This window comes from Devosia sp. (assembly GCF_035944845.1).
Lineage (GTDB): Bacteria > Pseudomonadota > Alphaproteobacteria > Rhizobiales > Devosiaceae > Devosia_A.
The window spans coordinates 112,918-162,880 of sequence record NZ_DASZAW010000087.1 but is presented as its reverse complement, the minus strand read 5'-3'; the positions used below and the strand labels follow the sequence as shown (position 1 = coordinate 162,880).

The 49,963-nt window shown below is 64.8% G+C and carries 44 protein-coding genes and 1 pseudogene; 27 read left to right on the top strand and 18 right to left on the bottom strand.

Going from position 1 to position 49,963, the window contains the following annotated elements:
- Positions 1–307 (top strand): annotated as a pseudogene (locus VGV07_RS17680) (hypothetical protein); the annotation flags it as partial.
- A gap of 72 nt (positions 308–379) precedes the next feature.
- Here VGV07_RS17680 and VGV07_RS17675 read toward each other — a convergent pair.
- Positions 380–1,237, bottom strand: a complete 858-nt coding sequence (locus VGV07_RS17675) for a LysR substrate-binding domain-containing protein (RefSeq protein WP_326870043.1) — start codon at positions 1,235–1,237, stop codon at positions 380–382.
- Positions 1,238–1,360: 123 nt separating this feature from the next.
- Between VGV07_RS17675 and VGV07_RS17670 the strand changes: the two genes are divergently transcribed.
- Genes VGV07_RS17670 through VGV07_RS17655 form a run of 4 tightly spaced genes read left to right on the top strand, consistent with a single transcriptional unit; the run spans position 1,361 to position 6,847 of the window.
- Positions 1,361–2,311, top strand: coding sequence for an extracellular solute-binding protein (locus VGV07_RS17670; protein ID WP_326870042.1), 951 nt, complete (start codon positions 1,361–1,363; stop codon positions 2,309–2,311).
- Complete coding sequence (locus tag VGV07_RS17665; RefSeq protein ID WP_326870041.1) at positions 2,311–3,429, top strand: ABC transporter ATP-binding protein; 1,119 nt, start codon at positions 2,311–2,313, stop codon at positions 3,427–3,429. The genes VGV07_RS17670 and VGV07_RS17665 overlap by 1 nt, the downstream gene beginning before the upstream one ends.
- Positions 3,426–5,567, top strand: a complete 2,142-nt coding sequence (locus VGV07_RS17660) for an iron ABC transporter permease (protein WP_326870040.1) — start codon at positions 3,426–3,428, stop codon at positions 5,565–5,567. Before VGV07_RS17665 ends, VGV07_RS17660 begins: the two co-directional genes overlap by 4 nt.
- The gene (locus tag VGV07_RS17655) at positions 5,567–6,847 is read left to right on the top strand and encodes an aminotransferase class III-fold pyridoxal phosphate-dependent enzyme (RefSeq protein WP_326870039.1); all 1,281 of its coding nucleotides are present in this window, start codon (positions 5,567–5,569) and stop codon (positions 6,845–6,847) included. The genes VGV07_RS17660 and VGV07_RS17655 overlap by 1 nt, the downstream gene beginning before the upstream one ends.
- On the opposite strand, the gene VGV07_RS17650 is transcribed toward VGV07_RS17655, so the two are convergent.
- On the bottom strand, positions 6,844–10,713 hold the full coding sequence (locus VGV07_RS17650; RefSeq protein ID WP_326870038.1) for a peptidoglycan-binding protein: 3,870 nt from the start codon (positions 10,711–10,713) through the stop codon (positions 6,844–6,846). The genes VGV07_RS17655 and VGV07_RS17650 overlap by 4 nt on opposite strands.
- A gap of 249 nt (positions 10,714–10,962) precedes the next feature.
- Here VGV07_RS17650 and VGV07_RS17645 point away from each other — a divergent pair, with 249 nt between their 5' ends.
- The 7 genes from VGV07_RS17645 to VGV07_RS17615 all read left to right on the top strand — a co-directional run bounded on the left by VGV07_RS17645 (position 10,963) and on the right by VGV07_RS17615 (position 14,485).
- The gene (locus VGV07_RS17645) at positions 10,963–11,622 is read left to right on the top strand and encodes a response regulator (RefSeq protein WP_326870037.1); all 660 of its coding nucleotides are present in this window, start codon (positions 10,963–10,965) and stop codon (positions 11,620–11,622) included.
- Between the two features lie 213 nt (positions 11,623–11,835).
- Complete coding sequence (locus VGV07_RS17640; RefSeq protein WP_326870036.1) at positions 11,836–12,426, top strand: helix-turn-helix domain-containing protein; 591 nt, start codon at positions 11,836–11,838, stop codon at positions 12,424–12,426.
- Positions 12,427–12,503: 77 nt separating this feature from the next.
- Positions 12,504–13,073, top strand: coding sequence for a dihydrofolate reductase family protein (locus VGV07_RS17635; protein ID WP_326870035.1), 570 nt, complete (start codon positions 12,504–12,506; stop codon positions 13,071–13,073).
- Between the two features lie 241 nt (positions 13,074–13,314).
- Positions 13,315–13,521 (top strand): cold-shock protein, encoded by a 207-nt coding sequence (locus VGV07_RS17630; RefSeq protein ID WP_326870034.1) that lies wholly within the window; start codon positions 13,315–13,317, stop codon positions 13,519–13,521.
- Between the two features lie 104 nt (positions 13,522–13,625).
- Positions 13,626–13,880, top strand: a complete 255-nt coding sequence (locus VGV07_RS17625; RefSeq protein WP_326870033.1) for a hypothetical protein — start codon at positions 13,626–13,628, stop codon at positions 13,878–13,880.
- A gap of 116 nt (positions 13,881–13,996) precedes the next feature.
- On the top strand, positions 13,997–14,248 hold the full coding sequence (gene rpsU / locus VGV07_RS17620; protein WP_326870045.1) for a 30S ribosomal protein S21: 252 nt from the start codon (positions 13,997–13,999) through the stop codon (positions 14,246–14,248).
- Positions 14,249–14,284: 36 nt separating this feature from the next.
- A complete protein-coding gene (locus tag VGV07_RS17615) occupies positions 14,285–14,485 on the top strand; it encodes a hypothetical protein (RefSeq protein WP_326870032.1) in 201 nt (66 codons plus the stop codon).
- Here the strand turns inward: VGV07_RS17615 and VGV07_RS17610 are convergent.
- Positions 14,482–16,098 (bottom strand): hybrid sensor histidine kinase/response regulator, encoded by a 1,617-nt coding sequence (locus VGV07_RS17610; protein ID WP_326870031.1) that lies wholly within the window; start codon positions 16,096–16,098, stop codon positions 14,482–14,484. The two genes, VGV07_RS17615 and VGV07_RS17610, sit on opposite strands and share 4 nt — an antisense overlap.
- A 248-nt stretch (positions 16,099–16,346) precedes the next feature.
- Here VGV07_RS17610 and mscL point away from each other — a divergent pair, with 248 nt between their 5' ends.
- Positions 16,347–16,775, top strand: a complete 429-nt coding sequence (gene mscL / locus VGV07_RS17605) for a large conductance mechanosensitive channel protein MscL (RefSeq protein ID WP_326870030.1) — start codon at positions 16,347–16,349, stop codon at positions 16,773–16,775.
- Between the two features lie 256 nt (positions 16,776–17,031).
- On the opposite strand, the gene maiA is transcribed toward mscL, so the two are convergent.
- Complete coding sequence (gene maiA / locus VGV07_RS17600) at positions 17,032–17,667, bottom strand: maleylacetoacetate isomerase (RefSeq protein ID WP_326870029.1); 636 nt, start codon at positions 17,665–17,667, stop codon at positions 17,032–17,034.
- Positions 17,668–17,903: 236 nt separating this feature from the next.
- Here maiA and VGV07_RS17595 point away from each other — a divergent pair, with 236 nt between their 5' ends.
- Positions 17,904–18,620, top strand: coding sequence for a glyoxalase superfamily protein (locus VGV07_RS17595; RefSeq protein ID WP_326870028.1), 717 nt, complete (start codon positions 17,904–17,906; stop codon positions 18,618–18,620).
- 149 nt (positions 18,621–18,769) lie between these two features.
- Here VGV07_RS17595 and hemA read toward each other — a convergent pair whose 3' ends face one another.
- Positions 18,770–20,050, bottom strand: a complete 1,281-nt coding sequence (hemA, locus tag VGV07_RS17590) for a 5-aminolevulinate synthase (RefSeq protein ID WP_326870027.1) — start codon at positions 20,048–20,050, stop codon at positions 18,770–18,772.
- 384 nt (positions 20,051–20,434) lie between these two features.
- On the opposite strand from hemA, the gene VGV07_RS17585 reads away from it, so the two are divergent.
- Complete coding sequence (locus tag VGV07_RS17585) at positions 20,435–21,760, top strand: hypothetical protein (protein ID WP_326870026.1); 1,326 nt, start codon at positions 20,435–20,437, stop codon at positions 21,758–21,760.
- A 235-nt stretch (positions 21,761–21,995) separates the two neighbouring features.
- On the opposite strand, the gene VGV07_RS17580 is transcribed toward VGV07_RS17585, so the two are convergent.
- On the bottom strand, positions 21,996–23,012 hold the full coding sequence (locus tag VGV07_RS17580) for an endonuclease/exonuclease/phosphatase family protein (protein WP_326870025.1): 1,017 nt from the start codon (positions 23,010–23,012) through the stop codon (positions 21,996–21,998).
- A gap of 164 nt (positions 23,013–23,176) precedes the next feature.
- Here VGV07_RS17580 and VGV07_RS17575 point away from each other — a divergent pair, with 164 nt between their 5' ends.
- Positions 23,177–23,947, top strand: coding sequence for an SDR family NAD(P)-dependent oxidoreductase (locus tag VGV07_RS17575; protein WP_326870023.1), 771 nt, complete (start codon positions 23,177–23,179; stop codon positions 23,945–23,947).
- A gap of 130 nt (positions 23,948–24,077) precedes the next feature.
- The gene (locus VGV07_RS17570; RefSeq protein WP_326870022.1) at positions 24,078–24,743 is read left to right on the top strand and encodes an OmpA family protein; all 666 of its coding nucleotides are present in this window, start codon (positions 24,078–24,080) and stop codon (positions 24,741–24,743) included.
- A 46-nt stretch (positions 24,744–24,789) separates the two neighbouring features.
- On the opposite strand, the gene VGV07_RS17565 is transcribed toward VGV07_RS17570, so the two are convergent.
- On the bottom strand, positions 24,790–25,059 hold the full coding sequence (locus tag VGV07_RS17565; RefSeq protein ID WP_326870021.1) for a hypothetical protein: 270 nt from the start codon (positions 25,057–25,059) through the stop codon (positions 24,790–24,792).
- Positions 25,060–25,187: 128 nt separating this feature from the next.
- Here VGV07_RS17565 and VGV07_RS17560 point away from each other — a divergent pair, with 128 nt between their 5' ends.
- Positions 25,188–25,331 carry a hypothetical protein gene (locus VGV07_RS17560; RefSeq protein ID WP_326870020.1) on the top strand — a complete coding sequence of 48 codons (144 nt, stop codon included), beginning with the start codon at positions 25,188–25,190 and terminating at the stop codon, positions 25,329–25,331.
- An 8-nt stretch (positions 25,332–25,339) separates the two neighbouring features.
- Here the strand turns inward: VGV07_RS17560 and VGV07_RS17555 are convergent, their stop codons facing one another.
- From VGV07_RS17555 to VGV07_RS17540, 4 genes are all read right to left on the bottom strand, one after another.
- Positions 25,340–26,032: a L,D-transpeptidase gene (locus VGV07_RS17555; RefSeq protein ID WP_326870019.1), complete on the bottom strand. Its 693-nt coding sequence runs from the start codon at positions 26,030–26,032 to the stop codon at positions 25,340–25,342.
- A 91-nt stretch (positions 26,033–26,123) separates the two neighbouring features.
- A complete protein-coding gene (locus tag VGV07_RS17550; protein WP_326870018.1) occupies positions 26,124–26,957 on the bottom strand; it encodes a sugar phosphate isomerase/epimerase in 834 nt (277 codons plus the stop codon).
- Positions 26,958–27,006: 49 nt separating this feature from the next.
- Positions 27,007–27,381: a cupin domain-containing protein gene (locus tag VGV07_RS17545; protein WP_326870017.1), complete on the bottom strand. Its 375-nt coding sequence runs from the start codon at positions 27,379–27,381 to the stop codon at positions 27,007–27,009.
- Between the two features lie 246 nt (positions 27,382–27,627).
- Positions 27,628–28,584, bottom strand: a complete 957-nt coding sequence (locus VGV07_RS17540) for a S1C family serine protease (RefSeq protein ID WP_326870016.1) — start codon at positions 28,582–28,584, stop codon at positions 27,628–27,630.
- Positions 28,585–28,722: 138 nt separating this feature from the next.
- On the opposite strand from VGV07_RS17540, the gene VGV07_RS17535 reads away from it, so the two are divergent.
- Positions 28,723–29,586 (top strand): S1C family serine protease, encoded by an 864-nt coding sequence (locus VGV07_RS17535; protein WP_326870015.1) that lies wholly within the window; start codon positions 28,723–28,725, stop codon positions 29,584–29,586.
- Positions 29,534–30,139, top strand: coding sequence for a helix-turn-helix transcriptional regulator (locus tag VGV07_RS17530; protein WP_326870014.1), 606 nt, complete (start codon positions 29,534–29,536; stop codon positions 30,137–30,139). Before VGV07_RS17535 ends, VGV07_RS17530 begins: the two co-directional genes overlap by 53 nt.
- A 213-nt stretch (positions 30,140–30,352) precedes the next feature.
- On the opposite strand, the gene VGV07_RS17525 is transcribed toward VGV07_RS17530, so the two are convergent.
- From VGV07_RS17525 to coaBC, 3 genes are all read right to left on the bottom strand, one after another.
- Entirely contained in the window at positions 30,353–30,808 is a 456-nt protein-coding gene (locus VGV07_RS17525; RefSeq protein WP_326870013.1) for a cyclic nucleotide-binding domain-containing protein, read from the bottom strand.
- 67 nt (positions 30,809–30,875) lie between these two features.
- Positions 30,876–31,823, bottom strand: coding sequence for a type I pantothenate kinase (gene coaA / locus VGV07_RS17520; protein ID WP_326870012.1), 948 nt, complete (start codon positions 31,821–31,823; stop codon positions 30,876–30,878).
- A complete protein-coding gene (gene coaBC, locus VGV07_RS17515; RefSeq protein WP_326870011.1) occupies positions 31,820–33,043 on the bottom strand; it encodes a bifunctional phosphopantothenoylcysteine decarboxylase/phosphopantothenate--cysteine ligase CoaBC in 1,224 nt (407 codons plus the stop codon). The genes coaA and coaBC overlap by 4 nt, the downstream gene beginning before the upstream one ends.
- A 227-nt stretch (positions 33,044–33,270) precedes the next feature.
- On the opposite strand from coaBC, the gene VGV07_RS17510 reads away from it, so the two are divergent.
- The 7 genes from VGV07_RS17510 to VGV07_RS17480 are packed head-to-tail and all read left to right on the top strand — an operon-like array spanning position 33,271 to position 42,331.
- Entirely contained in the window at positions 33,271–35,925 is a 2,655-nt protein-coding gene (locus VGV07_RS17510) for a GH116 family glycosyl-hydrolase (RefSeq protein WP_326870010.1), read from the top strand.
- A gap of 27 nt (positions 35,926–35,952) precedes the next feature.
- Positions 35,953–37,227 (top strand): sugar ABC transporter substrate-binding protein, encoded by a 1,275-nt coding sequence (locus tag VGV07_RS17505; protein WP_326870009.1) that lies wholly within the window; start codon positions 35,953–35,955, stop codon positions 37,225–37,227.
- 55 nt (positions 37,228–37,282) lie between these two features.
- Complete coding sequence (locus VGV07_RS17500) at positions 37,283–38,167, top strand: sugar ABC transporter permease (RefSeq protein WP_326870008.1); 885 nt, start codon at positions 37,283–37,285, stop codon at positions 38,165–38,167.
- Between the two features lie 2 nt (positions 38,168–38,169).
- Positions 38,170–39,045 carry a carbohydrate ABC transporter permease gene (locus VGV07_RS17495; protein ID WP_326870007.1) on the top strand — a complete coding sequence of 292 codons (876 nt, stop codon included), beginning with the start codon at positions 38,170–38,172 and terminating at the stop codon, positions 39,043–39,045.
- Between the two features lie 19 nt (positions 39,046–39,064).
- Entirely contained in the window at positions 39,065–39,958 is an 894-nt protein-coding gene (locus VGV07_RS17490; protein WP_326870006.1) for an AraC family transcriptional regulator, read from the top strand.
- Between the two features lies 1 nt (position 39,959).
- The gene (locus VGV07_RS17485; RefSeq protein ID WP_326870005.1) at positions 39,960–41,042 is read left to right on the top strand and encodes a sn-glycerol-3-phosphate ABC transporter ATP-binding protein UgpC; all 1,083 of its coding nucleotides are present in this window, start codon (positions 39,960–39,962) and stop codon (positions 41,040–41,042) included.
- Positions 41,043–41,059: 17 nt separating this feature from the next.
- Entirely contained in the window at positions 41,060–42,331 is a 1,272-nt protein-coding gene (locus tag VGV07_RS17480; protein WP_326870004.1) for an L-fuconate dehydratase, read from the top strand.
- 386 nt (positions 42,332–42,717) lie between these two features.
- Here VGV07_RS17480 and VGV07_RS17475 read toward each other — a convergent pair whose 3' ends face one another.
- The 4 genes from VGV07_RS17475 to VGV07_RS17460 are packed head-to-tail and all read right to left on the bottom strand — an operon-like array spanning position 42,718 to position 49,958.
- Positions 42,718–45,945 (bottom strand): type I restriction endonuclease subunit R, encoded by a 3,228-nt coding sequence (locus VGV07_RS17475; RefSeq protein ID WP_326870003.1) that lies wholly within the window; start codon positions 45,943–45,945, stop codon positions 42,718–42,720.
- Positions 45,946–45,993: 48 nt separating this feature from the next.
- The gene (locus VGV07_RS17470) at positions 45,994–47,019 is read right to left on the bottom strand and encodes an SIR2 family protein (protein ID WP_326870002.1); all 1,026 of its coding nucleotides are present in this window, start codon (positions 47,017–47,019) and stop codon (positions 45,994–45,996) included.
- Positions 47,020–47,031: 12 nt separating this feature from the next.
- Positions 47,032–48,351 carry a restriction endonuclease subunit S gene (locus tag VGV07_RS17465; RefSeq protein WP_326870001.1) on the bottom strand — a complete coding sequence of 440 codons (1,320 nt, stop codon included), beginning with the start codon at positions 48,349–48,351 and terminating at the stop codon, positions 47,032–47,034.
- Entirely contained in the window at positions 48,348–49,958 is a 1,611-nt protein-coding gene (locus tag VGV07_RS17460) for a type I restriction-modification system subunit M (RefSeq protein ID WP_414649972.1), read from the bottom strand. The genes VGV07_RS17465 and VGV07_RS17460 overlap by 4 nt, the downstream gene beginning before the upstream one ends.
- Positions 49,959–49,963 lie beyond the last annotated feature (5 nt).

Genomic DNA, 49,963 nt, shown 5'->3' with positions numbered 1-49,963 from the left:
CCCGACCGCCGGCAAGGTGTACTGGGATGGGGTGATCAACCCGATGCTGATCGACTGGGCCGGGCAGAACCGGGCGCCGCTGCTGTTGATCGGTGGCGGCAAGGACCTGATCGCCGACGCCTCGATGACCGACGCGATCTACCGCCAGCAGAAGCGGGCGAAGAGCATCACCGAACTCAAGATCTTCGATGATCGTTCGCACTGGACCTTGATGGACAAGGGCTGGGAAGCGGTGGCCGACCTGGCGCTCAACTGGGCGGTGGAACACGCCACCGACAGGCACCCCGCGCTGCGGCTCGCAGCATGAAGGCCAGAAACGCCGGTCCCGACGACATAGCAGTTGGGACCGGCCGCCCGCGTCTGACAGCCGAAAACAGGGCTAGTATCCAGCCAGGGCGATGAACTCCCGGATGGCGCCCAGTTCGCTCACTTCGGGATGAGCGACCAGATACTCGGCCGCAGCGACATCGCCCCCAACCAGCTTAACTCCCGTCAGCCGGCTGTCGTGGCCAAGTTCCTTGTCCAGCACGATGCCCAAGCCGATGCCGGCGGCGACCGCCTCCTTTACTGCCTCGCGGCTCGCCAGCACCAGCTGACGGTCGATCTCGATGCCGCGGGCGCTGAGCGCCTGTTCGAATATCTGCTGGGTCATCGAGCCTGGCTCACGCGTCACGAACGGCTGGCCGGCAAGTTCGCTCAGATCGACATCGTCGCGGCTCGCCCAGGGATGCTCGGTCGGCACCACCAGCACCACATGCTGCTCGACCAGGCGGTGGCACAGCAGATCGTTGATCGGCGCGGTCAGCGTGACGATGGCCAGATCGACGCGGACCTGCGCCACCAGCTCGAGCAGGGCGCTGGAATTGTGCATGCGCGTCTCGATCCGGACGCCCGGGTGGGTGGCGCGGAACTGCCGGATCAGCGGCAGCGCCACGTGCGGGCCGCAGAGCCCGATGGCGAGGTGGCCGCTACGCACCAGCCGACCGTTTTCCAGCCGGGCCGAGACATCCTCCAGTCCCTTGATGATCTGGTGTACGTGCGGCAGCAGTTCGGTGCCGTCGGCGGTGAGCTCGACGCCGGTGCCGCGGCGGTGAAACAGCCGGCCGCCCATGGCTTCCTCGAGCGCCCGCACGTGCTGGGTGATGGCGGGCTGGCTGACATTCAGCAGCTGCGCCGCCGCCGAAAAAGTCCCTTGCTTTGCCACCGCGTGAAAGGCGCGCAACTGGGAAAGGTTCATGTGAGCTCCAGCGTCAAATAAGTGTCACTTAAATCGCACATGGTCTCCATACAGCAAACTTATAACGGTTCCGCAACTGCCGCACACTCCAACCAGGGGGCAGGGCAATCCAAGGAGACAGGAATGCGCCAAATTCTCTTCACCACCGCCGCCGCCATCAGCCTGCTGCTGAGCGCCGGCGCCAACGCCCGCGACCTCGTGCTGTATGATGCGTCGGAAGATGTCGGAGCTGCGCTCAGCTCGGCCTTTCAGGCGGCGCATCCCGACATCAAGGTGCAGGTGGTTTCGGGCTCGACCGGGCCGATCACCGAACGCGCCATTGCCGAAATGGCCAACCCGCAGGCCGACGTGATCTACCTCGTCAACAACGTGGCGCTTGAGCAGCTGAAGAATGCCGGCGTGTTCGAGCCCTATGCGGCTCAGAGCACGGTGATCCGCGATGATTTCCGCGACCCGGACAATTTCTACACCCGCTACTTTGCCACCACGATGTGCATGGTGGTGAACCGCGACCGGCTCGCCGACAAGAAGCTGCCGATGCCGACCACCTGGGAAGACCTGATCAAGCCGGTCTACAAAAACGAAATCTCGATGCCCTCGCCGATGCAGTCGGGCACCGGCTCGACGATCCTGTCGACCTTTGTCGATGCGTTCGGCTGGCCTTTCGTCGAAAACCTCGACGAGAATGTCTACCAGTATTCGGATGGCGGCTCGGGCGGCGCGCAGCTTGCCGGCACCGGCGAAGTGGCCATCGGGCTCAGCTACGACACCACCTGCTACGCCACGCAATCGGCCGGCCGGCCGGTCGATGTGGTGTTCGGCCGGATCACCCCCAACACCAGCGAAGGCGGCGGGCTGGTTGCCGGGGCGCAGCACCCGGAGGAAGCGAAGCTCTTCCTCGACTGGATGGCGGGCGAAGAGGCGGCCAAGATCCTCGGCGGGCTCGTCGGCGCCACGGCGGTGCCGGGCCACGGCCTCGTCAACCTCGACGAAGTGACCATCTGGGCGATGCGGCGCCCGGTCGATATCGAGGCCTTCCGCAAGGAGTGGGCCAGCAAGTTCGTCACCAACTGATGCTGCACGTGGCCGCCAACCAGGCCGAGCTGCGGTCCGCCCATCCGGGCGGACCGCAGTCAACGGGCACGCCACATCTTCGCGTCGAAGGGGTCAGCAAGAGCTTCGGCGACATGCTGGCCGTCGCTGCGGTGGATCTCAGCATCGACCGCGGCGATTTCGTCACGCTGCTCGGCGATTCCGGCTGCGGCAAGACCACGTTGCTGCGGATGATCGCCGGCTTTGCCACGCCTGATGGTGGCCGCATCTGGCGTGGCGAAACCGATGTCACCCACGCCCCTTCGGCCAGCCGCCGCATGGGTTTCGTCTTCCAGTCCTACGCACTGTTTCCCACCAAGACGGCGGCGCAGAATATCGGCTTTGCGCCGAAGATGGCCGGCCGGCCGCGCCGCGAGGTGGCCAGGCGGGTCGAAGAGCTGGCGGCGATCGTCGAGATCGACCGGCTGCTCGACCGCTATCCGCACGAGTTGAGCGGTGGGCAGCAGCAGCGCGTGGCGTTGGCCCGGGCGCTGGCGGCGGAACCGGAAATCCTGCTGCTCGACGAACCGATGTCGGCGCTCGATGCGCGCATCCGCGCCAAACTCCGCACTGAGCTCCGTGGCCTTGTCGATCGGCTGGGGATGACCGCGCTCTACGTCACGCATGACCAGGAAGAAGCGCTGGCGCTCTCCGATCGCGTCGCCGTGATGCGCGCCGGGCGGATCGAACAGGTCGGCAGCCCCGGCGAGATCTACCACCGGCCGCGCTCGCGCTTCGTTGCCGAGTTCATCGGCACCTCGAACCTGTTGCGCGGCACCGTCGAGGCAGGCGGGCTCAGGATCAATGGCCAGCTCTGGCCGATCGGCATGAACGGCGCGCGTCAGGGCGAGAGCCTGACCGTATTGGTGCGCCCCGAGCATCTCAAGCTCGCTGCGGCAGGCCAGCCGGGCGGGCTGACCGGCACAATCACCGGCTCGACCTTCCTCGGTGCAGCGCGGCGATTGACGGTGCTCTGCGATGACGGGCTCGAGCTGCTGGTCGAGGAAGCCTCGTCGGCGAGCGCCAATCCGTCCGGACGCGTCGGCATCGTCGCCGACTACGCCCACGTGGTGCCGCTCGAGCCCGAGGCGGCAGCGTGAGCATCCGCGGCATCCCTTTTCGCCGTCTGCCTGGCATCATCGCCGCGAGCATCGTCGCAGCGCTGCTGCTGGTATTCATCGTCGTGCCGGTCGGGCTGGTGCTGCTGAAAAGCTTTGACAATTCCGGCCGCCTGCCGGATTGGCGCCTCGCCGAAATCACCGAAGAGGCGTTGCAGCTCATGCCGGAGGCCGAGCGTGACGCCGCGATGGTGCGCTGGGTCGAGCAGGCGACGCTTGCTGAACGGGTGGCCGCCATGGCGGTCGCCTACGATCTCGCAGGACTGACGCCGGCTTGGGATGTCGCGGCGCCATTCGAGCACCAGCAGACCGCCATCGACGCGGTGCTGCCGGCTTTGACGCCGGCCGAAGCGCAGGCGGTGGAGGTGGCATTCCCCATCGCCCACATCATGCTGCACAAGCGCATCGCGCTGGCCTTCGCGGTGCGCGACCAGCTTTCGGTAGCCGATTTCGACCGGCTGCGCGCCGCCAGGCAAGAGCGCTACGGGCTCGACAATTATGCCGCCGTGTTCGCCGACACTTATCTCCGCAAAGCCGCCATCAACAGCGTCACCCTGGCGCTGATCTCGGTGCTGACCACGGTCAGCATCGGCTACGCCATCGCGTATGGCCTCAATCGCGGCGGCATCGCCCGGCCGGTATTGACCCGCAATATCCTGCTGCTGCCGCTGGTGGCGCCACCGATCATGGTGGCGACCGCCACCACCATGCTGTTCGGCCGACGCGGGCTCATCACCTACACCCTGTTCGAGCAGACGCTGGGGATCAGCAGCGCCGACAGTTTCAACGTCTACGGCCCGCTCGGCATCATCATCGCGCAGACCCTGTCATTCCTGCCGACGACACTGATCGTCCTCGATAACGCCATGCGGCGGCAGGATGGGCGGCTCGAGGAAGCCGCGCTGATGCTGGGGGCAGGGCGGCTGAAACTGTTCACCAACGTCACCCTGCCGCTGAGCTGGCCGGGGCTGAAACGCGCCATGGTGCTGGTGTTCATCCAGAGCCTCACCGATTTCGGCAACCCGATGATCCTGGGGCGCGATACGCCGGTGCTGGCCGGGGTGATCTACAACGAGATCACCAGTTTCCAGAACACGCCGCTCGCTTCGGCCATCTGCCTGTGGCTGATCATCCCCTCCTTGCTGCTCTACCTGGCGCTCGAGCAGCTCGGCCGGCGCAAGCGCTATGTCAGCAACGATGCCGGCACGCCCGCCGAGCAGCGCCAGCCGCTGCCGGTGCGCGTCGCGCTCACCGGCCTTGCCGGGTTTTTCTGCGTGATGATCCTCGCCATCTACATCGTCATGGCGCTCGGCTCGGTAACCAAGATCTGGGGCATCGACTGGACCTTCACCCTCGCCTATTTCACCCCGGAGGGACTGGGCGCCGGCATGGAAGGCACCGGCTACGGCTCACGCGATGGCGGGCTCGACGAAGTGTGGAACAGTGTGCGCGTGGCAGCTATCGCGGCGCCTCTGGGCGGGCTGTTGGCGCTCTGTATCGGCTATGTCGCCGAGCGGATGCGGCGGCCCTGGGGCGATATCATCGCCTTCGAAGCGCTGATCCCGGCGATCTTGCCCGGCATCATCTTCGGGGTGGGCTACATTATCGCCTTCAACGCGCCGTTCGGCATCAAATGGCTGTCGTTGAGCGGTACTGAGGCGATCATCATCATCAACATCATGTTCGGCAACCTCTATGTCGGGGTGCTCGCCGCCCGCGCCGCGCTGCAGCGCGTCGATCAGTCTGTCGATGAGGCCGCGGAAAACCTCGGCGCCGGGATGATCCGCCGGTTCTGGGAAGTGACGCTGCCAATGCTGCGCATCGCAGCGCTGCTCGGTATTCTCTACGTCTTCATCGACGGACTGACGACGCTGTCGTCGATCATCTTCCTCGTCAGCGGCAATATCGACCTCGCCTCGGTGGCCATTTTCAGCGCCGCGAGCTCGTCCAACTACGGCTATGCGGCAGCCAAGAGCGTCGGCCTCCTGCTGGTCTCCGCCGCTGCCATGGGCGTCGTAGTGTGGGTCGAGCGGCAGACCCGCCGCGCCCAGGGCATGCCCGCCAAAGCGAGCGGGCGACGGCAGGAACTGACGGTGATGGGCGCAGGCGCGACATTCTGATGGACACCGAGATTTCCCCGAGCGCCGCGCTGGTCGCGCGCGATGCCAAAGTGTTCTTCCATCAGGATGGTTCGAGCCCCTGTCTTGCAGGCCTCCGCGCGGTTTCCGGCAGTTGGATCGAGGATCTCGACGGGCGTCGCTATCTCGATCTGCACGGCAACACCACCCACCATATCGGGCATGCCAACCCCGAACTCATCGCCGCGCTCAAGGCCCAGCTCGACGAGTTGACCTTCTCGCCGCGGCGCTATGCCAACGAGCCGGCAACCGCGCTGGCCGAACTGCTGACCGGGCAATGGCCGGCAGGGCCGGCAAAGGTGCTGTTCACCACCGGCGGTTCCGATGCCATCGAAGTGGCAATGAAGCTGGCGCGCGTCGCCACCGGCCGCAGCGCTACCATTTCGCTGGAGGGCTCCTATCACGGCCACGGGTTCGGAGCGTTCGGGCTGTCGCGCGCCATCCCCGATGCCCGGCTCGGCAGCTTTCTGCCGGATCGGGTGCATGTGCGGTCCTATTGGAAGCACGGCGCCGACGCGATGCTGCAGGATATCGAGCGCGCCTTGGTGACCACGCCTGGCGGTGTCGCGGCGCTGATCGCCGAGCCGATCCGCTCCAACTGCCACGTACCGCCGGCCGGGCTGTGGCCCGAGGTGCGGCGGCTGTGTGATGCGGCTGGCACGGCGCTGATCTTCGACGAGATCCCGTCGGGCCTCGGCAAGACCGGCAAGTTCTTCGCCTTTGAGCACTTTGGAGCGCAACCGGACATGGTGGTGCTGGGCAAAGCGCTGGGTGGCGGCCATTTGCCGATCGCCGCAGTGCTTGCGGGCGCACGGTTCGACGTGGCGCCGGAACTGGCGCTTGGCCACTACACGCACGAGAAGAACCCGCTGACCACCCGCGCTGCCCTGACGACGGTGTCGATCATCCTCCGCGACGAGCTCCCGGCGCGGGCCGCCCGGCTCGAGCAACTGGTCCGGGCCCGCGTGGCGGGGCTCGCCGCAAGCAACCCATGGCTCCGCTCAGTCCGCGGCAAGGGGTTGCTGCTGGCGCTCGAACTCGACAGAGCGGCGCTGCAGCATGCTGGCGAGGCCAACCTCCTCGCCTCGCTCCTCGCGTCTGGCATCTCGACGACCACCAAAGGTGACGATGCGATTGGCTTTTCACCGCCCTTGACAATCACGGAAGCGGAGATCGACGTGGCGCTCACAGGCATCGGCCGGGCTGTGGCCGAGCTGGCTCGCGAGTCCTTGCCGTCAGCGGCAGGGCAGCCGGTAACCTAGACCGGCTGGCTGCCCAGCACGGCGAGCAGCCGCGGGTTGATTTCGCCGCTTTCGCTCATCCCGGTCGAGCGCTCGAAGCTCTTGATCGCTTCGGCGGTCTTGGGGCCGGTCATGCCGTCCGGGGTGCCGATATCGAAGCCGAGCTGGCGCAGCGCCATCTGGACGCCCTTCACCACCTTGACGTTGGTGATCGGAGCCCCGGGGTCGAACTTGGCGCTCCAGGTGCCGATCGGCGCGAAATTGGCGACGAAGTCGATCGGCTGCGGCTGGAAGGCAGCCACCTCGGCAGTCACCCTCTGCGCTGTCGTTGCATCGAGCGATGCGGCGATATCGTCGCGCGACTTGGCTGCATCCTTGTCGCCCTTGGCGGCAGCGAGGCTGAACCACTTGAATGAAGCGGCGAGATCCTGCTTCACGCCAAGCCCGCGGGCGTAGAGCATGCCGAGGTTGAACTGGCTGTCCTTCATGCCGCGGCTGGCCGCTTCCTCGAACCACTTGGCGGCGGCGTCGAACTGCTGCGTGCCGAGCCCGCCACCGGCATAGAGCGCCGCGAGGTTGTGCATCGCCATGCGGTTACCCGCCTCGGCGGCCTGCTGGTACCACAGCCGTGCCTGGACAAGATCTTTCTCCACGCCGCGGCCATTCTCGTAGAGGTTGCCGAGCCGGTACTGCGCCGGGGCAAAGCCCTGGCCGGCGGCACGCTCGTACCACATCGCGGCGGCCTTCAGGTCCTCGGGGACGGCACGGCCTTCGGTATAGATCGCCGCCACTTCGAACTGCGCCCGCGCATCGCCGTTGGCGGCGGCGGCCAGCAGCGGCTCCGGGCCGACAGCTGCCGGCGGCCGGTCGACCTTGACCGGGCTTTCCATCGCATCGAGCAGTGGCTCGACCTTGTCGCTGAGGTTAGCTACCCCGGCGGGCGCCTTCGCCTCGCCCGCGGGCGCCTTTGCCTCGCCGGCGGGCGCCGTCTCGGCTGCCCCGGGAGCTCTTGCCGCGATCTCGGTGGCCGCCTCGAAGGCCTGCGGCATCTTCGGGGTTTCGGCCGACGCGACGAATTTCTGCGGCGTCGCGCCGCCGATCGAGGCCGTGGTCAGCTTGTCGAGCGTCGGGATGACACGCGGTGCCGCCTTGCCGGGTTCAGTCACGAACCCCTGCTCGGCCAGCGGCACCGGGGTGAGCGCTGCGTCGCCGACATCCTGCGCAGCGGTGGCAGCCGGCGCCGGGGTCTCGGTCGGCTTCATCCGCTGGTTGATCAGGTTGATGGTGAGGCAGGCGAGCGCCACTATGCTGGCCGCCAGGAGGATCGGCTGCTTGTGGCGGAGCAGGAAGCTCTGCTTGGGTTGTGCGTCGTCCGCCGGCGGGCTGGTTTCTTCGGCCCCGAGGGCTACCATGCTGGGTTCAGGCGCCAACGGCAGCACGCGCGTCGTCGGCTCGTCCGGCTGCCATTGGCTCGCCGGCTCCTTGTCACCGGCCAGCTGGCGCGACGGCTTGGCCTTGAACAGGCCGCTGAACGGCAGGCCGCTTTTGCTGGTCTCGTCCTTGGCCGGTTTGACGTCCTTGGTCCTCGCCAGCTTTTCGGCCTTCACCGGCTTGCGCTTTTCGGCCGCCGGTTTCGCCGGCACGGCCAGATCAGGGGTCGCAGCGACATCGGGCGCCTCGCTGCGGGTCGCCTGGAATCTTGCGAATGCCTTGCCGATCAGCGATCCGCCAGCGGCCGAAATCGGTTCGGCCTTGCCGGCTGCCGCCTGGCGCGCGGCGCGCCGATGCGCTTCGATGAAGGTGTTGCGGTTGGGCATCGGCGGCTCGTCGGCCACCGGACGCAACTCGGCCTTCGGGCTGGCGACGAACACCTCGTCGGCGGGCAGGTCCAGGCTGGATTTCGGCTGTGGCGGCCGTTCGGCGAGACTCGGATCGAAGGCCGGCGTCTCGGGCTCGTCCCTCAAGTCGAGCGACGGCATCGGCGCCGGCGGCAGTTCCGCAGCCGGATCGGCCGGACGCTTGCGCGGTCCGTTCTTCACCTCGAGCGCGGTGCGCAGCGGGTTGGGATCCTCGCCGAAGGGCTTATCGAGCAGTGGCGCATCGACACTGGGGTCGCTTGGCATGCTGTCGCCCAGATCGACCGGCTGCGGTCGCGATGGCAACTCGTCCTCGAACGACAGGTTGTCGAGCAGCGGCGAAATCGGATTGAGCGGTTCGCTGGTCACCGGTGCAGGAGCGGCAGCCGGCGGTTTGGGCTCGGCCAGCCTGGGCGCTGGCGCCTCGGGCAGCTTGGCAAAGCTAGCGGGAGCGGCAACGGGGGTCTCGGCTTTGGCTTCCAGCGAGCTTTCGAGCCGCTTCAGCCGCTCGTTCACTTCGCGGATGGTGGCATCGAGTGCAACGGTCTCGGGCGCCGGATTTTCCTTGGCCGCCGCCTTCATCGCCTGGCTGACGCGCCTTTCGATCTCGGCATAGCCGGCCTCGTCGAGCCCGGCTTTGGTCGGTTGATCGAGCTGCCGCATCGCATCGGACGTGCGTGACGCCACGAGGTCGGCGAGCTGGTCGAAATCCGGAGCCTCGGCGACAGCCGGTGGCGCGTAAAGCTTGGCGAGGCCGGTCAACTGTTCGCCGGTCTGGTCCATGCGCGCCACCAGTTGGCGCACCTGTGCTTCGAGCTGGCCGATGCTGACCTCGGACGAGCGATCGTCGACCTTGTCGCTCAGCACTTCGAGCTGCTGCTCGAGCGCCGCAAAGCGCGGCTCCAGCGCACCGAGCACGGTGTTGCGCAGTGCCTCCATGTCGAGCTTCAGCTCGCCGACTTCCTGGGTCCGCCCCTCCATGTCCGAGATCCGCACATTGAGGGCGTCGATCAACTCGATCAGGCCCTGCGGCTGCTGCGGCGATTTCATCGCCTGCGCGAGGCGGCCCAGCTCTTCAGTGATCTTTTCCAGTTCGGCCGGTGGCATCGCCATCGTCCGTTCAATCGCGTCGACCCGATCGTAGATGTTGCGAACGCCATCCTCGATGGCGCCCATCGCCTCCTTGAGCCCGTCCTTCGGGCTCTCGACCCGGTTGGCATACTGGACCTGGAGGTCCGCCAGCCGGCCGACCGTGGCGCTGACATCGTCGAGCCGCGCGGTCATGCCACTTACGTCGGAGCGGTCCGCGTAGTGCTTCTGCAACTCGGCCAGCTTGCCGACGGTCAGCGAAACGTCATCGAGCCGCTGGTTGAGCGCCGCCATATCGACCTTGGGGCCATCGGCGATCAGCTTGGCGAGCCCGGCGATATGGCCTTCGAGCCGCTTGACCTGGCCAGTTTCACCCACCGCGCCGGCGAGCAGCTCCACCACATGGCTGAGCTGGCCGACCTGATCGGCGATCTCGCGCACATTGGTGGTCTGGCCCTTGGCCTGCACCCTGAGTTCGCCCTCGAGCCGTTCGAGCCGGGTGGAAATGCCGCCCACCGCTTCGGCCAGTTCATCGAAGTGCGGCGCGCTCTGCAACACCGGTTGCGGCTGCGGCATCTGCGAGGCGGGGGCTGCGGCGCCGAAATGGCGCGAGCGAATCTGCTGGATCGCCGATTCGAGCGTGTCGCGTGGGTTGGTGTGCGCCATGGGCTCGTCGCGGTCGGTGAACTTGTCGATCGCCCGCTGCACCGAGCGCAGCGCCTCGCGGTGTCGGGTATCGGGCTCGGCCTCGGTCACCTGGTGGCGGAGGTCGCGCATCCGTTCGGCGAGGCCCTGGTAGGTCGGCTCAGGCCTTGCAGCGCGGGCGACTTGTGTCTCGACCTGATCCAGCAGCGCCACCAGTTCGCCGCGCAGTTCCTGCCATTCACCCGAACCCGGCTGGCCGTAGTCTTGCGTCTGGAACGTGGAAGTCGCGCGGGCCATCGGTCGATCCCAAGCACCTGAAACGGAACGCCTCAGACCCAGTTCGGGCCATGAGCATCCGATTACTCTTGGGAAAACATGGTAAAGATCGCGTTAAGCTCAATCGCATTTTGCGAATCGGCACGTCGAGCTGTGGATGAAAACACGTAGGGGCAGGCAGCGGAAATCTGAATCCCCACGCCCGTCTTAAGTGGGATACAAAAGCAGCAAGCTGCTTGTTAGGTAGGGCGCCCAGGAGTTCACGCTTAGATGACCACCCGTCGCATCATCATCGTCGACGACCACCCGCTGTTCCGCGCCGCGCTGCGCCAAACGCTGGCCGGCGGGGATCCGTCGATTTCGGTCGAGGAAGCGGGCGATCTGGCGGCGCTCAGCGCTGCGCTCGAAGCCGATCGCGATTGCGACCTGGTGCTGCTCGATCTCAATATGCCCGGCGTGCGCGGCTTCTCGGGCCTGTTGCTGCTGCGCGCCCAGTACCCCGAAATCCCGGTCATGATCGTCACCGCCGTCGAAGATGGCGGCATCATCCGCCGCGCCTTCGAACTGGGCGCCTCGGGCTATCTGCACAAATCCGTCGGCCCGGCCGATATCCGCCGGGCCATCGAGACGGTGCTGTCGGGCGAAGTGTTCGTGCCCGAGGGCATGGAGTTTCCGGCCGAAGACAACCAGTCCGCTTTGATGCGGCGGCTGGCGACGCTCACGCCACAGCAGGTGCGCGTGCTGATGATGCTCAGCGACGGCCTGATGAACAAGCAGATCGCCTACGAACTCTCGATTTCCGAGGCGACGGTGAAGGCCCACGTCTCGGCGATCCTGCAGAAACTAGACGTCGACAGCCGCACCCAGGCGGTGATTGCGGCATCCAAGATCGAGGAAGGCCAGTTCGACGAGTTGCTGTCGGGCGCCTGAGGCACAAGCCCCGCATTTGGCGAGAGTTGCTTGTTTCTTGTCTGTGATTGTCGTCTCGCCGCATCGTCGATCGTCCTATGGATATCGACTGGGACGACCAATCACGGGTCCGGCTTGATGCGACGCGCCGAACAACTGTTTGACATTGAAGCCCGCGAGTCTGGCTCCCCATTCGTCGACCGGGTGTGGCGGGCTCGGAGCGTGCCTGCAAGCATGTTCATCTCTACTGCCGCCAGCCATTGGGAAATCGTCATCTGGCGAGATGTTGCTGGCACCCATGTAACACTGCGCGGTCCCGAAACGCGGGCGGCCGTCATGCCCATCCCCCTGGATGCCGAGTTCGTCGGCATTCAGTTCAGGCTTGGTGCGTTCTTGCCGGACCTTGCGTTGCCTGCGCTGGTGGATCGCGACCTGTCGATCGCCTCCGCTACCTCGGGTTCGCTCTATCTGGGTGGCCGCGAATGGGAGATTCCCGGCTACGACGATGTGGAGGCCCTGGTGGGACGGTTGGCTGGAGCCGGCGTACTTGCCGCCGATCCGATCGTGGGCACCGCCATGCAAGGTGGCGCGATGGGATTGTCCCCGCGTTCAGTCGAACGCCGCGTTCTCAGGGCAACCGGCCTCAGCCTCGGTGCAATCAAACAGATCGAACGAGCGCACCGCGCTACAGCATTGCTGGATACCCGCGTCGGGATCGCTGATGTCGTTGCCGAAGTGGGGTATGCCGATCAGGCCCACCTTACGCGATCGCTGAAACGGTTCATGGGTCAGACGCCGGGCCGCATGGTGGCAGAGGCGCGCTAAGCGGCTGTCGCTTCCGTTCAATACAGCCAGAATGCCGCTCGCTAGCGTGCGAGGCTTCAGGAACGGAGAAATGCCAAATGACACGCAAGCTCGTTGTGAGCGTTTACATCTCGCTCGACGGAGTGGTTCAGGACCCTGTAGGCATGGAGAATTCCGGCCTCGGCAATTGGGTCGGCCCCTTCAGCCGCGGGCCGGAAGGCGACGAGATCATGCGGCAGGAACTCTGGGCCGCCGACCTCGCGCTTATGGGGCGCACCACTTATGAGGGCTTCGCTGCGGTCTGGCCGAACCTCAACGATCCGGGCGGCTTCGCCAAACGGCTAAACGGCATGCCGAAATACGTCGCCTCCACCACTATGCGGCAGGCGGAATGGACCAATACCACCGTGCTGTCGGTCGATGTGGCTGGCCATGTCCGTCGGCTTAAGGGCGAGGGAGAAGGCGATATACTGGTTTATGGCAGCGCCGGGCTGGTGCATTCACTGCTGCCGCTCGGGCTCGTCGATCAGGTTCACATGCTGATCTACCCGACGGTATTGGGACGTGGCACGCGGCTGTTTCCCAACGACTTCGCCGCGCGGTTCGACCTTCGCGACCTGAGGCAACTCGGATCGGGAATGGCGCACGCCGTCTACACGCCGTCCTAGGCCGCTTCCGCTCCATACGGGTCCGCCACCGCCCCTCGGTATGGCCCGCTCCGGCGAATTGCCTTGTTATCGCCGCTCAATAGGCGCAAGATGGGGGACGTTTCGCTCACGTCTCGTGACACTTTCGGACCAGAAATCCGGCTTTGCTTGATATTGTGAACGTTTAGGCCTGGTTGGCATGCTGCCAACTGGGGACGGGCGTTTGCATTTGTGCTGCGCCAGCTATCGAGAAAGACCAGTCATGATCCACGGGACCGTGAAATTCTTCAACAGCACCAAAGGTTTTGGGTTCATCCAGCCGGATGACGGCAGCAAGGATGCCTTCGTTCACATCAGCGCCGTCGAGCGCGCCGGGATGTCCACCCTGAACGAAGGCCAGAAGGTCAGCTACGAGCTCGAGACGGGCCGCGACGGCAAGCTCTCCGCCACGAATCTGTCGGCGCTTTGAGGCCTCGGCGCCGTGTTCGGCGCCGAAAGCTCAATTCAGGGGCCGGGCTGACCAGCCCGGCCATTGGGCGGCAGCTCAGCCGTGGCCCCACATAAGGACAGCAAATGTCGCATCGATACAGAGTTGGCCAGATGCTGGAAATGCGCTCGTCTCCCAAGACCAGCACGCGCGTGGCCGGACCGGTCGAGGTGGTCTTCTGTCTCCCGCACGACAAAGGGCCGGCGCTCTACCGCGTCAAGCCGCTCGGGGAGAACCTCGAGCGCGTCGTCGCCGAGGCGGACCTGACGCCGAGTTCCGCCGTCAAACCGGCAGCCGAGGCTGCCATACGACCAGTGACGATCGCCATTACCCGTCGGTGACATCACCGGGCGAACCGAGCGCAACAACTCAGGTCGCCCGTCAAGCCACCCACCGGAAGCGCCCGCCAATGGCGGGACGCTCGTTTGGCCGTCACTCCAACCAAGGAAAGATCAGGATGCAGGTTCAAGTTCGAGACAACAACGTCGATCAGGCGCTGCGCGTACTCAAGAAGCGGCTGCAGCGTGAAGGCGTGTTCCGCGAAATGAAGCTTCGCAAATATTACGAGAAACCCTCCGAGACGCGCGTCAGGGAGAAGGCGGAAGCGGTTCGCCGCAGCCGCAAAGCCGCACGCAAGCAAGCCATCCGCGAAGGCTTGATCGCTGCCCCCAAGCCTCGGCCCGGCGCCACCCCCGGCCGCTCACGCTGACCAGACGGGCGTTCCATCGATCGGATCGATCTTAGCATGGATATTGGCAAGACCACCCTTGAGCGTGCTTTCGAGTTGGCACGGTCCGGTCGCTTCGGCACGGTGAGCGAACTGAAGCTCGCCGTTGTCGCCGAAGGCTATGACCGTAAGCAGCTCGAAGGGCAGGCGTTGAGCCGCCAACTCGCCGCCCTGATCAAATCCACGGGGGCCGACAGTTCGGCTTCCGATCCCGATTAAGCCTCGAGGCGCTTGCGTCCGCGTTGCCCGGCCAACTGGCTGATCGTCGCGCGCAGCGCCGCGGGCTTCACCGGCTTCGTGACCACCGTGATGCCGCGGTCTTCCGCCAACGCCCGGACCGCCGGGCTGCGGTCGGCGGTGACCAGCGCGGCAGGCAGGTGACCGCCGACGTTGTGGCGCAGCCATTCGATGGCATCGAGGCCCGAGGTCTGGTCGAGATGGTAGTCCATCAGCACCAGGTCGGGCAGCCAGCCGAGCAGCAACCCGTCCTTGTCGATGTCCTTGAGCGAGCGGGCCGAACGCACATCGCATCCCCAGCCGCCGAGCAGCCCCTCCATCGCATCGAGAATGGCGCGCTCGTTGTCGACGCAGAGAATCCTGAGGCCATTGAGGTTTGAGGTCGGCTCGCGCGCCGGGCCTTCCTCGGGCATCACCTTGAGCGAGCGGTGGTGCGGCAGATAGAGCGAGAAGCGCGAACCGCGGGTCTCCTTGCTCTCGAGTTCCATCGTCAGCCCCAGTGCTGCCACCAGGCGCTTGACGATCGACAGCCCCAGGCCGAGCCCCTGCGCCATGCGTGCGCCATGCTCCAGCCGGCTGAACTCGGCAAAGATCAGTGCGTGCTGGTCCTTGTTGAAGCCGATGCCGGTATCGATCACGTCGAAACGCACCCGCGTGCCGCGCAGCCGTGCCCCCACCAGCACCTTGCCACCTTGGCGGGTGTACTTGATGGCATTGGAGACGAGGTTCTGGATGACGCGCGCCGTCAGCGCCCGATCGCCCACTACGGCAAGCGAAGTATCGACCAGCCTGAGCTCGATCTCCTTCTTGAGCGCCAGCGGCGCGAACTCGACATCCACCTTCTTGAGCAGGTCGCGCACCTGGAACGGCGTCGCCGCCGGCTTCACCGCACCGGCATCGATGCGGGAGATATCGAGCAGCGCCGCCATGATTTCCTCGACCGCCGTCAGCGACGCCTCGATCGAATGCGCCAACTCGTCGAGCCCGGTGCCGCCGGCCCGCTCCACCAGCGTCGAGGTATAGAGCCGCGCCGCGTTGAGCGGCTGCAGCAGGTCGTGGCTGGCGGCCGCAAAGAACCGCGTCTTGTCGCGGTTGGCGGCATCGGCCTTGGCGCGCGCCACTTCCAGCTCCGAGTTTACCCGGATCAGCGCCGCTGTGCGTTCCTCGACGCGGCCCTCGAGCGACTGGTTGATGCTGGCGAGTTCGGTCTCGGCATCCACCCGCGCCGTCACGTCGGCAAAGCTGATCACCAGCCCGCCATCGGGCAGGCGGGAGGAGTGGAACTCCAGCACCTGGCCCTTGGCGCCGAGCCGCTGGCTGACCGTGGTGTGCGACTGGGTCAGCGTCTGCACCCGCTGCGCCGCCAGCGAAATCGCGTCGCCCGCGCCGAGGTCGCCGCGCCGCGCCACGAACAGCGCCATGTCGTAGAGCGCCGTGCCTGAGCGCATCAGTTCGGCCGGCAGCGCCAGCAACTCGCCATAGCGGGTATTGCAGGTGACCAATCGCAGGTCGCGATCGAACACCGCCACCCCTTGCGGGATGTGCTCGATCGCCTGTCGCAGCGAATCCTGTGCCTCGGTCTGCGTTTCGACCATTGTCGGTTCCGTGCCCCCAGCCTCCCAATATCTGCCCCGGCTCTCCCCCTCGCAAGGCCACACAAAGTCGGGTGCATGGCGAGTCGCATTCCCGCCCTAGGTGGGTAAGTCGTCCACAAGCCGCTGATCTGGCGTCAATAGTTGAGTTGCTTTGTCGCTCAAACAGAGAAAAACTCATCCGAGGGCGCGGCTCGGGCAATTTGCCGAAACGGGGATGCCGGTCGGCGCCGCCAACCAAGGGGACTTACATGTTCAAGGAATTCCGCGATTTTGCCTTGAAGGGCAACGTTATCGACCTTGCCATCGGTGTGATCATCGGCGCCGCGTTCGGCGCCATCGTCTCGTCGATCGTCGACGACCTGTTCATGCCCATCATCGGCCTGATCCTCAACGGCATCGATTTCTCGAACCTGTTCATCGTCATCTCCAACCCCAACAATATCCCCGTTCCATCGGTTGCCGCCGCCAAGGCAGCCGGCGTGGCGACGCTCAACTACGGCCTGTTCATCAACGCCGTGGTGAAGTTCACCATCATCGCCTTCGTGCTGTTCCTCGTGGTCAAGGGCATCAACCGCCTGCGCAAAAAGGAAGCTGCCGCCCCGGCCGCGCCGCCGGCGCCCACCACCGAAGAAAAGCTGCTCACTGAAATCCGCGACGCCATCAAGGCGCAGAAGTAAGCGCGTTACAGCGCGACGTATGGAACGCACGCCGCTGACCCGGCGTGCGCTTTCATTGAGGTCGTCTCGCGGGGCCATCGGCGGACCTGCCACCAGACGCCGCCCCAAAACTCGGTGTCATCCCTGCGAAGCAGGGACCCACCTCGCCAGAGCGCAAGTCGATGGATGGGTCCCAGCTTTCGCTGGGATGACAGCCGGTGGGTGGGGCTCGGCACAAGCCCATCAGCTTCGCCGGCGCGGCTCAACCACTAAGGCCCTACCCAGGATAATCCACCTGCATCTCGGGCCGCGCCGCGACGAACTCAGGCAAGTCGCGGCACGAGCCGTCGAGGGCTTCGAGCAGCGGGTAGGGAGTGAGGTCGCAGCCGAAGCGGCGGGCATTGGCCATCTGCGGCACAAGGCAGGCCTCGGCGAGGCCGGGCGCATCGGTGAAGCCGTAGCGGGTCGGACGGGTCCGCCGCGCCAGCGCCACCTCGAGACTGTCGAACGCCGTGGCGATCCAGTGCTTGTACCAGCCGTCGATCTGAGCCTCGCTGGCGCCCATTGGCCCGGCGAGATATTTGCGCACCCGGTTATTGTTGATCGGATGCACGTCCGCCGCGATCAGCAACGCAAAGGCGCGGGCCTCGGCGCGATCGAGCGGATCGGCGGGGAGCAGCGGCGGGGTGGGATAGAGCTCCTCGATCAGCCCGATAATCGCCAGCGACTGCGCCACGATGCGTCCATCGACTTCCAGCGCCGGCATCAGCCCCTGCGGGTTGATGGCGCGATATTCGGGCGAGCTGGCAGAGGGAACCGGCACATATTCGTAGCCGATGCCCTTGAGGTTGAGCACGATCCGCACGCGCTGGCCGGCGGAGTTCTGGTAGCGGGAGTGGAGGCGGAGCTGCATGGCGACAAGTGTGGCCGGAGCCGTTGTCACAATCCAGCGGTTTGCAGGCCTGCCACTGTTTGACAGGTTCGACAGCTCCGATATCCTGCGGGGGCAGGGCTGGTGCAGCCCGCCGCTCGCGCCCTTCACCGGGAAAGGTGAATGCACCACTCAATGACTGGGTTTGAGCCCTCATCGGACAGCCCGTCGGCAATGCGAGCACTGACCCCGAATGCTGTCCGCCAGAGGATCAGACCATGCATTCCTTTCTCGATTCCAAGCAGATGGCCAAGGCGTTGCGCCAGGCCCTCGCCGAACGCGGCCAGGAGATTTCGCACTCCGAGGCGCTCGAGCTGGTGGCTCGCCAGTTCGGCTTCGCCAACTGGAACATGCTCTCGGCCCGCATCACCGCTGCGCACCTCGCTCCACTCGAGTTGCCGCCCGGTTGGCACGTCGCCCATGGCACCAACGAGGGGAACTACCGTCTCGGCATCGACCCCAACTCTCCAGGCAGCGCCCTGATCGAGAGCCGCCCCGACCGCGACAATGCCATCGACCGGGCCGCGGGGGAAACTGCGGTGCTGATGCAATCGATCCTCGCCGATCCGTATCGCGGTGGCAGGCTGATGCTCACAGCGGAGCTACGCACCGAGGACGCTGAGACCGCGACGCTCTGGATGCGCGTCGATCCGGTCGAGGGACGGTATCTGCGCTTCGACAACCTGATGCGACGCCCCGGCGGCCCGCTTGAAGGCAGCAACGGCTGGATCGAACGGCAGATCGTTCTCGATGTGCCCGAAAGTGCCGCGGCCATCCACTACGGCTTCTTCCTTCGCGGCAGCGGCAAGGTCTGGGCGAGGCGCTTCAGGCTGGAAGCAGTTGGCGAGGGCGTTGCGACCACCGAGCCCGGTCCGCGCTACCTGAGCCGTCCGACCAACCTCGATTTCGGTGGCGATCAGCCGGCGGCGAACTAACTGACAGACGGCCCCCTCCCGGCCTCCCCCATGAAGGGGGAGGTGAAGAGCCGAGGCTCTGTCTTCAATCTTGCCAGACGCACCAGCGGGGCACCTCCCCCCTTCTGGGGGAGGATGGGAGGGGGCCGTCTGCTTCAGTCGGCAGAGCCTCAGCCGCCAGCGCTGCTCAGCGTCAGGTCGCCACTGGTCAGCTTGTCGGCACTCACCTTCGCGGTCGGCCGTTCGCGCGGCAGCTCCAGGCTGGCCCAGACGCTGACCAGCGCGTGCCTCAGCTCGATGATCATCTCGTCGGTGTGCAGCGGGGTCGGCGTGATGCGCAGCCGCTCGGTGCCCTTGGGCACGGTGGGATAGTTGATCGGCTGGATGTAGATGTTGTGCTTTTCGAGCAGCATGTCGCTCGCCGCCTTGCAGAGGCGCGCGTCGCCGACGATCACCGGCACGATATGCGTGTCGGTCTTCAGTACCGGCAGGCCGGCATCAGCGAGGATGTCCTTGGTGAGCTGCGCCTGGCGCTGCTGCCCGTCACGCTCCGCCGAGGACACCTTGAGGTGCTCGATCGAGGCGCGCGCCGCGGCGCAGAGCGCCGGGGGCAGGGCAGTGGTGAAGATGAATTCCGGCGCATAGGAGCGGATCGCATCGATGATCGCCCGGTTGGCGGCGACATAGCCGCCCATCACGCCAAAGCCCTTGGCGAGCGTGCCTTCGATGATGTCGATGCGGCCCATCAGGCCGTCCCGATCGGCAATGCCGCCGCCGCGCGGGCCATACATGCCCACGGCGTGCACTTCATCGATATAGGTGAGCGCGCCGAACTCCTCGGCGAGGTCGCAGATCTCGGCGATCGGCGCGACGTCGCCATCCATCGAGTAGACCGACTCGAAGACGATGAGCTTGGGGCGCTTGCGATCGACCGCCGCCAGGAGCTCGCGCAGGTGCGCCACGTCGTTGTGGCGGAAGATCTTCTTTTCCATGCCCGACTGGCGCACGCCCTGGATCATCGAGGCGTGGTTGAGCTGGTCGGAGAAGATCACGCAGTCGGGGAGCAGCCGCGCGATGGTCGAAATCGCCGCTTCGTTCGAGACGAACCCCGAGGTGAATACCAAAGCCGCTTCCTTGCGGTGCAGGTCGGCGAGCGAACGCTCGAGCTCGACCAGCGGCCGATTGGTGCCGGAGATGTTGCGAGTGCCGCCGGCGCCGACGCCCAGGCGCGCGGCAGTGTCCTGCATGGCAGCGATGGTCACCGGATGCTGACCCATGCCGAGATAGTCGTTCGAGCACCAGATGGTGATCTCACGCTGGTTGTCGGCATTGTCCCGGAAGATAGCCCGGGGAAAACGCCCGGCAATTCGTTCGAGATCGGCGAAAACGCGATAGCGCTTTTCCTGCCGTAGGGTGTCGACGGCGTCCTCGAAAAACCCGCGATAGTCCATAGCTTCACTCTCAAAGTGCAGGCGCTTCGCCTGCTGGCGACCTCACCGGCCTAGGGAACAGCTATTCCCCACACCCCGGCATTGACATAGGTCAATTCGCCGCGCGGCGGCTAATACAAGTCATTGGCCAGGCTGCACGTTGCCGATGCAGCTTGGAACCATCCTAAACAATGGCGCCCCCCCTGCCAATCGAGCAGATGTGCGCAACTCGTCGCAGCCGCCTTAGCCGACTGGTGATAGTCTACGTTCACAATGGGTTCAGCGCGGTCGTGTCACTCCGCCTGGAATGGCCGTTCGACCCGGGATTAACGGCCCCGATGCCTTGCCGTTGACCCGGTTCCGGCGTCCGCTAGTATCAACCTTACGGAAACAGGGGGATCCGCCATGAAGAGCTTCTCTTCGTCCAGCTTCGCCAACGACCATGCCGAGGTGCTCGACCTGGCGCTTGCCGCCGTCAACAAGCACCCGCAGGCGCTGTTCACCGATTTCCAGTGGTTCCTCTACGAGGCGCGCGACACGGTGTTCTTCACCGCCGCGTCGAAGTCGCATTTCGACAAGGAAACGCTGGGCAATCTGGTCGCCGACATGGTGGCGCTGGCCCCGCAGCTGAGCCACGGTTTCGTCGGCGCCCGCCCGGGCCAGCCGTTCCCCAAGCACCTGCTCGATGCCATCACCCATGTCGAGGAAGTCGACGAGTTCGACGGCTATCCGGACAAGTGGGTCTCGAAGTCCCCTGACATCTTCGAGCGGGACGACCTGCCGCTGTTCCGCGTCTCCGCCGTAGTCCGCCGCGGCGGACCCGACGAGATGGGCCGCGCCTCGATGATCCAGGTGCGCTCGAGCCACGCGCTGCTCGAAGGCTCCGATTCGGCGCTGCTCACCCGCTCCGCCTCCGCCGGCCATGGCGTGATGAGCGATAAATCCAACAAGGTCGGGCTCGGCGCCCGCATCAAGGGCACGCTCCGCGGCTGGGGCATGACCTTCATGTATGTCACCCTCGCCAACATCCTCGCCCCGGCCGACAAGCCCTGGGGTTTCAAGACCCTGGCGCTGAAGCGTCACCGCCTGCGGCTACTTGCCAACAAGCTCGGTGTGCGCCAGCGCTCGCTGATGTTCGCGCTCGTCACCCACGCGCTGAACGGCGAAGGCGAAGAGCGGCATATGTCCAAGAAGGTTATCGGCGCCGCCTACACCATGCTCGACGGCAAGCGCCACGATGCCGACGACGATTTCTTCCGCGTCCGGGCGCTCGAAGCCAAGTTCGAGGTGATCGACGATTTCGTTGCCTATGTGCGCAAGGTCGACGACACCATCGACAAGATCGAGAAAAAGGACATCACCAAGTTCCAGGTGATGATGAACTCGATGTTCCGCTCGCTGCGCGCCCTCAACCGCGCGCTGCCGTTCCTGCCCGGCAAGCGCTTCTGGCGCTTCAACGGCGGCATCCACGTGGTGCTGACCCTGGTGCCGCCGCACCGCACATACGGGCCGATGACCCACGGCATGATGGAGCCGATCTATTGCGGCGCCTGGCACCCGGCGGCCAATATCTGCACCTTCTGCCCTGGGCGCGAGTACATCACGCTGAACTTCTCGATGGAAACCCGCCACATCGCCAACGTCGAAAAGATCGAGCAGCTGCTGCTCAAGGTCGAAGCAATGGACGTCGCCCCGACCGGCAAGGTGATCGTCGAAGACGACAGCGTCTGAGGGACTGAGACCGTTCTGAAAGCACAGGCCTGGCGGTTGCCGGGCCTGCGTTGTTTGTGGGGAACGCCCCACCCACCGGCCGTCATCCCGGCGAACGCCGGGACCTACTGCTCGGACGGCTGGGCAGGCAGGGACCGTGCCGGTCCATCACGGCAAGGTCGAAGGTTGGGCGGGGTAGAGAGCAGCCCGCGCACTGGGCCCCGGCTTTCGCCGGGGTGAAGGTCGGTGGTTGTCGCTAGAGGCCTGAGCCGGCCATCCCACCCAACTTCGCCACCACCATATCGTGGTCCGACAGCACCTCGCCGTCATCGGCCAGCGACGGCACGATCCGGCTCTCTTCCACCAGCAGGCCACGCGTCAGGAACCAGTCGAGCTTCCAGGTGCCGCTTGGGCTGCGGCTGACCCGGCTCGGGCGGGTGGTCGTCTGGCCGATGGGTCCGCCATGCCGTTCGAAACCGCGGCCATAGGCATGGGCGAACAGCGTCTCCTTCTCGAAGTCGCCGCCGTCGGCGAGCCCGGTGTTGAGATCGCCACCGATGATCACAGGCGTGCCGCCCGCCAGTTCGTCGATCGCATCGATCAGGCGCCTGACCTGGGCCTCGCGATAGGCGGCGTCGCCGCGGTTCTCGAGGTGGACCGAGACGGCATAGAGCGGCCCCTCGGTGGTCATCACTGCCGTCGCGATTGAGCAGCGCGTGCCGACCCGGCGCGCCGGGCTTTCCGGCGTGAACCAGTGCCCATGCGGCTCGAGCCGGATCATCACCGGCGCCTGCAGCGCCGCCTTGGACAGCAGCGCGTTGCCGTGAAAGCCGTGGCGATTGAAATCGTCCTCGCAGAAGGCGAGTTCGACTTCGGCGCCCAGTTCTAGTTCGAGGAACTCGACCCCAAAGGCATAGTTCATCGCGAGTTCGGCCGCGATATCGCGCGAAGTGTGTCGCTGGCCGGTACGCGCCATGCCATTATCCACCTCTGACAGGAGCACCAGTTCTGCGCCTTCGCGCTTCAACACTGCGGCTGACTTCTCGACATTGTAGCAGCGCTCGAGGTTCCAGGCGGCAACGCTCAGGGGGAACGACAGGATATCGCTGTGCTCGGTGGCCGGCGCTTCGACGCGCTGCAGGCAACTGAGGCCGGCGAGCGCTTCGGCATGGTTGGTCTCGGTCCGCTCCAGCGCATCGAGGCGGTCGCGCTCCGCCTGCGGCGGGCCGGCGAGCAAGGCAATCTGGGCGGGTTTGACAAGATCGAGCGACATGGAGGGACTTCGCAGCAAGAGGGTGGGAAGGCCCCATCTAGCCAGCCGATATGTCGTGCCGGTGACAAAAAACGGCCCCGCGTACCCGGGCGTACGCAAGTCGCCTTGTCCTATGCGTGCCCACGCGCTAAACCCCCGCCAATACTGTTTCCCGGGGGCTTTCCGTGTCTGAATACGCAATCTATCCCAGTCTGAAGGGCATGCCTGTCATCATCTCGGGCGGCGCTTCGGGCATCGGCGAGGGCATGGTCCGCGCTTTCGCCGAGCAGGGCAGCAAAGTCGGTTTCGTCGATATCGCCGACGAGGCCGGCAACAAGCTCGAAGCCGAGCTCACTGCGGCTGGCGGCACGGTGAAGTTCACCCGCTGCGATATCACTGACATCTCCGCATACCAGGCGGCCATCAAGGGCTTTGAAGCGGCGCACGGCCCGACGCTGGCCCTCGTCAACAACGCCGCCAACGACACACGCCACACCATCGCCGAGATGACGCCCGAAGCGTGGGATCGCAACATGGCCGTCAACCTGAAGCATGCGTTCTTCGCCGTGCAGGCGGTGGCGCCGGGGATGGTCACCGCGGGCAGGGGCTCGATCATCAATTTCGGTTCGGTCAGCTGGATGACCAACACTGCCGAGTTAACCGTCTACACCTCGGCCAAGGCGGGCGCCCACGGCATGACCCGCTCGATGGCGCGCGAGTATGGCAAGTACGGGATCCGTGCCAACACGCTCGTTCCGGGGTGGATCATGACCGAGCGGCAACTCAAGCTCTGGGCCACGCCTGAGGCCTTCGCCATGCTGGAGCAGGTCCAGCCGGTAAAGGGCCGGCTCTATCCCGAGGACGTTGCCCGTATGGTGCTGTTCCTCGCGGCCGACGATTCGAAGATGATTTCCGGCCAGGATTTCCTCGTCGACGGCGGTTGGGCGCACAACTGATCCCTGGCAAACGACCGCTTCAACGCAGCGCATTCCTGCTCTAGTCTCGCCGCGGGCATCGGCGGCGAGGCGAACACCTTGCTGCCGCAATCGGTGGCGAGAACGTGCGCCACACCTACGGGGGACGTCAATGAATTCCAAGATCCTGATCGCCGGCCTCGCGGCCCTGTCGCTGAGCGCCTGCACTTCGGTCAATCCCTATACCGGCCAGAGCCAGCTCTCCAACACCACCGGCGGCGCGTTGCTCGGTGCAGGCGGTGGCGCCGTGGTCGGCGGCATCATCGGTGCGGCGACTGGCGCTGATCCGCGCGTCGCGGCGCTGATCGGTGCCGGTGTCGGCGGCCTCACCGGCGCGGCCATCGGCAGCTATATGGATCAGCAGGAAGCCGAGCTCCGCGCCCAGCTGCAGGGCACTGGTGTTTCGGTGACCCGCGTCGGCCAGCAGATCATCCTCAACATGCCGTCCAACATCACCTTCGCCACCGACTCGGCGACGGTGCAGCCCAGGTTCAGCGAGACCCTGATCTCGGTCGGCCTGGTGCTGAAGAAGTTCAACAAGACGGTCATCGACGTTTACGGCCACACCGACTCGCAAGGGTCGGACAGCTACAACCTCGAGCTGAGCCAGAAGCGCGCCACCTCCGTCGCCACCATCCTCGCCAGCCAGGGCGTCGACCAGCGCCGGTTCTACATCACCGGCAAGGGCGAGGAGGATCCGATCGCCTCCAATGGCACCGAGTCCGGCCGCGCCCAGAACCGCCGCGTCGAAATCCAGCTCTCGCCCATCCAGGGCTGAGTTCTGCACCACCAGGATCGAGGCCCGGGCATGTCCCGGGCCTTTTCTATTGCGCTGTGGTCGTGGCGGGCGTGGGTGCTGGTGATCGGGTGTTGCTGGCGAGCAGCTGGAAGCCGAGGAGGATCACCACCACGATTCCCACCGCGATCAGCCCGCGTTTCCACCAGTTGGTCGGCCCGGTGCCGCCGACCGCCTCCTCAACGTCGCGCGTTGCCGCCAGGGTGGAGTTCTCGGGCAGCGAGATCGGCTGGCCGTTCTCGTCCATCAGCTGATCCACTCGCGCCACCTTGGGCGTTCGTCTCACGTCGGCACTCATCGCATCTCCCTCCGATGGTGATCGAACAAGTGCATCCCTGCGGTTTTGGTTCCCTGAACGCGCGCCTCAGCGGGCGTTCAGCGGCCTCAGGCGAGCCTCGGCCGCATCAGAAACCAAGGAAACGACACATGTTCCGCATCACGACACTCACCCTCGTTCTCATTGCCGTCCTGGGCGCCACGCCGTCTTTCGCGGCCAAGCGCGGCGAGGGCATCCCGCGCAATTGCATCCTCGACCCCTTCACCAAGACCATGGTCTGCTTCAACTGGTGAGCGACAGCCTAGCTGTTGACGATGATCGGCGTGCCTACGGTGACGCGCGAATAGAGATCGATCACATCCTGATTGATCAGTCGTACGCAGCCCGACGACACGGCCTTGCCGATGCTCCAGTATTCGCGCGTGCCGTGGATGCGATAGATCGTATCCACGCCACCGCGATAGATGTACATCGCCCGAGCGCCCAGCGGGTTGTTGATGCCGCCCGGCATGCCGCCGGCGAACTCGCGCGTCTCGGGTTGGCGTTGCATCATCTCGGCCGGTGGATACCAGGTCGGCCACTGCGCCTTGCGGCCGATACTGCCACGCCCCGACCAGGTGAAGCCGTCGCGTCCGATGCCGACGCCGTAGCGAATGGCACGCCCGCCACCCTGCACGAGATAGAGGAAACGCCCGGAAGTATCGACCACGATGGTGCCCGGCTTCTCGCCGGTCGGATCGTCGACTTCGGTTCGAAGGAAACGCTGGTCGACCTTGTTGAGGTCGACGGCCGGCACCGGGAATTTCTCGTCCGGCATCGCACCGTAGATATCGAGATAGTAAGGCGAGATGATCGCCGGCAAGAGGTTGGGCACCGTCAACTGCCGATTGCCGATGGTCGTCGAGCAACCGCTCAGCGCCAATCCGGAAAAACTCGCCGCACCAAACAGGAAGGCCCGCCGCGATGGGCCGTTATTGCCGATCGTCTTCTGCACGGAACCTGCCCCCTGAAAAGGCTGCCCATCAGAGCGTATGACTACTGCTTCAGCTCGCACATCATTACGGCTGAGGCGAGCCGGCTGTCGATCAATTTATCGTTCGGCCCCAGGCCGCCCGTGCCAGGTCGCGCAACTGCAGCGACTCGGCCCAGCGATCGGTGAGGTCGCTGCCGTCGGCTCCGGCGATGGCATAGGGCTGCGGCCCGAGCTCGCAGAGGAAGCTGAGTTCGGCGTCCGGGCCGGCGCGGTTCTTCCAGTCGGCGAAACCGTTGCGCCACCAGGTGCCGAACTGCTCGAGCCACGGTGCATGTTGCGGGAACGACAGCGGCAGCTGCACCTGCTCGCTGCTGGCGACGCGACCATGATAGGCCCAGCAATGCTCGAGGATCGTGGTCATCTGCGCTTCGATTTCCCCAGAGACCGGCAGGGTGATCTCGCGACCGACCACATAATGGGAGAGGTCGCCGGTCAGTTTCAGCTCCGGCAGGGCGCCGATCAGGTCCAGCGTGAAATGCAGGTCGTTGGTCATCCGGTCGCGGTGCGTCTCGACATGAACCGGGAACGGGACCTGCTCGGAAAGCCTGAGCCAGCCCTCGGCCACCCGCACCGCCTCGGCCAGCGTGCGCGGCCGAAGATTGGGCTGGATGTTGATATGGTGCACGCCATACGCCGCGCCCCATTCGAGCATGGGCTTGAGGCTGTCGATATCGGTTGGAAAGCACAGTCCCTCGACCACCAGCCCGGCCGATTTCGCCAGCCTGCCGGCCCGCTGCGCCATCTCGGCATCGATCCACTGCGTGCCGAAGCCGTCGAAGCCGGCATTGGCGATGATCTCGAGATTGGCCTCGAGCGAGCGCTCGCGCGGCGCACCCTTGAGACCCTGCATGGTCCACAGCGACTGGAGGACAAGGAGTTTCTGCATCGTGGTGCTTCCGGAGCGCAATCAAACTGGGGTGGGGCAGGCGAGGCAGCTAGATCAGCACCACGCTTTCCTGCTCGTTGGGGTCGGTTCGCGCAATCAGCGCCCGCGCGATCTTGTCGGTCGGGTTGAACGGCTGATGCGGCACGCCAGCGGGGATGTAGACATAGTCGCCCTCGTTGACGACATCAGTGAACTCGAGGTTCGGCCCGTGGCGGAACGAGGTCGAGCCTTCGATCTGGAAGATCGCCGTCTCATGCGCCTCGTGATAATGCGGCTTGGCCTCGGCGCCGGGCGGGATCACCGCCATGTGCATGCAGATGCCCCTGGCGCCGGCCGACTGCGCCGAAACCCCGGCGAAATAGTCGAGCCCCTGCTTGCCGTGGAAGCCTTCGCCGCCCCGGATCACCTTGCACTCAGCCGCCATGACACCTGTCCTCCGCCACTGCGCCGCACCGTAGTGAACGGGCGTCACAGCAGCAAGACGGAGAAGGACTCCTTGCGCCGGTGCGTGGACACCCCCACCCAGCGACGCTAGTTCGCTTCGCTCACAAGCTTTGCTGCCCTCCCCACAAGGGGGAGGGAGGCGCTCACTGGGGATCCGGTTCTTTCGTCTCCCTCCCCCTTGTGGGGAGGGATCAAGGGTGGGGGTGGCCCCACGCTCCGACGTCGCCTATTTCGGTTCAGGCCCGTTCGGCCGCTGCGTCAGCACCACCTCCAGCTCCAGCAGCCGCCCCTGCCGCAATAGCTGCAGCCGCACCCGCCGTCCGATGGCGTCGGCGGTCAGCATCCTGAGCAGCGGGCCCGGGCCTTCGACCGGGCGGCCATCGAGGCTCAGGAGCACATCGCCCTCGCGCACCCCGGCCCGCGCCGCCGGGCCATCGGCGACGATCGAGTGCAGCACCGCGGCGGTTTGCGTCCCGACATGGGCGGCATCCGCAACCCGCCGCGGCAGGTTCACCGTGTCGGCGGCGACGCCCAGATAGGCGCGCCGTACCCCACCATGCTGCAGCACCTCGCCCAGCACCAGCTTCACCGTGTTGCTGGCCACGGCAAAGCAGATGCCCTGTGCCCCCGCGATCATCGCCGTGCTGATGCCGACGACTTCGCCCAGGCTCGAGACCAGTGCGCCGCCGGAGTTGCCGGGGTTGAGCGCCGCGTCGGTCTGGATCACATCCTCGATCGGCCGCCCCGACGGCGAGCGGAGGCTCCGCCCCAGCGCCGAGATCACCCCGGCCGTGACCGTCGACTCGAACCCCAGCGGGTTGCCGATGGCGATGGCGATATGCCCGCGTCTCAGCTCGCTGCTGTCGCCCAGCGATGCGATCGGCAGCGCACTGCCATCGACCTTGAGGATCGCCAGGTCGGTGTCTGGGTCGGCGCCGAGCACGCGGCCCCCCAGTCGGTGCCCGTCGGGCAGGGCCAGATGCACATCCCGGTGGTTCCCCACCACATGCGAGTTGGTGACCACCAACCCATCCTGCGACAGCACCACGCCCGAGCCGTGGCCCTTGCCGTCAGTGGTCACCATGCCGACCGCCGGACCGACGGCTTCGGCGACGTCGGAGACGGTGAGCGAATAGACATCGAGCAGGCGTTGATCGCTGGTGAAGGGCAGGGGCTGAGCCATGGAATGCTCCGGCAGTTTCGTGAGCCCTCAATGTGGGTTTTGCGGCGCTCGCCCGCGATCCTGCCCATATGGGGAGCTTTCGAGCGGCCCGCCCGGAGCGCAAGTTTTTGGTCAACAAACCCAACCAGGCCATTCGACATGTCCTTCCCCGAACTCCAGGCGCTGTCCGCCTCTCTCGCGGCGCTCACTGCCAGGGTCGCGCCCCGCATAATCGCCATCCAGGGCCGCGACGGCCGCGAACTCTCGGGCTTCATCTGGCGCACCGGCCTCGCCATCACCGCCGACGAGGCCCTGGAGGGCGACGACGAAGTCGCGATCCTGGGCGCCGACGGCAAGCCTGCCACCGCCCAGATCATCGGCCGCGACCCCAGTACCGATGTCGTGCTGCTCAAGCTCGAAACCCCCGAGGTCGCAGAGTGGTCCCACGCCACGCTGCCGCAGCCCGGTTCGCTGGCGGTGCTGGTCGGCCGCGGCGAGGAATCGGTGCTCTCGGGCTTCGCCTCGGTCACCGAGGTCGGCGCCGCCTGGCGCAGCATGCGCGGCGGTGAGATCGACGCACGGATCACCCTCGGCCTTCGCCTGTCGCCGCGCAGCGAAGGCGGCGCCGCGGTGGCGCCCGATGGCAGCCTGATCGGCATGGCCGTTACCGGCGCCCGCCGCCGCACCATCGCCATTCCGGCCTCGACCATTGCCCGCTCGGTGGCGACGCTCAGCGAGAAGGGCTATATCCCGCGCGGCTGGCTGGGCGTCAGCCTCCATCCGCTCGCCGAGTCCGGTGGAGCGATCGTCGTCGGACTCGAGCCGGCGAGCCCGGCGGCCAATGGGGGCTTCCTTGTTGGCGACATAATCACCACATGGGGTGGAGCAGCGGTGCATTCGGTCAGCGATGTCGCCGATCGCCTGAACGCCGGCACCGTCGGCAAGACTATCAGTTTGGGAGTGCAACGCGGTGGCAGTGCATTGGAACTCGAGATCACTATCGGCGAACGCCCGCGGAGCTGAGGCTCCGGTTCCCCAGTCCGTCCTCGGCGGGCTGGTTCTCGGCGTCGCCTTCGATCTCACCGACCCGGCCCTCGAACAGGTGCTGCGCACCCTGATCGCCGGCCGTCACGATCTCTACGAGGCCGACGCCGAAGAGGCGGCGGTCACCATTACCGATCGCCCGGCGGCGCTGGGCGGCGTCACCGGCGCGCACCGCGTGCTGCGCGTCGGCGCCGACGAGGCGCGTCGCAACGCCATCGACAGCCTCGATCCCGGCCTGATCCTCGCCGCGGCCATGCTGATCGGCGCCGGCTACGCGCTGGAACGAGAGACGGTGGAGCGCGCCGCCAACGAGCGGCTGCCCGCCTCGCTGCTGCCGCGCCTCAGCCAGCGCGAACGCCAGGTGGCGGAGCTGTTGGTCGATGGCGCCTCCAACAAGGTGATTGCCAGGGCCCTGGATATCTCGGTGCACACGGCGAAATTCCACGTCACCGCCATCCTCGAAAAGCTCGGCGCCCGCAACCGCGCCGATGCGGTGTCGATCATACTGCGCGAGGGCTTGGTGGCGATCTGATTGGCATCAGTTAGCAGTCTGTGCCCCTCGCCCCTGAGGGGAGAGGGTAGTGGAGCTAGGGCCGTGAGGCCTGTAGCGGAACTGGGTGAGGGGTTCAGCTCCTCAGTATGCTGGCTTGTCCAGCAAGTGGCACCACTTCACCGCTCAACCGGCGCTGCGCGCCACCTTCTCCCCTGAGGGCGAAGGGACCGTGCCCGCCTCGGCAAGACCGGTCTAATGCACCCCCGGGTCCTTGCCCGGTGTCATCAGCGTCGAAAAAATCCGCGCGATCAGGTTCTGCTCGGCCGGTTTGTCGCCGTGTTCGCGGTTCAGATCCACCAGCAGCGCCGACGTCGCATCGAGCCGCTGGCTCTGCAGCTGCGCGATCCTGAGCGCCAGTTCCGGGTGTTTCTCGAGGATGCGCATCGCGTCCTTCACCACCCGCACCTTGCTGTCGCGCTCGGCCCGGACGGTGGCACTGTGCGGCCGCCCGAGCAGCACCGACATCTCGCCGATCATCTGGTCGGCATGTTCGATCGTCGCGATCGCCACCCCGTTGCGCTCGACCACGAACTTGCCGCTCTCCAAGACGTAGAGATCGCGCCCGGGCGTACCCTGGGTGACCAGCTCCTCGCCCTTGGCGACATCGAGCGTCGGCGATGAATAGGTAAGCGTCAGCAGGCTGGCCACGGTCATTCCCCCGATGTTTGGGCGACCAAGAGCCTAATCCGTTGCGGATGCGCCATGAAGGGCCATTCTACACCATGCGCAGCAGCACCTCGGCGACCAGGTGGTCGCTGCCCTTCTTGAGGATCAGGTCGGCCCGCGTGCGGGACGGGGCGATATTGTCGACGAGATTGGGCAGGTTGATCGAGCGCCAGTTGTCGAGGCCGAACGTGCCGGCTTCGTCTTTGCTCATGTCGGCATAGCGCTTGAAGAACGAGTCCGGGTTGCGGAAGGCGGTCTCCCTGAGCCGGAAGAAGCGCTCGAGATACCAGGCCTCGAGATCCCCGGGATCGGCGTCGATATAGATCGAGAAATCGATGAAGTCGGAAGCGTAGAGGATCGGCGCGCAGGCTTTGCTCGGCGCCCCCGGCTGCAGGATGTTCAGCCCTTCGACGATGAGGATGTCGGGCTGGTCGACGATCAGGTGCTCGCCCGGCACGACGTCATAGACGAGGTGCGAATAGATCGGCACCTCGAGCGCCGGCGTTCCCGATTTCACCGCCGAGAGAAAGGCCACCAGCCGCGCCCGGTCAAAGCTTTCCGGAAAGCCCTTGCGCCGCATCAGCCCGCGCTCGATCAGCACTGCATTGGGGTGGAGGAACCCGTCGGTGGTGACGAGATCGACCTTCGGGCTCGTGGGCCAGCGTTGCAGCAGCGCGCGGAGGATGCGTGCGGTGGTGGATTTCCCCACCGCCACCGAGCCGGCCACCCCGATGATGAAGGGCACCTTGGGCGCCCCGGTATTGAGGAAGCGCTGCGACACCCGGTGCAGCCCCTGGATCGCCTCGACATAGAGCGAGAGCAGGCGCGCCAGCGGCAGGTAGACCTGTTCGGCCTCCGTCAGCGAGATCGGGTCGGACAGCGCCCGCAATCGCAGCACGTCGTCGGCCGTGAGCGTCATCGGTTCGTCGGCGCGCAGCGCCACCCATTCCGCCTTGCTGAAGTGGTGGTAAGGCGAGAATTCAGCCGACTGCGTCATCGGCGCGTCGGCCCGCCGGTGAGCCGCGCCGCGATCACCTGCGCCAGCCGCTCCGCCACTTCGAGCTTATCCAGCTCCGGCCATGCTTCGGGGCCATCGGCGCTGAGCAGCGTCACCTTGTTGCGGTCGCCGCCCATTGCGCCGCCTGCGGCCGAGACGTCGTTGGCGACGATCAGGTCGGCGCCCTTGCGCCTGAGCTTGGCCTCGCCGTTCGCCACCACATCGCGTGTTTCGGCGGCGAAACCGACGACGATCCCAGGGCGCTGGGCATGGTGTCCGATCGTTGCGAGGATGTCGGGGTTCTCGACCATGCTGAGGCTCGGCACGGTGCCGCTCCCCGGCTGCTTCTTGATCTTGTCGGCGGCAACGCTGTCGACCCGCCAGTCCGCCACCGCGGCGACGAACACCGCGCCGTCGGCGGGCAGGGCGTTCTCCACGGCGGCCAGCATTTCGCGCGCCGTCTCGACATGCGTGGTCGTAACGCCGGCCGGGTCGGCGATCGACACCGGGCCAGTGATCAGCTGTACCTCAGCCCCGAGCTTCGCCAGCGCCGCGGCGATGGCGTGCCCCTGTTTGCCCGAGGACCGGTTGGCGATGTAGCGCACCGGATCGATCGGCTCATGCGTCGGCCCCGACGTAACGATGAAGCGCCGCCCACGGAGCGGTCCGGCCTCACCGAGCTGGTCGATGATCGCGGCGAGGATCTCCGCCGGCTCGGCCATGCGCCCTTCGCCAGCCTCGCCGGCTTCCGCCATGGCTCCCGATTTCGGCCCGACGAACTCAACGCCGTCCGCGAGCAAGGTCGCATGGTTCCGCCGCGTCGGTGCCGCCGCCCACATCCGCGGGTTCATCGCCGGCGCCATCAGCACCGGTTTGTCCGACGCCAGCAGCACCGCGCTCGCGAGGTCGTTCGCCGCGCCGGTCGCAGCCTTGGCCATCAGGTCCGCCGTCACCGGCGCCACGACGATCAGGTCGGCCTCGCGCGACAGCCGGATATGGCCGACATCGTGCTCGTCACTACGGTCGAACAGGTTGGTGAACACCCGGTCGGCACTGAGCGTCGCGACCGACAGCGGTGTCACGAACTCGGCCGCTGCCGCCGTCATCACGCAGCGCACTTTGGCGCCTTCATCCCGCAGCCGCCGGATCAGTTCCAGCACCTTATAGGCGGCAATGCCGCCGCCGATGATCAGCAGCACGCGCCGATTCTGCAGTTTCATGCTCAAGCCACCGCAGCCTGTTTGAGACAGCTAGCCGTCTACACGATCCAGCCGTGGACTCATACCCACCAATGGGTTGGGCCATGGCCGGGCCGAGGGCGCGTCATCGATGTGCACAAATGTCCTCACGACAGGATTGAACGCGCGCCGTCGCAGATCGCGCTAATAGGCAGGCAATGTCGGTGGGACCGAACCCTCCGTGTCCTAGCTAGGGGAGCCATGTGCACATGGATCGTGCAGCCTATTTCCGTTACGCCGGCGAAGACGCCCGCAACGTCGTGTTCCCGCTGGGCGGCATTGGAGCCGGGTCGATCGGCATCGGCGGCGACGGGCGCCTGCGCGACTGGGAGATCTACAACCGGCCGAGCAAGGGCAGCGTCAACGGCTTCTCGCACTTCGCCGTCAAGGCCGAACGCGACGGCAAGGTGCTCGACACCCGCGTGCTGCATGGCCCGTTCCAGGGCTCGCTCACCGGCGATTACCTCGGCAAGCATTTCAACTCGTTCGGCTTCGGCGTCCGCCGCGAGCACATGGCGGGGTTCCCGAGCTTCGAACAGGCCACGCTCTCCGGCCCCTATCCGGTGGCGACCCTCGATTTCGCCGACAAGCGCTTCCCCGGCACGGTAAAGCTCGAGGCGTTCAGCCCCTATCTGCCGATGGAAAGCCGGCTCTCCTCGCTTCCCGTGGCGATGTTCGAGTTCACCCTGAGCAACACCACGGCGGAGGCGATCGACTATACGCTGTTCGGCTGCCTCGGCTTCGAGTTCAAGGACCAGGCGAGCGTCACCGCCAGCGCGCCCGATGGACGCACCGCGCTGACCGGCCGCTCGGCTTCCGACCGCAAGTCGATCCACTACAGCGAGCTCAGCATCTCCACCGACAGCGCCGACACCAGCTATCAGCGCCATTTCTTCCGCGGCAGCTGGTTCGACGCACTCGAAGTCTACTGGCAGGATATCAACCGGCCCGGCAGGCTGAAGGATCGCTTCTACGACGATACGCCGACCCATCGCATGTCGGGCAGCCGGGCGGTGGCCGAGCATTCGACGCTCGCCTCGCACGTCACCATCCCCGCCGGCGAGAGCCGCACGCTGCGCGTCGCCATTGCCTGGTACGTGCCCAACGCCAGCAAATACTGGGTGTCGCAGAACGCCCTGATCGGCGAGCCCAAGGATATTCCCAGCGTCTGGCGCAACTATTACGCCACGCAGTGGGAGAGTGCTGACGCCGTCGCCGCCGAGGCGTTTGCCGGTTGGGATCGGCTCGCCGGCCAGACCAAGCGCCTGCAGGCCGAATTGCTCGCCTCGACGCTGCCCGATCCGGTGCTCGATGCGGTGTCGGCCAACCTCTCGATCGTCAAGACCGCCACCGTGCTGCGGCTCGAGGATGGCACTTTCTACGGCTGGGAGGGCTGCCACCCCGATGCCGGCTCCTGCGAGGGCAGTTGCACCCACGTCTGGAACTACCAGCAGGTGCTGCCCTTCCTGTTCCCCGACCTCGAGCGCTCGATGCGCGAGGCCGATTTCTTCAACAACCAGGTCCCGTCGGGCGGCATGGCGTTCCGCCTGGCCTTGCCGCTCGGCATCGGCACCTCGAACGATCGGCCTTGCGTCGACGGCCAGTTCGGCAATGTGCTGAAGGCCTACCGCGACTGGAAGCTCACCGGCGACCTCGCCTGGTTGCGCTCGATCTGGCCCGAGGTGAAGGCAGCGATCGGCTACGCCTGGCACCCCGACAATTACGACAAGTGGGACCCGGAGAAATCCGGCGTGCTCACCGGCCGCCAGCACCACACGCTTGATATGGAGCTGTTCGGACCGAGCTCCTGGCTCAATGGCTTCTACCTCGGCGCGCTGCTCGCTGGCTCGAAGATGGCGGAAGCGGTCGGCGAGGCCGACACGGCGGCCGAGTTCTCCGAGATCTATGCCCGCGGCCGGAAGTGGACGCACGACAACCTGTTCAACGGCAGTTACTTCATCCAGCAGGTCGATCTCGAGGACAAGCAGCAGCTGGCGCGGTTCGAGTCCAAGCTCGGGCAATCGAACTATGTGCGCGGCTCGATCTACGACCTCTACTGGTCCGACGAGCATGGCCAGGTGAAGTACCAGGTCGGCGAAGGCTGCGAGATCGACCAGGTGCTGGCCCAGTGGCATGCCGGGCTCTACGGATTGGGCGAGGTGTTCGAGCCCGAGCAGTTTGCCTCGGCGGTGCGCGCCGTCTACCAGCACAACTTCAAGCGTCGGCTCGGCGACGAAGCCAACCCGTGCCGCGTCTTCGGACTCGAGAACGAGGCCGGCACCCTGATGTGCGCCTGGCCGGAGGGTGCGGTGCGCCCCGCCATCCCGGTGCCCTACAGCCAGGAATCGATGCACGGCTTCGAGTATGCCTTCGGCTGCCAGCTGATGATGATCGGCGAGCTGGACAAGGCCATCGAAGTGTTCGCCGCGGTGCGCGACCGCTATCGCGGCCACAACCGCAACCCGTTCAACGAGATCGAGTGCGGCTCCAACTATGCCCGCTCGATGGCGAGCTACGCCGCGGTGCTGGTGCTCTCCGGCTTCGGCTTCGACCTCAGCGAGGGTCGCATCGCTTTTGCTCCCAATCTGATGAGCGAAGGGCGCTTCCGCTCGCTGTGGTCGACCGGCACGGCCTGGGGCAGCGTTGCCATCGACGATGGCGAGGCGCGCCTCACCGTCCTCGGCGGCACGCTCGAAATCGCCGAAATCTCCATCTGCGGCCACGCCTTCAAGGCCGAAGCCACCGATCACTTCGGCGGCAAACCCGAGCGACGCGACAGCCGCTCGATCTTCAACCCCGGCATGGGCTTGATGCTCCGCCATGCGGGGATCGTGATCAGCAACCAACCGGACATCGCCCAATAAAAGCTTAGCGCCAACAGGGAGGACCCTATGCGCACCCGATTGACCCTCAGCGTCATGGCGCTCGCCATGGCCGCATCGCCCGTGCTCGCCCAGCCGGCGGCCGATATCACCGCCAAGCTGACGATCTTCCAGCCGGTCAACCAGCAGATGATCGACTCGACCGACAAGGCGATCGCCCGTTTCAAGGCCAAATACCCCAACGTCACCATCGAGCCGCAATTCGTGCCGCAGCCATCCTGGGGCGAGTACAATACCTCGTTCATCAACCAGGTGGCGACCGGCGCGGCGCCCGACATCATGTTCTCGGCCATCGAGGGCTTTGCCGAGACCGCCAATCGCGGCCTGTTGCGCGACCTTGGGCCGCTCATCGATGCCGATCCGACCGCCAAGGCGGTGCTCGACGAGCTCGATCCGAACCTGCTCGACGGGATGCGCACCCGCTCCACCGGGCAGTTGAACTTCTTCCCCACCGAGTGGAACAACATCGTCGTCTATTACAACAAGGACATGTTCGATAAGGCCGGCGTCGCCTACCCGGCCGACGACTGGACCTGGGCCGATTTCCGCGAGACGGCGAAGAAGCTGACCATTGCCGATGCCAACGGCAATGTCACCCAGTACGGCTATTTCGTGCCGGGCTTCAATTTCGGCCTGACCCCGTGGTTCCTCACCAACGAGGCGAGCGTCCTCGATGCCGACTGGAAGCAGTCAGCGGTCGCGACCGACAATTTCCGCGAGTCGCTGCAGTTCCTCCACGACCTGATCAATGTCGACAAGTCCGCCCCCGCTTTCGAATCCGGTGTCGGCGACAGCAAGTTCGTCGCCGGGCAGGTGGCGATGTTCTCGGCCGGCCACTGGCCGATCCCCGAGATCCGCGCCAGCGGTTTGACCAATGTCGGCGTGCAGATCATGCCGGTGAACAAGGTGAAGACCACCGTGTTCGGCATTGGCGGTCTCGCCGTTACCAGCGCCTCTCAGAACCCCGAGCTCGCCTGGGAGTTCGTCAAGGAAATGACCGGCAAGGAGTTCCAGACCGAGCTCGCCGATTCCGAGCGCTCGATTCCGTCGTGGCGCAGCCTCGCCACCACCGACAAATACCTGTCGTTCCCCGACAACGCCGCGATCTTTTACGGCTCGGCCGCGACCGCCAAGCCCGTCGCCTCGCCGCCCAACTTCGCCCAGGTCGAAGAGATGACGATGCGCTACGTCGGCGCCTACCTCAACGGCAACGAAAGCCTCGACACCACTATCAGCGGCCTCGACAGCGAACTGTCCCGCGCCATGAAGCGCGCCTACAACTGACGCTTGACCCGGGGCGCCCGCTCGGGCGCCCCCTCTCGCCCCGGCGGAGGACACCATGGCAACCCTCAGGCAACGCGAAACGCTGGCAGCCTATGGCTTCCTCGCGCCCGCCTACTTCATCTACCTGCTGTTCCTGGCCATCCCGATGGTCGCCTCGCTCCTGCTCTCGGTGCTCGAAGTCGACCGGCTGACCCTCGCCACCCAGTTCGTCGGCTGGGCCAATTTCGACTGGGTGCTGACCGACCCGCGCTTCTGGAAGACGTTTGGCAACACCTTCTATTTCATCGCGCTCGCGGTCGTGGGCAATGTCGGGCTCGGTCTCGGGCTCGCCGTGCTGCTCGACCGCAACATCCCCGGCCCGCTGCTCTACCTGTTCCGGCTCGCGTACTTCCTGCCGGTGCTGGTGTCGCTGGCCTTCGTCTCCTTCATCTGGCGCTTCATGTTCTCGTTCGATCTGGGCGCCATCAACTACTACATCCGCATGCTCGGCCTGCCGCCGGTCGGCTGGCTCACCGACAAGAACGTCGCCATGTTCTCGATCGTCATCATCGACGTGTGGAAGAATGTTGGCTTCTTCGTCATCATCCTGCTCGCCGCGCTGCAGGGCGTGCCGCGCAACCTGATGGAAGCCGCCCGTATCGACGGCGCCTCGCCTTTCACCGCGCTCAGGCGCATCAAGCTCCCCTATATCGCTCCGGTCATCCTGTTCTGCGTCACCTACGCCACCATCGGCGGCCTCCAGGTCTTTGACTCGATCAAGATCATCACCGATGGCGGGCCGGGCGATTCCACCCGCTCGGTGGTGATGTACATGTTCTCCGAAGCCTTCAGTGCGGGCGAGCTGGGCACCGGCGCCGCATCCGCCCTGACCCTGCTCGTCGTCATCGCCATCGTCACCGCCATCCAGCTGACGCTCGGCCGTCGCTTCGCCGGGAGATAGCCATGAGCCTTGCCCAAGCCTCCGTAACCGCCCGCGTCCATTCGGCCACCAGGGTCATCGACTGGCGCAACCTGCCGGTGATGATCGTCCTCGGGATCGGCGCCATCTTCATGCTGCTGCCGTTCCTGTGGATGTTCGCCACCAGCATGCGCCCGGCCAGCGAGGCCTATCAGCTGCCGCCGAGCTTCCTGCCGAGCCGGCTCAACTTCGATGCTTATGCCGCAGTGCTCAATTCGCCGCTGCCGTTCCTGCGCATGTATCTCAACAGCTTCATCGTCGCGGCGGCCACCACCATCGGCGTGGTGGTGAGCAGCGCCATGGCGGCTTTCGCCTTCTCACGCCTGCGCTTTCCCGGCAGCTCACTGCTGTTCGGCCTGCTGCTGGTCGGGCTGATGGTGCCGCATGCCCTGGTGGTGATCCCGCTGTTTTACGGCATGGCGGCCGCCGGGCTGCTCGATAGCCTGTGGTCGCTGATCCTGCCGGGCCTCGCCTCGCCGCTCGCCATCTTCATGATGCGCCAGTTCATGGAAGGCCAGCCGCGCGAATACGAGGAGGCCGCCTTTATCGATGGCGCCAGCTACTGGACCATCTTCTGGCGCATCTCGCTGCCGCAGATGGGTCCGCCGATCGCGGCGCTCTCGATCATCGTCTTCACCTCGAGCTGGAACAACTTCCTCTTGCCGCTGATCTTTGTACGCAAGTTCGACGTGATGACGCTGCCGGTCGGCCTGCTCGGCCTGTCGGATTCCTTCGGCGCCCTGTCGCTGTCGGTTATCATGGCGGCAGTGACCATGTGCGTGCTGCCGTTGCTCGTGGTGTTTCTCGTCGCCCAGCGCTTCATCGTCGAGAGCATCGCCAGCACCGGCATCAAGCGCTAGCGCCTTCAAGGGGACCATCATGCTCGGATCGCAGATCCTCGATCTCAACACCTCGATCAGCGGCGCCGATATCGGCGTGCCCGAGATCAGGACCTTCGGCTTTGCCACCTTCCAGAAGGCGATGGCCACCACCGACGGCTGGACCGCGCATGGCGGCCCGGAGCTGGTCTTCGTCATCGAGGGCGAAGCCTGCTGGGAGCTGGAGGACGAGGCGCTGGTGCCGGTCTCGGGCGGCCAGTTCGCCCTGTTCCCGGCGGGCAAGAAGCACCGGATCGTCAACGGCCTCTATCCGCCCAGCCACTCGTTCTGGATCGTCATGGCCAATGCCACGAACGTTGCCGATCCGGCGCTGCTGACCCGCGACGGCTTTCGCGATTTCCAGAACTATCTCGGCCGGCGTGGCCTGACCCACGACATCGAGGCGCGCTGCATGGATGCCATCGGCGAATTGCACCGGCTGATGAGCGATCCGCGCATCTACACCGGCTCGAGCCTCTTGATCGCCGAGATGCGGGCAGCGCTCCACACCGTTCTGATCGAGGCCTGGAAGGCGCAGGACAAGAAGCTCGCCGACCGCGACAACAGCGCGCTGATCGACGATTTCCTCGAAGTGCTGCATTCCGATCCCGATGCCGAGCTCAATATCGGCGAGGTGGCGGTCCTGCTCGGCTACTCGCGCAGTTACCTCCACAACCGCTTCCGCAAGGAAGTCGGCATGTCGCCCAGCGACTATGCCCAGCGCCTGCGCATCAAGCGCTGCTGCACCAAGCTCGCCACCACCAGCGAGCCGGTGACCGACATCGCCGTCGAGTTCGGCTTCGGCAGCTCGCAGTACTTTTCGCGCGTGTTCAAGAAATACCTCGGCACCACCCCAACCGAATACCGCCAGCAAATGGCGATCAGGGAGCACTGACATGGCCACGCTCGCCCTCCGCGATGTGAAAAAATCCTTCGGCAAGCACGAGGTGATCCACGGCGTCAGCCTCGACGTAAAGGACGGCGAGTTCGTCGTCTTCGTCGGCCCTTCCGGCTGCGGCAAATCCACCATGCTCAGGATGATCGCCGGGCTCGAGACCATCACCGAGGGGCAGCTCTTGATCGATGGCGCGGTGATGAACGAGGAAACCCCGACCCGTCGCGGCATCGCCATGGTGTTCCAGAGCTACGCGCTCTACCCCAACATGACCGTCTACCAGAACATGGCCTTCGGCCTCGAACAGGCAAAGCTTCCCAAGGCACAGATTCGCCAGCAGGTGATGAAGGCGGCAGAGACGCTGAAGATCGAGCCGCTGCTGCAACGCCGGCCGGGCCAGCTCTCCGGTGGCCAGAGCCAGCGCGTCGCCATCGGCCGCTCGATCGTCCGCAATCCGCGCATCTTCCTGTTCGACGAGCCGCTCAGCAACCTCGATGCCGAGCTGCGTGTCCACATGCGGGTGGAGATCGCCAACCTGCACAAGCGCATGGGCCGCACCACCATCTACGTGACCCACGACCAGGTCGAGGCGATGACGCTCGCCGATACCATCGTGGTGTTCAACGAGGGCCGCATCGAGCAGGTCGGCACCCCCCTCGATCTCTACAACAAACCGGCCAACCGGTTCGTCGCCGGCTTCCTCGGCTCGCCCCGGATGAACTTCCTCTCCGGCCGGGTCGCCGAGGCGGCGTCCGGTCCCTGCGTCGAGGTTCCCGGCGGCGTGTTGCCCCTGCCGCAGCCAGCCCGGCCGGGCGAAGCGATCGAGGTCGGCATCCGGCCCGAGCATCTCGAAGTGGTGTCGCCCGAGGGCGCCGCGGCGCGGGCCCGCGTGCAGTTCACCGAGCAGCTGGGTGGCGAAACCTTTCTCTACTGCGATGTCGGCGAGACCGGCGAACCGGCGCGCATCGTCATCAAGCGGCAGGGCCAGCAGCGCTTCGGCGACAACGAGGTGATCGGGCTGGCGATCGGGGCGTCCGACGTCTATTGCTTCGACAGTAAAACCGGCGCTGCCATCGCCGCCTGAGAGACGTGACCAAAGCCATGACCCGCATCACCGGCCTTCGCACCTACGACCTCCGCTTCCCGACGTCCGCTTCGCTCGATGGCTCCGATGCGATGAACCCCGATCCGGATTACTCGGCCGCTTATGTGGTGCTGGAGACCGACGGGGCACTCGAAGGACACGGCCTGACCTTCACCATCGGTCGCGGCAACGAAGTGGTGGTGGCGGCGATCGAAGCGCTGCGCGATCGCGTCAGCGGGCTCGAACTCGATTGGATCGCCGAAAAACCCGGCCGCTTCTGGCGCCACGTCACCGGCGACAGCCAGCTGCGCTGGATCGGCCCCGACAAGGGCGCCATGCATCTCGCCACCGGCGCGGTGGTCAACGCCGTGTGGGATCTCCTCGCCAAACAGGCGAACAAGCCCGTCTGGCGCTTCGTCGCCGAGATGACGCCCGAGCAGCTCGTCTCGATCATCGACTTCCGTTACCTCACCGACGCCATCACCCCCGACGAGGCGCTGGAGATCTTCAGGAAGGCCGAAGCCGGCAAGGCCGAGCGCATCGCCGAACTCGAAGCCAACGGCTACCCCTGCTACACCACGTCGGCCGGCTGGCTCGGCTACTCCAACGAGAAGCTGACCCGCCTCGTCACCGAGGCCGTGGAAGCCGGCTTCTCGCACATCAAGATGAAGGTCGGTCGCGACCTCGCCGACGACATCCGCCGGCTCGAGATTGTCCGCTCGATCATGGGGCCGGACCGCTACCTGATGATCGACGCCAACCAGGTGTGGGAAGTGGCAGAGGCCATCGACTGGGTGAAGGAGCTCAGCCGCTTCAAGCCCTACTTCATCGAGGAGCCGACCAGCCCCGACGACGTCGAGGGGCACCGGAAGATCCGCGAAGCCATCGCCCCGGTAAAGGTCGCGACCGGCGAGATGTGCCAGAACCGCATCCTGTTCAAGCAGTTCATCACCCGTGGCGCCATCGACATCGTGCAGATCGATGCCTGCCGCATCGGCGGGCTGAACGAAGTGCTGTCGGTGCTGCTGATGGCGGCCAAATACGGCCTGCCGGTCTGGCCGCATGCCGGCGGCGTCGGCCTCTGCGAATATGTGCAGCACCTGTCGATGATCGACTATCTCGCCGTCTCCGGCACCAAGACCGGCCGGGTGATCGAGTATGTCGACCACCTGCATGAGCACTTCCTCGATCCCTGCATCATCGAGCAGGCCGCCTACATGCCGCCAAAGCGCGCCGGCTTCTCCATCGAGATGAAGCCTGCCTCGATCGAAGCGCACACCTTCGGCTGAGTCTTTTCGCGAACAGCCGTTTGCCCCCGATTTCTCCACCTACTCGACAGCCGGTGGGAGGGCTATCGCATATGGCGTGGGGGCACCTCACTCCGTCTACTGTCAATGCTCATATGCGATAGCCCCGGCCGGCGGGGGAGGGCAGGGCTCTCCCAAACTCCGACAAGCCTGTACCCATCACGCTGCAGGTTCGTTGCAGCGTTCCAGCGGCTTGGTATGGGGAGGAAAAGTGGTGCCGGGACCGGCACCTCATTAAGTCGCTATGCTTCTGATAAATCGACGGCTTTTGCATTCGTTTTGTCATAGCACCCCCAAATCTACCCCCGAACGAGGAATTTGAGTGCGCTGGCAGGCCGCTTTTTCGAGAACGAATGGCGCCGAGAAACTCACTGAGCCCAGCTGGCGGATAGCGCCTCGGCTTGACGCAGGACGGTTTGAACGGCCTCGTCCTGCAAATCAGGCGGGTAGCCGTGCTTCCGCAAAATTCGCTTCACAAGTACACGCATCCTAGCCCGCGCACTTTCGCGGTGCGACCAGTCCACCGAAACACTGCCCTTCAAACTGACAAGCAGCTCGTGCGCGATGACCTTGAGGGAGTCGTTGCCCATCAGTTTGACGGCGTTCTCGCTCTCGGCCAAAGCGTCATAGAAGGCGATCTCGTCTTGAGAGAGGCCCTCGTCTTCGCCGCGCTTGCGGGCGGCGCGGACTTCCTTCGCCAGATCGATCAGTTCCTGCAACACTTCAACGGTACTGATGGCGTTCGTGTGGTAGCGGGCGATGGCCGCTTCCAAGCGTTCGGAGAAGCGCTTGGTCTCCACAACGTTCGTCTTGCTGCGCGAGCGGATTTCGTCGTTCAGCAGCTTGCGCAGTGCCTCCAGCGCGAGGTTCTTTTTCTCGAGTTGCTGTACCTCAGCGAGGAACTCATCCGACAGGATCGAGATGTCTGGCGTCGTGATGCCAGCGGCTGCGAGAATATCAACGATCTCTGTTGAGACCACCGCCCGATCGAGGATTTGCTGAATCGCGAATTCACGATCTGCACCGCTCATGCCTGCCCGGTCGGCTGACTTCACCAGCGCTGCACGCACAGTCTGGAAGAAGCCGACTTCGTCGCGGATGTTGCGAGCCTCATCGCTGGCAGAAGCCAGGGCGAAGGCTTTGGAGAGTGCCAGGACGGCGTCCTGATAGCGGCGGTTTTCGCGGCGCTTCCCCTCCTCGCCTGTCTCCCTCGCCGCCGCTTCGTGCTGGCGACCCAGTATCCAGTCAAGGGCTTCGGCGAGAACGATGAGGCGCTGGTGCGGAGTGCCAGCCAGACCTCTCTCGTAGTCGAAGCCGTGATACATCGCCTTCACCACCTCGTGCTTCTCAAGGAGCACGGCGACGGCTTCTGCTTCGTCGATTCCGGCCTGGCGCTGGTCCGAACCGGAGTATTGGCCGAGGGCGTTCTTGAGGTTTTGAGCGATGCCGATGTAGTCGACGACGAGGCCGGCAGGCTTGTCGCGGAAGACTCGGTTGACGCGGGCGATGGCCTGCATCAGGCCGTGACCCTTCATCGGCTTGTCGACGTACATCGTGTGCATTGACGGTGCGTCGAAGCCGGTCAGCCACATGTCGCGCACAATGACCAGCTTCAGCGTGTCCTTTGGGTCTTTGGCACGCTTCGCCAGGAGATCGCGCCGAGCCTTCGTTCCGATGTGGGGTTGCCAGCCCTGCGGATCAGCGGCCGAACCGGTCATCACCACTTTGATGGTGCCCGCCGCATCATCATCGCTGTGCCAGTCAGGGCGAAGGGCGATGATCTGGTTATAGAGCGCCACGCAAATGCGGCGACTCATGCACACCACCATCGCCTTGCCGTCCATGGCCGCGACGCGATCCTCAAAGTGCCGCACCAGATCGGCCGCGACCATTGCGAGCCGCTTTTCGGAGCCGACCAGTGCCTCAACAGTCGCCCACTTGCGCTTGATGCGCTCCTGTTCGGTCGCGACCTCGTCCTCGGTGATTTCCTCGATCTCGGCGTCGATCTTCGGCTTCTCGTCCTCGGGAAGCTCGATCCGGGCAAGGCGACTTTCATAGTAGATCGGGACGGTAGCGCCGTCTTCGACCGCCCGGCTGATGTCGTATATGTCGATGTATTCGCCGAACACCGCAGGCGTGCTTGCGTCGTCCTTTTCGATCGGCGTTCCGGTGAACCCGATGAAAGAGGCGTTGGGAAGCGCGTCGCGCAAGTACTTCGCGAAGCCATAGGCGATCTCGCCGGTCTTCTGTTCGATCCGTGCGCGGAAGCCATATTGGCTGCGATGCGCTTCGTCCGCGATGACGACGATGTTCCGCCGATCAGACAGCATCGGATAGCTCGTCGCACCGGTGGCCGGCGAGAACTTCTGAATGGTCGTGAAGATCACGCCACCCGAGGCGCGGCTGAGTGCCGATTGCAGATCATCCCGGCTGTCCGCCTGGATAGGGGTTTGCCGGATCAGATCGCGGCACATTGAAAAGGTGCCGAAGAGCTGATCGTCCAGGTCGTTGCGATCCGTAATGACAACAATTGTCGGATTTTCCATCTCCGGGTGGCGCACCAGTTGCCCGGCATAGAAGGCCATCAGAAGGCTCTTGCCCGACCCTTGTGTGTGCCAGATCACCCCGATGCGCTTGTCCCCCTTGGGGTAGTCCTTGACGTCAGGCAATCCGAACGCGGCCGGCTCTTCATGGAAGCCGCCGGGCAGAGAGCCAGAACCCGCGCCTGTGTTCAGAGCCAGGGCGCGCAGCGTCGAGTCCACCGCCCGCTTAACGGCATGGAACTGGTGGTAGCCCGCGATGATCTTTGCGAGCCCCGCACCCGTCTCGCCGAACACCGTGAAATCTTGGAGCAGATCGAGCAGGCGTCGACGGTCGAAAACTCCTTCGATCAACACGCTAAGTTCTGGCTGGCCCTTCGCCGCAATGACTTTGCCGTCCGTGGTGCGCCAGGGCATGAAGCGCTCCAGGTCGGCAGTCAGCGAGCCCACCCGCGCGGTGATGCCGTCCGAAGTGACGAGAACCGCATTTGTTCGGAATAGAGCCGGGATTTGCGACTTGTAGGTCTGCAGCTGGTTGTGCGCGCCCGCGAGGGTGGCGTTCTCGCCGCCGGGTGCCTTCAGCTCGATCACGCCGAGCGGCAGGCCGTTGACGAAGGCGACTATATCCGGGCGGCGGTTAATGCTGCCCGCAATCACCGTGAACTGGCCCGTTGCCAGCCAGTCGTTCGCCGCGAGATCGTCGAAATCGATCAGGCGAACCTTGTCGCCACGGATCGTGCCGTCTTCGCCGTAAAACTCGACATCGACGCCTTCGACCATCAGTCTGTGGAGGCGACGGTTCTCTTCAACAAGCGATGGCCTATCGGTGGCCAGCACCTTGCGCAGCGCATCCCCGCGCGCCTCCGCCGGTATCGCTGGATTGAGCCTCTCGATGGCCGCAGTCAGGCGCTTGACGAGAACGACTTCGGCATAGGCCTCCCGCTCTGGCGCCTTGCCGTCCGGGCCGATGTCGCCGTCGGTGACAATCGTGTAGCCGAGGCCGGAGAGCTGATCGAGGACGACCTGTTCAATCGCAGCTTCTGAGAGATAGGCCATCAGGCGACCCTCCCGATGGGTTTGAAAATGGTGAAGTCGCTCAGCTCGCTAATCATGGAAGCCTCCCTCCATCAGCGAGATAAGCAGGTCCTCGATCGCCTGGTCATGGTCTTCGGGCGGATACCAAATCGGATGAATATCCGCTTGCCCAAGTTCGTTTCGCCGGACTACACGATCCATTCCTTCACTCAGCGGCAAGAATGCATAGTGCCGAGGCGTCTCGACGACGGCGGCCCGCTTGATCTCGCGGAGCGCATCCACGGTTCGGTCGACCGACAGACTACATCCAAGAAAGAGCAAACTCGTGTTGGCAATCAATAGCTTGAAAATATCTCGATAGTTCCCACCGTCTCCGTAACATGCCGTATACTCACCTCCAGTGAGGACGCGGCCTTGAGAGCTATCGGCTTCACCATGTAGCCGAAGGAGGCAATGAGGTTCGTCCGCTAGCCTTCGCGGTGCCTCATTCAGCCGTGTTCCAGCAAACTCGCCCTTGAAGCGGCAGTCAGAAGCCTCATAAACGCGGTTCAAGACATAATCGAAATTCGTTGTCAGGCAGCCACGTCTGAAGATCAGCGGGAGCAGTTGCACTGGTCCCTTCAAGGTCTTGATGCGAGAACCAAAGGCATTTTGGACTGCCTCGGCGAAGACATCGGAACCCATACGATCAAGCACGAGCTGCGCCGCTTCTTCGTATCGATATCCTGCTAGATGAGCGCGAACCTTGCCGGCAATTGCAGGATAGTCGGCGGTCAAAGCATCGAGAAACTTGCCCCACAAGGGAAACCCGGTAGGTCGCGAGAGGCCGGCGCCGACAAAGGGAATGACGCTTTGGCGTTCAAGCTGCGTGTGCAGTCGATTGAACCGATCAAGGCAATTGAACCGCTCAAGAAACTCGCGGGCGCGATCCTTTGCGTTCTGCTTCTGGATGGCAGCCCAGTCTAGAAAATGCGCCTCGTAGTCGTGCGGCGCCATTGTCTGAAGGACATCGGCGGGCGGCCATTCGAAGGTCCGGACGTTGACGAGACCTTCATCGTTGAGCTCTTCGACAAAGCGCTGACGGAGATATTCCACGCCGCGCCTCCGTCAAACAGACGACGTCGCGTCACCGACGCGAACCTCGCCCGACATTAGCTTCGGAAGCAGGAAGTCGCGCGTGGCGGCAAGAGTGCGACTTTCCTTGTCGTTGGCGACGATCCGATCAAACAGGGGTCTGGCCGACTGGTCGAATGCCTCAAGGAGTTCGAGCGCGGGGACGGTCACTTCAATCGGTCGGAAGTTTGTTTTGCTAATTTCCTGAAAAGTCGATCCGTTTGCGTTCTGATGAACCGTCTCAATGTTGGCTTGCGTCCATAGCCAGACGAACACGTTTGACAGACGCTTTTTGCAAATCATCGCAATGAAGCCCTGATTTACCGCAACTGGAATCTGGGCGATCGCCATGTAGCCGATCGGTGCGCGTGATGAGAGAAGCACCGTTCCGGCAGGCAGCAAGCCAGAGCCTATCTGGGAAAGGCCCGCTTGAGTTATCTGCCGCTCAGTGCTGAGAAGCACTGGCGTGCTTAACGAAGAGAGGTCTTTCGGTGTAGCCCAAGAAATGTCGCCGCCCCAGTAGGTAGGCTCCTTCGTGCTAGGAGTTGAGCCGCCGAGAACTTCGACTTCTTGGCCGATAGTGGAAGTGATCCACCCCTTCGGCTTGCCTTCATCGTCGAGGCGGTCGGGGAAGAGAGACCAAATGTCAGGGGCGAGGTAGGGCGGGCGTCCTTCCACCTTAGCGCGGGTTGGGCCAAAATCGACGAACCAGTCCTTGAAGATCGCCCGCGCCATCGTTTCCAGCGTTTCGTTCATTCGCCGGTTCAACTCGATCTTGTCGTCTAGCGCGCTGAGGACGGAGGCAATTGCGCGTTGCTCGGGCAAATCTGGAAGATAAAAGGGGTGCGTCTCGGCAAACTGGGTAAACTGGAAGCGTGCAACACCAGTGTGCTGCACGTGGTATGGGAACATCCTGCGGGATTCATACTCGTCCTGCAGTTTCCAGAACAGGAAATTCGGTTCAACTTGGGCGGGGTTAGGCCGTAGGAATCGAGCAAAACTTGCACATATCATTGGAAACTTGGCGCTGGCAAGTATAGAACTTTGAATAAAAACGCTTCTTCCTGTTGGTTGATCCTTTGTGCCCCCTGCGGTCTCAATCAAAGTGTCTCCAACGACAATGGCCTTTCGGGCCAAAATGTCACTACGGATGTATCGCAACGGTAACGTCGAAATATTTCCTGCCCTGACCTCGGAAAAATCTGTTCCGCGCACGACCAATGCGGGTGAATACCCGTGGCTCGGCTCGCCGTTTCCCCACTCCCCGTCGCGAGTGAAGGTTAGCAGATCGACAAGGCGTGCCTCCTGCGTCACATCCCAACTCCTGCCAGGCTGCTACGGATCGCCTCTGTCAGTCTGCCTGATGCCGCGAACTGCTCCTCCAACTGTGCCTGCAACGCCGCAAACCGCTCCGCAAACGGCGTGTCGTCATCTTCGACATCGGCTGCGCCGACGTAACGCCCCGGCGTCAACACATAGCCGTGGGCCCTGATTTCCTCCAGCGACGCAGATTTGCAGAATCCCGGCACGTCTTCGTACGCGCCCGCTTCGCCTTCACCGCGCCAGGCGTGATAGGCACGCGTGATCCTGTCGAGATCGGCGTCGGAGAACTCCTTGCGGGTACGGTCCACCATGTGGCCGAGCTTGCGCGCATCGATGAACAGGATCTCGCCGCGCCGGTCGCGCAACTTGGCATTGCGGGCGACGCCATTCGATTTGTCGCGGGCGAGGAACCAGAGGCAAACCGGAATCTGTGTCGAATAGAAGAGCTGGCCGGGCAGCGCGACCATGCAATCCACAACGCCCGGCGCACCGTTGGCGCCCTCAATGAGTGATCGGCGGATGGTGTCCTCGCCGTTTTGCGTTGACGACATCGAGCCGTTGGCGAGCACCACACCAGCCGTGCCGCTTGGCGCGAGGTGATGCACGATGTGCTGAATCCAGGCGAAGTTGGCGTTGCCGGCGGGCGGGATGCCATATTTCCAGCGCACATCATCGCGCAGCCGATCGCCGCCCCAATCGGAAATGTTGAAGGGCGGATTGGCGAGGACATAATCCGCCTTCAGGTCGCGCAGCTCGTCCTTGTGGAAGCTGCCCTCGCTGTTCCATTTGATCTCTGCATCGATACCCCGCACGGCGAGGTTCATCTTGCAGAGCCGCCAGGTGGTGTAGTTGGACTCCTGGCCATAAACGGCGATGTCGCCGATCCGGCCCTCGTGCTCCAGCGCAAACTTTTCGGATTGCACGAACATCCCGCCCGAGCCGCAGCACGGATCGTAGACGCGGCCCTTGTAGGGCTCGATCATCTCGACCATCACCCGCACGACCGAGCGCGGCGTATAGAACTCGCCGCCGCGCTTGCCTTCCGAGCCGGCAAACTGGCCAAGGAAATATTCATAGACGCGGCCGAGCACGTCGCGCGCCTCGCCCTTTTCCTGACCGAGTGCAATGCCAGAAATCAGGTCGATCAGTTCGCCGAGCATGACCGCGTTGAGCGCGGGCCGGGCATAGTCCTTCGGCAGCACGCCCTTGAGGTTCTCGTTGTCCTTCTCGATGGCGATCATCGCCTCGTCGATCATCTTGCCGATCGAGGGTTGCTTGGCGTTGGCCTGAAGGTGCGACCACCGCGCCGTTGGCGGCACCCAGAACACGTTGTCGGCGGCGTACTCGTCGCGGTCCTCGGCGCCCTCCGGATAGTCGGCCAGAAGCTCGGCTCTTTTGGCCTCAAACGAGTCCGAGATGTGCTTGAGGAAGATCAGGCCCAGCGCGACGTGTTTGTAATCGGATGGCTCCATGTTGCCGCGCAGCTTGTCGGCGGCTTTGAACAGGTCGGCCTCGAAACCGAGATTGCCGCCATTGCCATTTGCACGGACAGGCTTGGCGCGAGCGGCGGCGGGCGCGGGTTGCGTTTCAGGGTCCATCGTTT

Coding starts and splice junctions, on each gene's coding strand:
- VGV07_RS17500 (WP_326870008.1), top strand. CDS start 37,283: ATGGCAACCCTCAGGCAACGCGAAACGCTGGCAGCCTATGGCTTCCTC.
- mscL (WP_326870030.1), top strand. CDS start 16,347: ATGTTCAAGGAATTCCGCGATTTTGCCTTGAAGGGCAACGTTATCGAC.
- VGV07_RS17665 (WP_326870041.1), top strand. CDS start 2,311: ATGCTGCACGTGGCCGCCAACCAGGCCGAGCTGCGGTCCGCCCATCCG.
- VGV07_RS17480 (WP_326870004.1), top strand. CDS start 41,060: ATGACCCGCATCACCGGCCTTCGCACCTACGACCTCCGCTTCCCGACG.
- VGV07_RS17625 (WP_326870033.1), top strand. CDS start 13,626: ATGTCGCATCGATACAGAGTTGGCCAGATGCTGGAAATGCGCTCGTCT.
- VGV07_RS17505 (WP_326870009.1), top strand. CDS start 35,953: ATGCGCACCCGATTGACCCTCAGCGTCATGGCGCTCGCCATGGCCGCA.
- VGV07_RS17675 (WP_326870043.1), bottom strand. CDS start 1,237: ATGAACCTTTCCCAGTTGCGCGCCTTTCACGCGGTGGCAAAGCAAGGG.
- VGV07_RS17570 (WP_326870022.1), top strand. CDS start 24,078: ATGAATTCCAAGATCCTGATCGCCGGCCTCGCGGCCCTGTCGCTGAGC.
- VGV07_RS17485 (WP_326870005.1), top strand. CDS start 39,960: ATGGCCACGCTCGCCCTCCGCGATGTGAAAAAATCCTTCGGCAAGCAC.
- VGV07_RS17550 (WP_326870018.1), bottom strand. CDS start 26,957: ATGCAGAAACTCCTTGTCCTCCAGTCGCTGTGGACCATGCAGGGTCTC.
- coaA (WP_326870012.1), bottom strand. CDS start 31,823: ATGACGCAGTCGGCTGAATTCTCGCCTTACCACCACTTCAGCAAGGCG.
- maiA (WP_326870029.1), bottom strand. CDS start 17,667: ATGCAGCTCCGCCTCCACTCCCGCTACCAGAACTCCGCCGGCCAGCGC.
- VGV07_RS17585 (WP_326870026.1), top strand. CDS start 20,435: ATGAAGAGCTTCTCTTCGTCCAGCTTCGCCAACGACCATGCCGAGGTG.
- VGV07_RS17545 (WP_326870017.1), bottom strand. CDS start 27,381: ATGGCGGCTGAGTGCAAGGTGATCCGGGGCGGCGAAGGCTTCCACGGC.
- VGV07_RS17475 (WP_326870003.1), bottom strand. CDS start 45,945: ATGGCCTATCTCTCAGAAGCTGCGATTGAACAGGTCGTCCTCGATCAG.
- VGV07_RS17510 (WP_326870010.1), top strand. CDS start 33,271: ATGGATCGTGCAGCCTATTTCCGTTACGCCGGCGAAGACGCCCGCAAC.
- hemA (WP_326870027.1), bottom strand. CDS start 20,050: ATGGACTATCGCGGGTTTTTCGAGGACGCCGTCGACACCCTACGGCAG.
- VGV07_RS17635 (WP_326870035.1), top strand. CDS start 12,504: ATGACACGCAAGCTCGTTGTGAGCGTTTACATCTCGCTCGACGGAGTG.
- VGV07_RS17655 (WP_326870039.1), top strand. CDS start 5,567: ATGGACACCGAGATTTCCCCGAGCGCCGCGCTGGTCGCGCGCGATGCC.
- VGV07_RS17650 (WP_326870038.1), bottom strand. CDS start 10,713: ATGGCCCGCGCGACTTCCACGTTCCAGACGCAAGACTACGGCCAGCCG.
- VGV07_RS17580 (WP_326870025.1), bottom strand. CDS start 23,012: ATGTCGCTCGATCTTGTCAAACCCGCCCAGATTGCCTTGCTCGCCGGC.
- VGV07_RS17540 (WP_326870016.1), bottom strand. CDS start 28,584: ATGGCTCAGCCCCTGCCCTTCACCAGCGATCAACGCCTGCTCGATGTC.
- VGV07_RS17490 (WP_326870006.1), top strand. CDS start 39,065: ATGCTCGGATCGCAGATCCTCGATCTCAACACCTCGATCAGCGGCGCC.
- VGV07_RS17595 (WP_326870028.1), top strand. CDS start 17,904: ATGCATTCCTTTCTCGATTCCAAGCAGATGGCCAAGGCGTTGCGCCAG.
- VGV07_RS17630 (WP_326870034.1), top strand. CDS start 13,315: ATGATCCACGGGACCGTGAAATTCTTCAACAGCACCAAAGGTTTTGGG.
- VGV07_RS17560 (WP_326870020.1), top strand. CDS start 25,188: ATGTTCCGCATCACGACACTCACCCTCGTTCTCATTGCCGTCCTGGGC.
- VGV07_RS17645 (WP_326870037.1), top strand. CDS start 10,963: ATGACCACCCGTCGCATCATCATCGTCGACGACCACCCGCTGTTCCGC.
- VGV07_RS17610 (WP_326870031.1), bottom strand. CDS start 16,098: ATGGTCGAAACGCAGACCGAGGCACAGGATTCGCTGCGACAGGCGATC.
- VGV07_RS17615 (WP_326870032.1), top strand. CDS start 14,285: ATGGATATTGGCAAGACCACCCTTGAGCGTGCTTTCGAGTTGGCACGG.
- VGV07_RS17640 (WP_326870036.1), top strand. CDS start 11,836: ATGTTCATCTCTACTGCCGCCAGCCATTGGGAAATCGTCATCTGGCGA.
- VGV07_RS17495 (WP_326870007.1), top strand. CDS start 38,170: ATGAGCCTTGCCCAAGCCTCCGTAACCGCCCGCGTCCATTCGGCCACC.
- VGV07_RS17535 (WP_326870015.1), top strand. CDS start 28,723: ATGTCCTTCCCCGAACTCCAGGCGCTGTCCGCCTCTCTCGCGGCGCTC.
- VGV07_RS17460 (WP_414649972.1), bottom strand. CDS start 49,958: ATGGACCCTGAAACGCAACCCGCGCCCGCCGCCGCTCGCGCCAAGCCT.
- VGV07_RS17670 (WP_326870042.1), top strand. CDS start 1,361: ATGCGCCAAATTCTCTTCACCACCGCCGCCGCCATCAGCCTGCTGCTG.
- coaBC (WP_326870011.1), bottom strand. CDS start 33,043: ATGAAACTGCAGAATCGGCGCGTGCTGCTGATCATCGGCGGCGGCATT.
- rpsU (WP_326870045.1), top strand. CDS start 13,997: ATGCAGGTTCAAGTTCGAGACAACAACGTCGATCAGGCGCTGCGCGTA.
- VGV07_RS17565 (WP_326870021.1), bottom strand. CDS start 25,059: ATGAGTGCCGACGTGAGACGAACGCCCAAGGTGGCGCGAGTGGATCAG.